Origin of the sequence: Streptomyces dryopteridis, from assembly GCF_049606955.1 — a bacterium.
Taxonomy (GTDB): Bacteria; Actinomycetota; Actinomycetes; order Streptomycetales; family Streptomycetaceae; genus Streptomyces.
Window position 1 is genome coordinate 112,760 of sequence record NZ_CP187113.1, and the last position, 56,637, is coordinate 169,396.

Here is a 56,637-nt window from a genome sequence, read left to right on the forward strand (position 1 = left end):
GTGGCGCAGTCGCCGCGCAGACCCGCCAGGACGGCGCGTTCGGCGGTGAGGCCGAGGCGGGTGGGGGCGTGGTCGAAGGGGGCGAGGAGGGCGGCCGCGGCGTGGTCGCCCGCGCGGTGTTCGACGACGATCACGCCGGCGCCGGCGGCCGGGGGCCAGTACTCGGGGCTCCAGATCTCGGTGGCGCGGCCGGCCAGGCCCAGGCGGGCCAGGCCCGCGTGGGCGACGATCAGGGCGTCGAGTCCGGCGCCGCCGGTGTCGAGGAGCGCGAGGCGGGTGTCGAGGTTGCCGCGGATCGGCACCGGCACCAGGTGTGGGAGCCGGGAGCGGAGCAGGGCGGCGCGGCGTGGTGCGCTGGTGCCGACGCGGGCGCCGGCGGGGAGCTCGGCGAGCGGGACGGGGGTGCGGCCGGTGGGGCAGGCGGGTCGGACCACGGCGTCGCGGACGTCCTCGCGGGGCAGGGCGGCGCCCAGGACGATGCCGGGGCTCCGGTCGTGGGCGCCGGGCAGGTCCTTGGCGCAGGAGATGGTGAAGTCGACCTCGCCGGCGAGGAGGAGGGAGTCGGCGCGGCGGGTGAAGGCGCCCTTGCCGCCGATCTCGGCGAGGGGGCCGGGGTGTCGGTCGCCGAGGGAGACGGTCTGGACCACGATCAGGGGCCGGTCGGGGTGGGTGCGGCGGAACCGCCGGGCGAACGCCTCGGTCTGGGCGAGGGCCATGGGACTGGGTCGGGTGGCGAGGCGCACCGCGCCGTCCGTGCCGCGTCCACGTGTCATCTCGCACCCCTCGCCGATCGATCGCTGTGCCGGCCTGTGCAACAGCGCGCGGGGGCCTGGGGTTACGGGCGGTTCAGGGCAGGAAGATCAGGTGGGGGGCGCCGGTGACGGGGTGGACGGTGACCTGGGCGCGCACCTGGTACACCTCGGCGAGGAGCTCGGGGGTGAGGACCTCGGCGGGGGTGCCGCGGGCGACGATCCGGCCCTCGTGCAGCACCGCGACGCGGTCGCAGACCCACGCGGCGAGGTTGAGGTCGTGCAGTACCAGCAGCACGGTGGTGGGGAGGTCGCGGACGAGGGCCAACAGGTCGAGGCGGTGGCGGATGTCGAGGTGGTTGGTGGGTTCGTCGAGGGTGATCAGTCCGGGGTCCTGGGCCAACGCGCGGGCCACCAGGCCGCGTTGGCGTTCGCCGCCGGAAAGCAGGCCGAACGGGCGGTCGGCGAGGTGGGCGAGGTCGGTGCGGTCGAGGGCGGCGGCGACGCGGGCGTGGTCCTCGGGGCGGTCGGTCTCCCAGAACCGGCGGTGCGGGCTGCGGCCCATGGCGACGACCTCGCGCAGGGTGAGCTCACCGGCCGCGTCGGCGCTCTGGGGGACGGCGGCGAGCCGGCGGGCGGTGTCGCGGGCGCCGAGGGTGCGGGTGTCGACGCCGTCGAGGAGCACGCGGCCGCGTTCGGGGCGCAGCACGCCGTGCAGGACCCGCAGCAGGGTGGTCTTGCCGGAGCCGTTGGGGCCGACCACGCCGAGGGTCTCGCCGGGGGACGCGCTCAGGTGCACGTCGTCGAGCAGGGCCCGGCCGCCGGCGGTGTGGCGGATCCCCTCGATCCGCAGGTCGACGGGGTTCATCCGAGCACCTGCCGGGCGCGCCGGCCGCGGCGCAGCAGCCACAGGAAGAAGGGGCCGCCGACCAGGGCGGTGATCACGCCGACCGGGATCTCGCGGGGGGCGGCCGCGGTGCGGGCGAGGAGGTCGGCCCAGACGAGGAAGGCCGCGCCGGCGAGGGCGGAGACGGGCAGCAGGGCGCGGTGTCCGGCGCCGACCACGAGCCGTACGGCGTGCGGGACCATCAGGCCGACGAAGCCGATGGCGCCGCTCTGCGCGACGAGCACGCCGATCACGAGGGAGGTCAGCACGAAGGCGAGGGCGCGGAAGCGGCCGGTGTTCAGGCCGAGGGTGCGGGCGTCCTCCTCGCCGGCGAGGAGCAGGTCCAGGGGGCGGGCCAGGGCGATGAGGAGGGCGCCGCCGAGGAGCAGGGCCGCGAGGGGCACCGGGAGGGCGTCCCAGCGGGCGCCGCCGAGGCCGCCCAGGGTCCAGAAGAGGACGGCGCGGACCTCGTCGGCGGAGGCGCCGAGGACGAGGACGAGGCTGGTGAGGGCGGACAGGACGTACTGCACAGCGACGCCGGCGAGGACGAGTCGGCCGCCCGTGACGCCGCCCTCGCGGCGGGCGAGGACGTGCACGAGGAGGAGGGCGGCGAAGGCGCCGAGGAAGGCGGCGGCGGGCAGGCCGAGGCCGCCGAGGAGGCCGGCGGAGCCGCCGAGGACGATGACGGCGACCGCGCCGGCGGAGGCCCCGGAGGAGGCGCCGAGGAGGAAGGGGTCGGCCAGCGGGTTGCGGACCAGGGCCTGGAGGACGGCGCCGGTGAGGGCGAGGCCGGCGCCGACGAGGGCGCCGAGCAGGATCCGGGGCAGCCGGACGTCCCACACGATCGCGGTGAGCGGGCCGGGGGGCTCGGTGCCGAGGAGGACGGACAGGACCCGGCCGGGGGGTATGGGCACGGAGCCGAGGGCGATGCCGGCGAGGACCGCGCCGGCCAGGGCCGCCGTCAGGGCCGCCGTCAGGGTGAGGACGGCGGCCCCGGTCCTGATCCGGCTCACGGGTGCAGCTGACCGGCGAGGGACTCGACGGCGTCGGCCACGCGCACGCCGAGCACCACCGAGGACAGCGGGAGGACCACGAACCGCTTGTCGCGGACGGCGGGCACCGAGGCCAGCGCCGGATCCTCCAGCAGGCGCTTCTTCTTCGCCTCGACGTCGGTCTTGCCGTAGTCGTAGATCAGGATGACCTGGGGCGCGCGGTCGATGACCTGTTCCCAGGAGACGTCGCCGAAGGTGTCGTCGAGGTCGGCGAAGACGTTGGTGCCGCCGGCCAGGGTGATGACCTCGTTGCCGATGCCCTTGCCGCCCGAGGTGAAGGCGGAGCCCTCGCCGGAGTCGAAGGCGAACACGGTGGGTCGGGGCGAGCCGGCGACGCGGGCGACGGCCGCGTCGATCCGGCGGGTCTCCTCGGCGATCAGCCGCTCGCCGCGCTCGGGCACCCCGAAGGTGCGGGCGACCTCGGTGATCTCGGTGCGCAGCTGCGGCACGCCGACCGGACCCTTGCCGCAGTACTCGGTGTTCAGGCGGGTGTTGACGTGGGCGGCGGAGAGATCCGCGCGGGAGCGCCCGGCGGCCTTGTCGAAGGCGCTGCCGTAGCCCCCGTAGACGAAGTCGGGTTCGGCGGCGAGGAGGGTCTCCTTGTCGGGGTACTCGGGGGCGAGCACGGGGATCTTCTCGTAGTCGGCGCGGTACTTCGGGCCGATCGCGTCGTCGAGGTAGGCGGTGCCGACCAGGCGGTCCTTCAGGCCGAGGGCGAGGAGGATCTCGGTGGCGTGCTGGTTCATGGTCACGGCGCGTCGGGGCGGGGCCGTGAAGGTGGTCCGCACCCCGCAGTTGTCGACGGTGTACGGGAACCCGGCCGCAGTGGCGGTGGCCGCGCGGGGCTCGGCCGGGCCCCCCGGGGCGCCGGCGCAACCGGCGAGCGACAGGGCGATGACGACGGACAGCAGCCCGGGCAGGGCGGGACGGCGGGGCATGGGTGTTGCCTCTCCCGGGGATCCTCGTCCCCTGGTCGACGTGAGAGGCGGTGCGTCAGTGTCTGACTCCCGGCGGGCCGCTGGCCTTGCCGGTCACAGTGGCGGGACCGCACCGGATTCGCACCGGGTTTCCTGATCCTGCACCGCCGAGGGTGAACCCCGTCAGTCTGCCAGACGGCTCCGGGCGGCCCGAACCCGCGTGCGACCCTCGTCCCTCATCCGCCGCCGGCGATGCCCGCGCCCAGGCGCAGGGCCCGGCCGTGCCGGACGCCCTCCTGGAACGCGGCCTCGTACGCCTCGTCGCCCAGCGCGCCGCGCGCGGTCTCCTCGAAGCGGTCGCGGACCCCCTTGAGCTCGGGGGTGCCGCGCTGGGGGTGCCCGACGGCCTGCCAGTAGGCGTGGCCGGCGCCGTAGGCGCGGGCGCCGCCCTCCCCGTCGCCGGCGGCGGCGCGGGCGGCGGCCAGCAGGTCCAGGCCGAGGGCGGTGCCGAAGCTGTCGCCGAGTTCGCGCTTGCTGTCGAGCATGGAGCGGGCGTGGCCGGCGGCTTCCTCGGGGAGGTCCTCGAAGAGGGAGATGAGGGCGAGTTGGTAGTCGGCGTAGGCCCGGGTCCAGTGCTCGTCGCGGGCCACGCAGCCCTCGCGCAGGGCGGTCGCCTCGCGTCTGGCCTCGGGCAGGAGACCCATGCCGGTGAGGGCGAAGACCCGCACGAGGTGGCAGCGGACCCGGGCGCCGGAGTCGAAGAAGTGCCCGGGGGCGGCCTCCAGGGCGTTGTCGGCGACGATCCGGGCGGCCAGCGGGCGGCCGGCGAGGAGGTGGCTGAGGCCGAGCAGGTAGGCGGTGTCGAGGACGGGGGCCCGGTCGAGGCCGAAGTCGTCCCGCAGGGCGAGGGCCTCGCAGCCGAGGGCGACCTCGTGGGCGAGTTCCTGTTCGCCCTGGAGCAGCAGGGTGACCCCGAGGGCCCACAGGGCGCGCAGTCGGCCCTCGCCGGCGGGTTCGTCGTCGGGGGCGAGGTCGAGGGCGCGTTCGAGGTAGGCGCGGGCGGCGTGCAGGTGTCCGGAGCAGGCCCAGAAGAAGCCGACGCGACCGGCGAGTTCGACGGCGCGGACGGGTTCGCTCTCCAGGTAGAAGTCGAGGGCGGCGCACACGTCGCCGTGGGCGCCGGCGATCCGCCGGTAGGCGGTGCGTTGGGCGGGGCCGAGCCATTCGCGGTCGGCGGCGCGGACCATGCCGTAGAAGTAGGCGGCGTGGCGGGCCCGCAGGTGGGGGCCCTCGCCGAGTTCGCCGAGCCACATCGCCCCGTACTCGCGGATGGTGTCGAGCATCCGGTGGGTGCCGCCGTCGCTCTCGGCGGCGCCGGTGCGGCGCACCACGGACTTCGCGACGAGGGAGTCGAGGAGCCCGGCCACCTCCAGGGGGTTGAGGGGGGCGGCGGAGCAGATGGCGCGGGCGGCGGCGAGGTCGAAGGGGCCGCCGAAGACCGACAGCCGCAGCCACAGCAGGCGTTCCCGGGGGGTGCACCATTCGTGGCTCCAGCCGATCGCGGTGCGCAGGGCGCGGTGGCGGGCCGGGTGGTGGGGGCCGACGGGGCGGTCGGCGGCGAGGGGGCCGATCTCGCCGGCGAGGCGGGCGGCGAGTTGTTCCAGGGTGAGTTCGGAGAGCTGGGCGGCGGCGAGTTCGAGGGCGAGGGGGACGCCTTCGAGGCGGGCGCAGACGAGGCGGGCGGCGTCCTCCTGGCGCCGACCCCAGGGGCGGGCCTGGGACGGGGAGACGCGCGCGACGTGGTCGGCGAAGAGGGTGAGGGCCTCGGGGCGGGTCTCCTCCTGCGGGAGCGGGCCCACGTCCACGACGTATTCGAGCGGGGAGTCCAGGGGCTGCCGGCTGGTGAGGAGCACGGAGAGGCCGGGGGCGGCGTCGAGGAGGTCGGCGACCAGGTCGCGGACCTCGGCGATCAGGTGCTCGCAGCAGTCGAGGACCAGGAGCAGTCGGCGGTCGACGAGCCAGTCCCGGACGGCGTCGGCGAGACTGCGCACGGTGTGGTCGGCGAGGTCGAGGGCGTCGGAGACGGTGGCGACGAGGAGTTGGGCGTCGGGGAGCGGGGACAGGTCGGCCCAGTGGATCCCGTCGGGGAAGGCGGCCGGCGGGGTCGCGAGGGCCTGCCGGGCGAGTCGGGATTTGCCGACGCCGCCGGGGCCCGTCAGAGTGACCAGTCGGCCCGCGGCCAAGGCCGCGTGGAGCGCGGCGAGTTCGCTGCGGCGTCCCACGAAGGACGCGGTGTCTTCCGGGTGTCCCTGCACGCGCCCAGTCTGACGTACCGGCGGGCTCATCCGATCCCCTTTGGGCGGGACCGGATCGTACGCCGGCCGGAAATGGTCGCTCGCGGGCGGCCGGCGCGCCGTCGGTGGGCGGATGCGCGGCCGATGGGGGTGCGGGACGGCCGGCGGCCGGCGGGCCGCCGGATCCTCGTCCGGTGAGGCGCCCGGGCTCGGTCGGGACGCCGTGCGGGCCCTGAACGGGGCGGCCCGCGGGGGTGGTTCCGGTGGGAACGGGTCAGCGGGCGCGCGGGCCCGGCTGGGTGGTGACGGGGGCCCACGGGGCGTCGCAGGTGACCGCGCGCCCGTTGGTCTCGCAGTGGGTGTGGTACAGCACCCCGGCCTTCGTCATCGCCTTGATCTTGACGTCGTTGCCCTGGATGGCCAGCGAGATGGCGCACACCTGGGAGGGGTAGCCGGTGACCGGGGCCGCCGAGAGGTCGGTCCACACGAAATCGCCCCAGACCCCGGCCATGTCGCGGGAGCGCCGGCCGATCCAGGTCCGGTCGTCCTTGAGGACGAGGGCGAACTCCTCGGCGTTGTTGGGCATCTGGGAGTCCACGGCCGTGCACGGGCCCATGGGGCCCATCACGCCCTGCGGGCCGACCGGGCCGAGCGGCCCCTGGGGGCCGGTGGGTCCGGGGGGACCCTGCCGGCCGGCGGGACCGGCGACGCCCTGGGGGCCGCCCGAGCCGGGCAGTCCGGCCACGCCCTGGGCACCGGCGGGACCGGCCGGCCCGGCGGGGCCCTTCTGGCCCTGGGCGCCGGCGGGGCCGGTGTCACCGGGGCGGCCGGGGTCCCCCTTGGGGCCCTTGGGCCCGGGGTTCCCCTGGAGGCCCTGTTCGCCGCGGACCCCGGGATCGCCCTTGGGGCCCTTGGCCCCGGGCGCTCCCTTGTCGCCCTTGGGCCCCTTGGCCCCCGGCGCCCCCTTGTCGCCCTTGGGGCCCTTCTCGGCCTTGCAGTGGTGGTCGGTGGTGGGGGCGGCGGGCGCGGGGGCCGCGCGGTGGCCGCACTTGTCGCCGGTGGCGGGCGCGGCGGCCCGGTCGGCGGCGAGGGCGGGGGCCGTGACCCCGACGAGGGCGACGGTGACCGGGAGGACGATGCTGCCGGCGATGCGGGCCGCCCGTCCGGTTCTTGCTGTGGACGCCATGCGAACACCCCTTCGTCGTACGGAATGGTCATACGCTCCGATGGAACGAGGGCACAGCATCTCCCGGACCGACCCGCCGGCAAGATCGAAAAGCGGAATGGCGCGCCAGATGGGGCGAGTTGGGCCAACGACACGCCGTGCCGCTGCGCCGATCGGCTTCCCGGGCTCACCCACCCGGCCGGCCTGGCCCGGTCCGACCGGGCCGGACGCGCCGGCGGGCGCGAACGGCCGAACGGGGCGGCCCGGCATCCGTGTCGCCGCCCGGCGCCGGGCGGGCCGCCGCGCCCGGGGGCGCGGCGAACGGCCGAGCCCGGCCCGGGTCTCAGCCGGCGAGGGCCCCGCCGGCGACCGCGGCGAGGGGCGCGTGACCGGGGCGGTGCGGCGGGTCGGCGGGCGGGGGCGCGTCGGCGGGGCCGGGGTCGGGGGCCTCCAGGCCGTTCAACCAGGCCCAGCGGGCCAGTTCCACGCGGTTCTTCGCGGCGACCTTGCGCCGACAGTGCGAGACGGTCTTCTTGACGGCGGAGACCGACACCCCCCGACAGTCCGCGATCTCCTGGTCGGTGCGGCCGGCCGCGACGAGGCCGGCGACCTGGAGTTCGCTGGGACTCAGCGGGTGCGTGGGTTCGGTGGGCAGGTGTCGGCAGCCCTCGTCGGGCAGGTGCCGGCAGCCGTTGAGGAGCCCGCGCAGGCTGTCGGCGGCCGAGGGCGAGAGGGCGTAGGCGCCGAAGGCGGCGAGCCTGATGCCCTGGCGGAGCAGGGGTGGGGAGAGGCTCTTGGCGAGGAAGGCGTGGGCCCCGCCGCGCATCGCCGCGCAGAAGTCGTCGTCCGAGGTGGAGCTCGTGAGGACCACGACCCGGCATCCGGTGCCGGTGAGGGCGCGGACCACGGCGAGGCCGTCGAGGCCGCCGAGGGTGGTGCCCATGACGCACACGTCGGGTCCGTCCGCGAGGGCCCGTTCCACGGCCTCCTTGCCGTCCCCGGTGTCGGCCACGACCTCGAATTCCGTACCCGGCGCCAGGATGGCGCGCAGGCCGACCCGGACGACTTCCTCGGCGTCCGCGATCAGCACACGTGTGGGCATTTCGTCCTCCCCAAATCCCGCCGCGCGGGGCGGAATTCCGCCCCTGCGGGCCTGTGATCCCAACGTACGCGGACCGATGGTCGAGTCGGGTGGGTCACAAGGACAGCATCCTCCCGGCCTAAGGTCCCGATACCCCCAGCCCGGGGGTGCCGGAAAGATCAGGGCTAGGGGGGTGCGGGAATCCTGTCAGGAAGGACAGGGGATCTTGGGAAGCGCAGGCCCTTTCGCGGCAAAACCATGGATTCGCAGGGAATACGTTTCTTCCACGAGGTCGACGCAACGGCGCGGCGGCCACGGACCGAGGAGGACCCCATGTCTTTCCATGTCGATTCCGAAGCGGGCAAGCTCAAGCAGGTCATCCTGCACCGTCCGGGCCTTGAACTGGAGCGCCTGACGCCCAGCAACAAGGACGATCTCCTCTTCGACGACGTGCTGTGGGTCGAGAGGGCCCAGGAGGAGCACGACTTCTTCGCGCAGACCCTGCGCGACCGCGGCATCACGGTCCACCTCTTCACCGACCTGCTCGCCGAGACCATGAAGAACTCCGAGGCCCGCTCCCTCGTCCTCGGTCGCCTCTTCGACGAGCGCGAGTACGGCCCCATCGCCACCGACCGGGCCCGCAACGTCTACGAGGGCTTCGACACCGAGGAACTGACCAGGCACCTGGTGGGCGGCATCACCAAGAGGGAGCTCGTCGACAGGATGGGCAGGCCGCGATCCGTGCGGGTCCAGGTGATGGACGACGAGGACTTCGTGATCGCCCCCCTCCCCAACCACCTGTTCACCCGCGACACCTCCTGCTGGGTCTACGACGGCGTCTCCATCAACGCCATGAAGAAGACGGCCCGGCGCCGCGAGACGGTCCACTTCGAGGCCATCTACCGCTACCACCCGCTGTTCGCGGACCGTCAGTACAAGGTGTGGAACGAGGGCCAGAGCTCCTACCCGTCCACCATGGAGGGCGGCGACGTCCTGGTCATCGGCAACGGGGCCGTCCTGGTCGGCATGAGCGAGCGCACCACCCCGCAGGGCGTCGAGGACCTCGCGATCCAGCTGTTCAAGGAGGGCTCCGCCCAGCGGATCGTGGCCCTGGACATGCCCAAGGGCCGGGCCTTCATGCACCTGGACACGGTCATGACCATGGTCGACGGCAACACCTTCACCAAGTACGCCGGCCTGGGCATGCTGCCCTCCTACACCATCGAGTCCCAGGGCGCCCCGGACGACCTGAAGGTCACCCGGCACGCCCCGGAGGAGATGCACACGGTCATCGCGAACGCGCTGGGCCTGGACGAGATCAACATCCTCACCCCGCGTCAGGGCGCCTTCGCCGCCGAGCGCGAGCAGTGGGACGACGGCTGCAACGTCCTCACCATCGAGCCGGGCGTGGTCGTGGCCTACGACCGCAACGTGGCCTCCAACAAGTACCTGGAGGAGAACGGCGTCGAGGTCATCCGGGTGCGCGGCAGCGAGCTGGGCCGCGGTCGCGGCGGCCCGCGCTGCATGAGCTGCCCGATCGAGCGCGAGGCGGTCTGAGCCGAGGGCGCGGCGGGGCGCGACGGCGCACCCCCGGGGCACGAGACCCGGGTGTGGGCCCCCGCCCCCGCACGCCCCCGTCGGCCCGACCCCCGTCCGCTCCCCCGTCGGCCCCGTGACCCGGCCCGACGGGCCCCACGCACCCCCCACTCCCAGGAAGGCGCCACCGACATGGCCCTGAATCTGCGCCACCGCAGCTTCGTCAAGGAAATCGACTTCACCCCCGCCGAGCTGACGCACCTGATCGACCTGGCGGCCGAGCTGAAGACCGCCAAGCGGATCGGGACCGAGCGCCCCCGCCTGACCGGCCGCAACATCGCGCTCATCTTCGAGAAGACCTCGACCCGCACCCGCTGTGCCTTCGAGGTGGCCGCCCACGACCAGGGCGCGCACGTCACCTACCTCGACCCCTCCGGCTCCCAGATCGGACACAAGGAGTCGATGAAGGACACCGCCCGGGTGCTCGGGCGGATGTACGACGGCATCGAGTACCGGGGCTCCTCCCAGGTGCTCGTGGAGGAACTGGCCGAGTTCGCCGGCGTGCCGGTCTGGAACGGTCTCACCGACGAGTGGCACCCGACGCAGATGCTCGCCGACTTCCTCACCATGCGCGAACACTCCGGCAAGCCGCTGCACGAGATCTCGTTCGCCTACCTCGGCGACGCCCGCAACAACGTGGGCAACTCCCTGCTCGTGATGGGCGCCCTGATGGGCGCCGACGTGCGGATCGTGGCCCCCGAATCGCTCTGGAACGACCCCGAGACCATCGCGACCGCCGCCGAGATCGCGGAGCGGACCGGTGCGCGGATCACCCACACCGAGGACGTGACCGGCGGCGTCGCGGGCGTGGACTTCGTCTACACCGACGTGTGGGTCTCCATGGGCGAGCCCAAGGAGGTGTGGGACGAGCGCATCGCGCTGCTCACCCCCTACCAAGTGACCGCCGAGGTCATGAAGGCCACGGACAACCCGCGGGCCAAGTTCCTGCACTGCCTGCCGGCCTTCCACGACCGGAACACGAAGGTGGGCGCGGAGATCCACGCGAGCCACGGCATGGAGGCCCTGGAGGTCACCGACGAGGTGTTCGAGTCCGAGCGGTCGGTGGTCTTCGACCAGGCCGAGAACCGGATGCACACCATCAAGGCGGTGATGGTCGCCACCCTCGGCGACTGATCCCGCCCCCGCGCCACGCCGGGCGCGGCCTCGTCCTCCCCGTCGGCCCGGTGTCGCGGATCGGTCCGTTCCCCCCGATCCGCGCGCCGGGCCGGCGCTCTTCCTCCCCCTCCCCCTCCCCCTTCGTCTTCCTCCCTCCCCCTCTCCCGATCGGAGACAAGAACGTGCGTGTAGTGGTAGCCCTCGGCGGCAACGCCCTCCTCAAGCGGGGCGACAGGCCCGACGCCGACGTGCAGCTGGCCAACGTGCGCCGCGCCGTGGCCGCGCTGGCCCCGCTGGCCGAGGAGCACGAGCTGGTCGTCACCCACGGCAACGGGCCCCAGGTCGGGGTCCTCGCCCTGCAGAGCGCCGCGGACCCGGCGCTGAGCTGCCCGTACCCCTTCGACGTGCTGGGCGCCGAGACCCAGGGCATGATCGGCTACTGGCTGCTCCAGTCCCTCCAGAACGCCCTGCCGGGCCGTCAGGTGTGTTCCCTCATCAACCAGACGCTGGTGTCGGTCGCCGACCCGGCGTTCGCGAACCCGACGAAGTTCGTCGGCCAGGTCTACGACCGGGAGACGGCCGAACGGCTCGCCGAGGAGCGCGGCTGGACCGTACGCCAGGACGGCGAGTACTGGCGGCGCGTGGTGCCCTCGCCGCTGCCGCAGCGGATCGTCGAGACCCGGCTCATCCGCCAACTCCTCGACCAGGGCGCGATCGCGGTCTGCGCGGGCGGCGGCGGCGTGCCGGTGATCCGTGACGAGGAGGGCATGCTGACCGGGGTCGAGGCCGTGGTCGACAAGGACCTCACGGCCGCGCTGCTGGCCGAGGCCCTGGAGGCCGACGCGCTGATCCTCCTCACCGACGTGCCCCGGGTGGTCCGCGGCTTCGGCACCCCGGAGGCCGAGGAGATCACCCACAGCACCCCGGGCGCGCTGCGCGCCGAGAACTTCCCGGCCGGGTCCATGGGCCCCAAGGTCGACGCGGTGTGCCGGTTCGTGGAACTGACCGGGGACATGGCCGCGATCGGCGCCCTCGACGAGGTCGTCGACATCATCCAGGGCTGGGCCGGGACGATCGTCACGCCCAGCGGCAGCTACGTCGGCAAGCAGGCCGGCCCGGCCCGAGTCCCCGAGGGAGCGGTCTCATGAGCACCGCCACTCCCGCCGGGGCCCGCTCCGAGGGCGAGGCCGAGGTCGAGGTCAGGGCCGAGGTCGAGGCCGCCGAGGTCACGGGGCCCCCGGGCGATTCCGGGGAGTCGGCCCCGGAGGGGAAGAAGGAACGGAACTTCAAGTTCCCGACCGCCTTCACCGTCCTGGGCGTCGTCACCCTCGGCGTGTGGCTCCTCGCCTTCCTGATCCCGGCCGGCGCCTACAAGCTGAACGAGGACGGGGCCCCGATCCCGGGCTCCTACCACACGGTGGAGAGCACGGCCGGGTTCATGGACCGGCTGCGCGACCTGTTCCTCTCCCCCGCCAACGGCCTCTACGGGATCACCGCCGAGGGGCACACCACTCCCGGCGGGGAGGGCGCGCTGATGGGCGCGGCGGCGGTGTTCCTGTTCATCCTGGCGGTGGGCGCGTTCATCACCGTGGCGATGAAGTCCGGGGCCTTGGACGCGGCCATCGGGCGGCTCGCCCAGCGCCTCGCGCACCGCAAGACCCTGCTCGTGGTCGCCCTGATGGTGGTCTTCTCGCTGGGCGGCACCACGTACGGCATGGCGGAGGAGACCCTCGGGTTCTACGCCCTGGTCGTGCCGCTGGCCCTGAGCCTGGGCTACGACCGGATGGTGGGCGCCTCGATCATCATGGTCGGCGCGGGCATAGGCACCCTGGCCTCCACCGTGAACCCGTTCGCGACCGGTGTCGCCTCCGCCGCCGCCGGCATCGGCACCGGTGACGGCATCGTGGTCCGGCTGCTGATGTGGGCGGTGCTCACCTCGATCGCGATCTTCTTCGTCCTGCGGTACGCGAACAAGGTGGCCAAGGATCCCTCGGCCTCCCTGGTCGGCCACGCCGGCGACGAGGCCGTGTCCTCCGGCGGGGAGCTGCCGCCGCTGACCGGGCGCCAGAAGGCGGTGATCGGCGTCTTCGCCGCCACCTTCGTCCTGATGATCTTCTCGGTCATCCCGTGGTCGGACTTCGGCATCACCGCCGTGCCCACCCTGGGCTGGTACTTCCCGGAGCTGGCGGGCCTGTTCATCGTCTCCGCCATCGTGATCGGTCTGATCGCGGGCCTCGGCGAGAAGGGCACGGTCGACGCGATCGCGGTGGGCGCGGGCGACTTCATCGGCGCGGCCCTGATCATCGTCCTGGCGCGCGGCGTCACGGTCATCATGAACAACGCGCAGATCACCGACACCATCCTGCACGCGCTGAACAAGGCGATCGAGGGCACCAGTTCGGGGGTCTTCGCGGTGCTGACCTTCCTGGTCAACATCCCGCTGGCCTTCTTCGTACCCTCCTCCTCCGGACACGCGACGCTGGCGATGCCGATCCTGGCACCGCTCGCCGACTTCGCCGGGGTGCAGCGGGCGATGGTGGTCACCGCCTACCAGTCCGCCTCCGGGTGGGTGAACCTGGTCACCCCGACCTCCGCGGTCATCATGGGCGGCCTGGCCCTGGCGAAGGTCCGCTACGACAAGTACCTGCGGTTCATGTGGCCGCTGATGGCGACCCTGCTCGCGGTCTGCGTCGGCTTCATGCTCCTCGGGGCGGTGATGGGCTGATGCCCGGCTCCGCCACCGCGACCTCCCCCACCCCGCCCCCCGCCGGCGAGGACGTCGACCCCGAGGGGACGGCCCGGGACATGGTCATCCGGGCCGGGCAGGCCGGGGAGACCCTGGTCCTGCACACCCCGCCGGGAGCCGCCCGCTACGTGGCCACCCTCGTGGACACCACCCCCGGCCTCGACGTGCGGGGCTGCGTGGCCGGCAACGACGTGGTCCTGGTCGTCTGCCGGGGCTGGGAGGGGGCCCGCAAGGTCCTGCGGTTCTTCCGCGTGGAGGCGGAGTCCTGAACACCCCACCGCCCGCCCGTCACCGGCGCACGAACGCCGGTGACGGGCGGGCCTTTCGCGTCCCCACCCGCCGAACCCGCACCGAACCCACCCACCCCGTGACCCCGTCCGTCCCCGACCCCGTCCCGCACCGCCTTGCACCGCCTTGCACCGTCCGACAGGAGATCCCCGTGACCGCCGTGCCCACCCTCGCCCACCTCGCCCACCGTCGACTCGCCGAGGCGGTGGCCCGCGCCCTGCCGGCCTTCGCGGGCGCGGACCCGATGCTGCGGGCCAGCGACCGGGCCGACTTCCAGGCCAACGGCATCCTGCCGCTCGCCAAGCGACTGGGCTCGAACCCGCGCGAGGTGGCCGAGCGGGTCATCGAATCGGTCGACTGCGCCGGGCTGTTGGAGGACGCCTCGGTCTCCGGCCCCGGGTTCGTGAACCTGCGGGTGCGGGACGCGGCGATCACCGCGAACCTCGCGGCCCGCGCCGCCGACCCGCGGCTCGGCGTGGCCCCCGCCGACCGGCCGGGCACCACGGTCATCGACTACGCGCAGCCGAACGTGGCCAAGGAGATGCACGTCGGGCACCTGCGCTCGGCCGTGATCGGCGACGCCATGGTGCGGATCCTGGAGTTCACCGGCGAGAAGGTGGTGCGCCGGCACCACATCGGGGACTGGGGGACGCAGTTCGGGATGCTGATCCAGTACCTGATCGAGCACCCGCGCGAACTCGACCGCTCCGAGACGGCACGGGCCTCCACCGAGGAGTCCGGCGCCCAGGCCATGTCGAACCTGAACCGGCTCTACAAGGCCGCGCGCACCCTCTTCGACTCCGACCCCGAGTTCAAGACCCGGGCCCGCGCCCGGGTGGTGGACCTCCAGGCAGGCGACGAGGTCACCCTGGCGCTGTGGCAGAAGATCGTGGACGAGTCCAAGCTCTACTTCTCTTCCGTGTTCGAGAAGTTGGACGTGGAGATCCGCGATCCGGACGTGGTCGGCGAGTCCGGCTACAACCACATGCTGGACGAGACCTGTCGGCTGTTGGAGGAGGCGGGGGTCGCGGAGATCTCCGAGGGCGCGCTGTGCGTGTTCTTCGACGACGTGCTCGGCCCGGACGGCAACCGGGTGCCGTTGATCGTGCGCAAGTCGGACGGGGGCTACGGGTACGCCGCCACCGACCTGTCCGCGATCCGCGACCGGGTCGGCGCGCTGCGGGCCTCCACCCTCCTGTACGTGGTGGACGCGCGGCAGTCGCTGCACTTCCGGATGGTCTTCGAGACGGCCCGCCGGGCCGGCTGGTTGAACGGCAACGTGCGGGCGGTGCAGTTGGCCTTCGGCACGGTGCTCGGCGCGGACGGCAAGCCGTTCAAGACCCGCGAGGGCGAGACGGTGCGCCTGGTGGACCTGCTGGACGAGGCGATCGAACGGGCGGCCGTCGTGGTGCGCGAGAAGGCCCGGGACCTGGCTCCGGAGGAGGTCGGGCAGCGGGCCGCGCGGGTGGGCATCGGCGCGGTGAAGTACGCGGACCTGTCCACCTCCGCGATCCGCGACTACAAGTTCGACCTGGACCAGATGGTCTCGCTGCACGGGGACACCTCGGTGTACCTCCAGTACGCCCACGCCCGGGTCCGCTCCATCCTGCGACGGGCCGGGGACACCGGGCCGGTCGGGCACCCCGAGCTGGCCCTGGCCCCGGCCGAACGGGCCCTCGGGCTGCACCTGGACGCCTTCGGCACGGTGGTCGAGGACGCGGCGCGCGAGCACTCCCCGCACAAGCTCGCCGCCTACCTGTACCGGCTGGCCTCGCTGTTCACCTCGTTCTACGACGCCTGCCACGTGCTCGACGCGCGCAACCCGAGCGCCGTGGTGGAGAACCGGCTGCTGCTGTGTGAGCTGACCGGGCGGACCCTGTCCACCGGGATGGGGCTGCTGGGGATCGCGGCGCCCGAACGCCTCTGAGTCAGGGGGCCAGCACGTCGAGTTCCGAAAGGGCGCCGACGGCGATGTCGCGGGTCAGGGCCTCGGCCCGGTCCGCGTCGCCCTCCCGGATGGCCTCGGCCACCCGGACGTGCAGGGTGACGGCGGCCGGGTCGGGGTCGTGGAACATCACCTCGTGCCGGGTGCGCCCGGAGAGGACCTCGGCGACCACGTCCCCGAGCCGGGCGAACATCTCGTTGCCGGAGGCGTCGAGGACGATCCGGTGGAAGGCGATGTCGTGCGCGAGGTACTCCTCCAGGCGGTGGCCGCGGGAGGTGCTGACCATGCCGAGGGCGGCCTCGGTGAGGGCCGCGCACTGCTCGGGCCGGGCCAGCCGGGCGGCGAGGCCGGCGGCGACGGGTTCCACGGCCGAGCGGAGCACGGTCAGCGAGCGCAGTTGGCGGGGCCGGTCGACGCCGGCCAGCCGCCACCGGATGACCCGCGGGTCGTAGACGTTCCACTGGGCCTCGGGACGGACGATGACGCCGACCCGGCGCCGCGACTCCACCAGGTGCATGGCCTCCAGGACCCGGACGGCCTCGCGCACCACGGTGCGGGAGGCGTCGAGGTCGCGGACGATCTCGTCGGTGCGCAGGACGCTGCCGGGCGGGTGCGCGCCGGCGGTGATGGCGAGGCCGAGGGTGTCGAGGACGTGGGCGTGGAGTCCGGGGCCCGGGGTCCGGTCGTCGGCGGCGCCTGCGCTGGTCATGGGGCAAGCGTACGGGTGGGACGGGTACCGGGCGCTCCGATGATCAGGTGTGATGTTTTGGGCCACACCCCTTGAATAAGTCGTACTTAATGCGCTTGAGTGGGAGCACGGACCGCAGTCGACGAGGACAGCGAGGTACGGACCGTGCGCAAGACCCGTGGCCCGGGGCCCCAGAGCCCCCCGCCCACCGGCCCGGTGATCGTGGTGATGGGAGTCGCCGGCACCGGCAAGACCACGGTGGGCCGACTGCTCGCCGAGGCCCTGGAGCTGCCCTACGCGGAGGGCGACGCCTTCCACCCGGCCGCGAACGTGGCCAAGATGGCGGCCGGCACCCCGCTCACCGACGCGGACCGGATGCCGTGGCTCGACACCATCGGCGACTGGATCCGGGACCGGGGCGGGCGCGGCGGCGTGGTCGCCGCCTCCTCGCTGAAACGCAGCTACCGGGACCGCCTGCGCGCGGCCCGGGCCGATCTGGTCTTCCTGCACCTCACCGGTGAACGCGCCGTGATCGAGGCGCGGATGGGCGCGCGCACGGGCCACTTCATGCCCACCAGCCTGCTGGACTCGCAGTTCGCCACCCTCGAACCGCTGCACGCGGACGAGGCGGGCGCGGCCGTGGACGTGACCGATTCCCCCGAGGAGATCACGGCGCGGGCCCTCGCGGCCCTGGCCCCCCTCCTCGGCCGCGCCACCCGCTGACCTCCCCTTCACACCCCGACCCCTTCACCCCGACCCAGCCAAGGAATCCCCATGACCGGTCTCAGCGTCGAGACTCTGGCCGCGGCTGCCACCGAACCGATCACCTCGGCCGGAAACGCGCAGCTCGGGCTCGCCGTGCTCGCGGGCATCGCCGTCATCGTCCTGCTCATCACCCGCCTCTCCCTGCACGCCTTCCTCGCCCTGACCCTGGGGTCCCTGGTCCTGGGGGTGGCCGCCGGAGCGCCCTTGGACAAGACCCTGGGGTCCTTCACCTCGGGGCTCGGTTCGACGGTGGCGGGGGTGGGCGTGCTCATCGCGCTCGGCGCGATCCTCGGCAAGCTGCTGGCCGATTCGGGCGGGGCCGATCAGATCGTGGACACGATCCTGGCCCGGGCCAAGGGCCGGGCGATGCCGTGGGCGATGGTGGTGATCGCCTCGGTGATCGGGCTGCCGCTGTTCTTCGAGGTAGGGATCGTGCTGTTGATCCCGGTGGTGCTGCTGATCGCCAAGCGGGGCGGCCACTCGTTGATGCGGATCGGGATCCCGGCCCTGGCCGGCCTGTCGGTGATGCACGGGCTGATCCCGCCTCACCCCGGGCCGCTGGTCGCGATCGACGCGCTGGACGCGAACCTCGGGGTGACCCTCGGCCTCGGCGTGCTGATAGCCGTCCCGACCGTGATCGTGGCGGGTCCGCTGTTCGCGCGGTACGCGGCGCGGTGGGTGGACATCCCGGCGCCGGAGCGGATGATCCCGCAGCGGCCCTCGGAGGAGTTGGAGCGGCGTCCGGGTTTCGGGGCGACGGTGGCCACGGTGCTGCTGCCGGTGGTGTTGATGTTGGGCAAGGCCCTGGTGGACATCGTGGTCGAGGACCCGGCCAGTGGGGTGCGGAAGTTCGCGGACGTGGCGGGGTCCCCGCTGATCGCGCTGCTGGCGGCGGTGCTGGTGGGCATGTTCACGCTGGGCCGGGCGGCCGGGTTCGGTCGGGACCGGATCGCGGGCACGGTGGAGAAGTCGCTGGCGCCGATCGCGGGGATCCTGCTCATCGTGGGCGCGGGCGGCGGCTTCAAGCAGACCCTGATCGACGTGGGCGTCGGACAGATGATCATGGATCTGTCGAAGAGCTGGGCCATCCCGACCCTGCTGCTGGCCTGGCTGATCGCCGTGGCGATCCGGCTGGCCACCGGCTCGGCCACGGTCGCGACGATCTCGGCGGCCGGGCTGATGGCCCCGCTGGCGGCCGGCATGTCCACCACGGAGACCTCGCTGCTGGTGCTGGCGATCGGCGCGGGCTCGCTTTTCTTCAGCCACGTCAACGACGCCGGGTTCTGGCTGGTGAAGGAGTACTTCGGGATGACGGTGGGCCAGACCCTCAAGACCTGGTCGGTGATGGAGACCCTGATCTCGGTGTGCGGCCTGGTCTTCGTCCTGCTGATCTCGCTCGTCGTCTAGGTGTGTTGTCCCGGGACGTTGGTGACACGCGTGCTGGGTTGTTGAAATGGGTGAGGGCCTCCGGGTTCGGTGTGGATTGCGACATCTGCACCGAGCGACTGGAGGCCCTCGTGGTCCACCGTAACGCCCCGCTGACCGAGACCGGACGCCTGCGACTGGCCCGTTGTGTCGTCGACGACGGCTGGCCCCTGCGTCGGGCGGCCGAGCGTTTCCAGGTCAGCCACACCACCGCGGCCCGCTGGGCCGGCCGCTACCGACTCCTGGGTGTCGCCGGAATGAGTGACCGCACCAGCCGCCCCCACCACCAACCCCGAAGAACGGCCGCGGAGATCGAGGACCAGGTCCTGCGCCTGCGGCGCGAGCACCGAACCGGCCCACTGCGCCTGGCCGTCCGATGTGGCATCGCGCCCTCGACCGCCCATCGGATCCTGGCCCGGCACGGCCTGCCGCCCCTGGCCGCCCTGGACCGGGCCACCGGGGAACCCGTCCGCCGCTACGAACGTGCCCGGCCCGGGGAACTCGTCCACGTCGACGTGAAGAAACTCGGCCGGATCCCCGACGGCAGCGGCCACAAGACCCTCGGACGGGCAGCGGGCCGCCGCCACAAGACCGGCGCGGGCTGGGCCTACCTCCACACCGCCCTCGACGACCACACCCGCCTGGCCTACACCGAGGATCTCCCCGACGAGACCGCCCCCACCTGCGCCGGCTTCCTCACCCGGGCCACCGCCTGGTTCGCATCCCTGGGAATCACCGTCGAACGCGTCCTGACCGACAACGCCTGGGCCTACAGCAGGAACACCTGGCGCAACACCTGCCACGACCTGGGCATCAGCCCACGATGGACCCGACCCTGGCGCCCCCAGACCAACGGCAAGGTCGAACGCTTCCACCGCACGCTCCTCGACGAATGGGCCTACCACCGGCCCTACACCTCAGACCACGAGCGCCAAGAAGAGTTCACCGACTGGATCCACTGGTACAACTACCACCGACCCCACACCGGCATCCACGGCCAAACACCCGCCAGCCGCGCCACCAACCTGTCCGAACAACACACCTAGGCCGTCTCTTTTGGATATTGCCGGTTAAGCCCGCGTCGTCTGGCGCCGTGCATCGCAAGGCGGTGGGGGCACCTCCCGGCCCCCAAGGGCCGGGGGACGATGCCCTCGTACTGGGCGTACGAGGGTGTTGCGACAACGCGGCGAGGTGCGGTGCCAGACGACGCGGGCCAGGCAAGATCCGAAAGAGACGGCCTTGGCCGCCGCCCGAGGGCGGCGGCCGGGTCCTCGGGCGGTGGGCTACTGGTTCTGGCCGCCCAGGGCGAAGAGCAGGTAGACGAAGAAGGCGAAGAGGTGCCCAACGAACAGGTACGCCACGAGGCGGATGACCAGGCCGCGCGGGAACTTCGTCTGGAGGCGGTCGCGCACGGTGTGCGCCGGGGTCAACGGGTCGCCGTCGGACATGGGGTCTCCTCGGGTGCGGGGTGGTGGGACGAGGTACGGGACGGGCGGCGCGGGCACGCGGCTCAGGCGTGCGGGTCGCCGCCGAGGCAGAGGCCGGCGAGGCTGCTCTGGAGCAGGGTGTGCACGAAGAGCAGGTCCGCCCCGGCGGCCGTGGCCGCGCCGATCCGGTGCGGGGTCAGGGAGTCGAAGTGCGCGCTGTCGCCGGGCTCCAGCAGGTACTCGGCGTCGGCCAACCGCAGCCGCAGCCGTCCCTTGAGCACGTACAGCCATTCCTCCCCCGGGTGCACGCGGACCAGTTCGACCTGTGGCCGGCCGTGCGGCACGTGCACCCGCAGGGCCTGCATGCCGCGTCCGGCGGCCCCGGCCTGCCAGTAGGTCCAGCCGTCGGCCTCGCGGGCCCCGGGTCCGCCCGCGCGGACCACGGGGTCGGCGGCGGGGGCGCTCTCGCCGAGGAGGTCGGAGACGGTGGTGCCGTAGGTGCGGGCGAGGCCGAGCAGCAGCGGCAGGGAGGGTTGTCTGCGGCCGGTCTCCAGGCGCGAGAGGTGGGCCGGGGAGAGCCGGGCGCGGTGGGCGGCGGCCTCCAGGGTGAGTCCGGCGCGTTGGCGCAGGGCCCGCAGTCGCGGGGCGACGGTGGGCAGCTCGGGGTCCACGCCGGCGCTCGGGTCCTCGCCCGGGGGCGCGGCCTCGTCGGGCGCGGCCTCGTCGGGCGGGGTGTCGGCCTCGGGGAGGTCCGGGCGGCCGGGGGCAGGACCGGGGTTCATGTTCCGAATTGAGCCAGAGCTTTACCTCCGAGGCAAGGCTGCTTGCCTCGGAGGCAAAAAGCTCAGGGGGTGGGCTCCTCGGTGACGCGCGGATCGCGCGCGAGGACGGTCTCCACGGTATCCGCCTCGGCCGCGTTCTTGTCGGGCCGGTGACGCAGCACACGCGCGAACCGCAGGGCGACCCCGGCCGGGTAGCGCGGGGAGCGCTGGAGTCCGTCGTAGGCGATCTCCACCACGAACTCCGGGCGCACCCGGACGGTGAACCCGTCGTCGGACAGGGCCAGCTCCCCCAGCCGCAGGGTCTGCTCGCGCAGCATCGCGTCGGTGAGGCCCTTGAAGGTCTTGCCGAGCATGACGAATCCGCCGTCCGCCCCGCGCGCGCCCAGGTGCAGGTTGGACAGGGTGCCGGTGCGCCGACCGTGGCCCCATTCGGCGGCCAGGACCACCAGGTCGAGGGTGTGGACCGGTTTGACCTTGATCCAGCGCGCGCCGCGCCGGCCCGCCTCGTACGGGGCGTCGAGGGCCTTGAGGACCACGCCCTCGTGGCCGCGTGCGAGGGTCTCGTCCCGGAAGTCCTCGGCGGCGCGCAGGGCGGCCGGGTCCCGGGGGTCGAGGAGCACGTGCCGGCGCACGAGGTGTTCGGCGGGCACCAGCCGGGCCAGCGCCGCGTGCCGCACGACGGTGGGGGCGTCGGCGAGGGGGCGGCCGTCGAGGGCGAGCAGGTCGAAGAAGAAGGGGGTGAGCGGGAGGGCGGCCCGGGCGGCGTCCGGATCGGAGCGGGTGCCGACCCGGCTCGCGACGCGTTGGAAGGACACCGGATGCCCGTCCGGGCCCACCGCGATCACCTCGCCGTCCAGCACGCAGGACGCGCAGTCCAGGCCGCGGACGGCCTCGACCACCTCGGGCAGCCGCCCGGTCAACTCCTCCAGCGCCCGGCTCCAGATCCGCACGGTCTCCCCCGACCGGTGGGCCTGCACGCGGATGCCGTCGAGCTTCTCCTCCAACGCGCAGGGCCCGAGCCCGTCGGCGGCCTCGGCGACCGTGCGGGCACTGCCGGCCAGCATGGGGCGGACCGGGCGGCCCGCGGTGAGCACGTACCCGTCGAGGATCGCGGGGCCCTCGGCGCGCAGGGCCCCGGCCACCTCGGGGAGGGATCCGGCGAGCATCACGGCCCGGCGGACGGCGGCCACGGGAGCGTCGGCGGACCGGGCCAGGGCCTCCAGGGCGAGGGCGTCCAGCGCTCCCTGGCGGACCTCGCCGGAGAGCAGGGCGCGCAGGAAGCGCTGCTCCTCCTCGGTGGCGGCGCCGAGCAGCTCGGCGAGGATCCCGGCCCGGCGGGCCCGGACCCCGGGTCCGGCGGCCTCGGCCCAGGCGGTCACGGCGGCGTCGACCTCGCGCACGGTCAGGGCGGGCCCGGCGGCCGGGGGCGTCTGCACCGACAGGGCGCGCCATCCGATGCCCGGACGGCCCTGCGGGAGGCGGCCGGCGAGCCAGGAGACCACCAGGGGCAGCTCGGCGTCGGGAGCGGCGGCGAACAGGTCCGCGAGGGCGGCCAGCTTCGCGGAGCGCGCGGGAGCGCGGGCGATCCCGGCGGACGTACGGGCGACCTCGGCCAGCAGCATGCGGCCATCCTGCCCGCTGTCCCCGCGGCCCGCAGGTCGGCGCGGCGTACCGCGGACGCGGTACGCGCCGGGCCCGAGATCACCCTGGGGTCTCTCGGGTCGGGCGGCCCGGACGCATAGGGTTCGAGCATGAAGATCCGACCACCTCTGTCCCGCAGGCGGGCCCGGCTGTGGGCGGTCGCCGCCGCCCTGGCCCTGGTCGCGGGCACCGGTCCGGCCGCGGCCTCGGCCGCCGACTCCTCCGGGAGCTCCGGTGACGTGCGCCGCGAGGACCAACGGTTCCCGATGCCGGGCGCCGAGATCGACGCCTCGTACTTCACCGCGGGCGATCCGGGCGAGCGGCGACCGGCCGTGCTCCTGGCCCACGGCTTCGGCGGGTCCAAGGAGGACGTCCGTGCCCAGGCCGAGGGGCTGGCGCGCTCCGGGTACGCGGTGCTGACGTGGTCCGCGCGCGGTTTCGGCCGCTCGGGGGGCTCGATCGGGCTGAACGACCCGGCGTACGAGGTGAAGGACGTCTCGCGGCTGATCGACTGGCTGGCCAAGCGCCCCGAGGTGCGCCTGGACAAGGCCGGGGACCCCCGGGTGGGGGTGGCCGGGGCCTCCTACGGCGGGGCGATCTCGCTGCTGGCCGCCGGGTACGACGCGCGGGTGGACGCGATCGCCCCGAGCATCACGTACTGGAACCTGGCCGACGCGCTGTTCCCGCAGGGCGTGTTCAAGAAGCTGTGGGCCGGGATCTTCTTCACCACCGGCGCGGCGGGCGGGCTGCCCGTCGGTCCGGGCGCGGGCACGGGCGAGGGCTCGGGCTCGGCGGACCCGGGCACGGGTGCGGGTGCGGGCGGGCCGGGTTCGGGGCGCGGGGTGTCCGCGGCCCCGGATCCGGCGGCCGGCACGGGCTGCGGTCGGTTCCAGCCGGCGCTGTGCGCGATGTACGACCGGGTGGCGGTGGCCGGGAGACCGGACGCGGCGGCCCGGGAGCTGCTGGCGGCGCGCAGTCCGTCGGCGGTCGGGAACCGGATCAAGGTGCCCACGCTGATCGTGCAGGGGCAGTCCGATTCCCTGTTCCCGCTCGACCAGGGCGACGCGATGGCGCGCGCGGTGAGCGCGAACGGCGCCCCGGTGTCGGTGGACTGGGAGGCCGGCGGTCACGACGGCGGGCCGGACGAGTCGGCGCGGATCGAGGGCCGGGTGACGGCCTGGTTCGACCGGTACCTCAAGGGTGACGAGAAGGTCGACACCGGGCCGGCGTTCCGGGTCAGCCGCACCGGCGGCATCGACTCCACCAACGGCGCGGTCACCCTGCGCGGCGCGACCGGGGACCGCTACCCGGGGCTGGACTCAAGCCCCCGCGAGGTGGCGCTCTCGGGTCGGGAGCAGACCTTCGCCAATCCCCCGGGCGGCTCGCCGCCGGCCCTGTCGGCGCTGCCCGGGATCGGCGGGCAGTTGGCCGGTCTGGGCACCGGATTCGCCCTGGACTTCCCCGGGCAGCACGCCCGTTTCGAATCGGCGCCGTTGGAGTCCGACCTGCGGGTCACGGGCAGTCCCTCGGTGTCGGTGCGGGTGCGTTCCACGGCGCCGGACGGCGCGGCGGTGCTGTTCGCGAAGGTGTACGACGTGTCCCCGGACGGGCGCCGGCAGGTGCTGCCCCGGCAGCTCGTCGCGCCGATCCGGATCGAGGACGCGGGTGCGGGCCGCACGGTGACCGTGCGGCTGCCGGCCGTGGACCACTCCTTCGAGGCCGGGCACCGGCTGCGGCTGGTGCTGTCGGCCACGGACCTGGGGTACGCGAGCCCGGCCGACCCGGCCGCGTACACGGTGGCCGTGGCGGGACCGCTGGCGATGCCGGTGGCGGCCGGTCTGGACTCGGCCGAGTCCGGGCTGCCGGTGTGGACCTGGGCCCTGCCGGCGGGGGCGGTGCTGGTGGCCGCCGCGCTGCTGGGCGTGCGCCGTCGACCGCGCGGCGGGCGTCCCGAGGGCGGGGCCCCGGGGGTCGCGTCCGGCGGAGCGGCCGGTGGGCCGGTCGGGGACGCCTCGGTGCCCCTGGAGATCGTCGGGCTGACGAAACGCTACGCCAAGGCCAAGGACCGGTACGCGGTGCGTGACCTGTCCTTCCGGGTGGAGCGCGGGCAGGTGCTGGGCCTGCTCGGGCCGAACGGCGCGGGCAAGACCACCACCCTGCGGATGTTGATGGGGCTGATCTCTCCGGACGCCGGCGAGATCCGGGTGTTCGGGCAGCCGATCCGGCCGGGGGCGCCGGTGCTCTCCCGGGTCGGGGCCTTCGTGGAGGGCGCGGGCTTCCTGCCGCACCTGTCGGGCCGGGCCAATCTGGACCTGTACTGGCGGGCCACGGGACGCCCGGCCGAGGACGCGCACCTGGAGGAGGCCCTGGAGATCGCGGGGCTCGGCGACGCGCTGGAGCGCGCGGTGCGCACGTACTCGCAGGGCATGCGGCAGCGGTTGGCGATCGCGCAGGCGATGCTGGGCCTTCCGGACCTGCTGATCCTGGACGAGCCGACGAACGGCCTGGACCCGCCGCAGATCCGCGAGATGCGGGACGTGATGATCCGGTACGCCGCCGCCGGGCGCACCGTGATCGTCTCCAGCCACCTGCTGTCCGAGGTGGAGCAGTCCTGCACGGACCTGGTCGTGATGGACCGGGGTCGGCGGGTGGCGGCCGGGCCCGTGGCCGAGATCGTCGGCTCCGGCGACACCCTGCTGGTGACGACGACGAAGCCGGTGGACGCCGGGCTGGTGGCGAAGGTCGCGGCCCTGTCCGGGGTGGAGTCGGCGGTGCCGGCGGAGGAGGGTCTGTTGGTGCGGCTGGACGGGCTGGACGCGGAGGAACTCATCGTGGAACTGGTGCGACTGGAGGTGCCGGTGAGCGGTGTGGGTCCGCATCGTCGGCTGGAGGACGCGTTCCTCACCCTGATCGGAGGTGCCGCGTGACCGCGGAACGGACCCGGGAACGGGTGGGTTCACCGACCGAGGGGGCCGTGGTCGCCCCGGGGTACCGGGCGGGGCGCACCCTGCCGATCCGGGTGGAGGCGATGCGCCAGTGGCGTCGGCGCCGCACCCTGGTGATGGGCGGGATCTTGGCGGCGCTACCCTTCGTGCTGATCATCGCGTTCGCGGTGGGCGGCGGGCCCGAGGACGACCGGGGCGGCACGGGCCGGGTCTCGCTGATCGACACCGCGACCGCCTCGGGCGCGAACTTCGCGGCCACCTGCCTGTTCGTGTCGGCGGGGTTCCTGCTGGTGGTCCCGGTGGCCCTGTTCTGCGGGGACACCGTGGCCTCGGAGGCGAACTGGTCCTCGTTGCGGTACCTGCTGGCCGCGCCGGTGCCCCGGGCCCGGCTGCTGTGGAGCAAGCTGGTGGTGGCCCTGGGCTTCAGCCTGGCGGCCCTGGTGCTGCTGCCGGTGGTGGCGTTGGCGGCGGGCACGGCCGCGTACGGCTGGGGCCCGTTGCAGTTGCCGACGGGCGGCGCGCTGGCGGGCGCGGGGGCGATCCTGCCCCGGCTGGCGCTCGCGGTGGCCTTCGTGTTCGTGTCCCAGTTGGTGACGGCGGGCCTGGCGTTCTGGCTGTCGACCCGGACGGACGCGCCGCTGGGCGCGGTGGGCGGGGCGGTCGGCCTGACGATCGTCGGCAACGTGCTGGACGCCGTGACGGCGCTGGGGTCCTGGCGCGAGCTACTGCCGGCGCACTGGCAGTTCGCGTGGGCGGACGCCCTGCAACCGCAGATCGAGTGGACCGGGATGCTCAAGGGCACCTCGGTGTCGGTGTCCCTGGCCCTGGTGCTGTTCGCGCTGGCCTTCCGGGGCTTCGCGCGCAAGGACGTGGTGTCCTGAGCACGCGGCCGTGACGCGCGAGGGCGCCCCGGGGGTCTCGGATCCCCGGGGCGCCCTCGCGTCCGGGCTCAGGGGGCGAGCGGCGGCAGCACGGCGTCGACGGCCTCGGTGAGTTCGGGGGTCCACGGACGGTCGAGGGTCGCGACGTTCGCGGCGATCTGCGCGGCCGAGGTGGCGCCGGCGATCACGGAGCCACATGCCGGGTGCGCCAGCAGCCGGCCGAAGGCCAGGTCCAGGAGGGTGCGGTCGTGGGCCTCGGCGACCCCGGCGAGGGCCTCCACCAGGTCGAGGCGCTCCTCGGTGACGTACTCGGCGCGGCCCGCGAGGCGGGTGCCGTCGGGGACCGGGGCGCCGCGCCGGATCTTCCCCGTGAGCAGGCCGTTGGCGAGGGGGAAGTAGGGCAGGACGCCGACCCCGTAGCGGCGGGCGGCGGGCAGCAGTTCGCGTTCGACCCCGCGCTCCAGCAGGGACCAGTGGTTCTGGGCGGAGACGAACGGGGGCAGGCCCAGTTCGCGGGCGGTGTGGGCGGCCTCGGCGAGCTGCCAGCCGGCGAAGTTGGAGTGGCCCAGGTAGCGGACCTTGCCCTCGGCGACGAGTTCACCGAGGGCGGCGAGGGTCTCGGCGATCGGGGTGCGGGGGTCGGGGGTGTGGATCTGGAGCAGGTCGATCCGGTCGGTCTCCAGGCGGCGCAGGGACTCCTCGACGGCCCGTCGGATGTAGCCGCGCCCACCGCGCGCCCCGGCCGCCGGCCCGTACCCGAGGTCCACGGCGTCGTGCCCGAACTTGGTGGCCAGGACCACCTCGTCGCGCCGGCCCTTGAGGGCCCGGCCCAGGAACTCCTCGGAACCGCCGAGCTCGCCCCGGTAGATGTCGGCGGTGTCGAAGAGGGTGATCCCGGCGTCGAGGGCGGCGTCGACGACCGCCCTCGTCCCGTCGAGGTCGAGGCGGCGGCCGAAGTTGTTGCAGCCGAGGCCCACGGCCGAGACCAGAAGACCCGAATTGCCCAGCGGTTGGTAGCGCATGACCGGTGTTCACTCCCTCGTCGTCGTGCTCGCGCGACTCGCGCGGCGCCCATTGTGCCCCCGGTCGACCACCGGGGGCCGGCCCGCGACGCCGGAGGCAACACGACCGGCACACTGGTGCCATGATCGACGGACAGGAAGACAGCGGGCGGGACGACAGCGGGCGGGACGGCGCGGACGGCGGGGGGCCGTCGGAGGCGAGGCGGGCGGAGGTCGCGCGGGTGGTCGAGACGGCCACCCGCTGGGCGCGCGGGCACGAGGCGGTCGCGGCCGCGCTGTTGGCCGGGTCCTGGGCGCGCGGGGCGGCGCGGGCGGACTCGGACGTGGACCTGCTGTTCCTGACGGCCGATCCGGCCGTTCCGGACTTCTCCGGGTTGGTGGCCGCGTGCGGGTTCTCGGGGCCGCCGTTGCGGGTGGCGCGGTGGGGACCGGTGGTCGAGCACCGGTTCCGGGCGCCCGGCGGGACCGAGGTGGAGGTGAACCTCGGCCCGCTGTCCTGGGCGGCGACGGACCCGGTGGACGCGGGCACCCGGCGCGTGGTCACGGACGGCTGTCGGATCCTGCACGATCCGGACGGGCTGTTGGCGGCCCTGTTGCGGGCCTGCGCCCCGGCGCGCCCGTGAGCAGACGGGTGACCCGGTCGAGGCGCTCCGCCTCCCCGGGCGGAAGCGGGCCGGGGTCGTGGCCGGCGTCGAGGGCGACGAGCCGGAAGAGCAGGGCCCGCAGCAGGAAGTACGCGCGGTCCGGGGGCTCTTGGCCGTCGGGGTCGGGCGGTGGGTGCGGGAGCCCGTGCCAGAGCAGCCCGTCGACGGCCACGACGGCCTCGGCGAAGGCCGGCGGACGCCAGTAGGGCGAGAGGTCGATCACGGTGGGCGGCCGGCCGGGGGTGAACAGCACGTTGCCGGTGAGGTCCCCGTGCACGAGTTGGGACGGGGTGGTGGGCGGGCGGCCCGGCTCGCCGGCGCCGGTGGCCCGCAGCCGTGCGAAGGACGCGGCGAGTTCGGGGCGCACGCCGTGCTCGATCTCGCCCCAGGCGACGCGGTCGGCCAGGGCCCACGGGTCGGTGCGGGCCGCGAGGAAGGCCGGCGCGGGTTCTTCGCGCAGGGCCTCGTGCAGGGCCCGGCCGGCGCGGATCACCTCGGCCCACCGGCCGCGCGGACCGGGCTCCCCGGGCAGGTGCGCGGCGGCGGTCCAGCCGGCCACGAGGGCCCGGCCGTCGGGGGCGCGGGCGGGCGCCGGCACCCGGAATCCGGGGTGACCCGCGAGTCGTTCGTGCAGGGCCGCGAACCATTCCGCCTCGGCGGGTCCGGCCGCGGTCGGTTTGAACACGAGGTCGCCGACCCGGACGCTGGTGCCCTGACCGCCGGGCAGGGGTTCGGGCCGGCCGCGCGCCCCGAAGGCGTCGAGGACGGCGGCCGGCGGCACGGGGGGCGGAGGTGGGAGGGCCATCGGATCACCTTCGCCCGCGACGGGGTCCGCACGCCACTCGATTGCGTCGGCCGCGCCGGTCAGGGGCAGGTCAGGGGCGGCGGTTCAGGGGCGGCGGGCGTCGCGGGTCAGGGCCTCGGGGGCGAGGGCCGCCGGCGGGGAGGCCGGGGGGCGGGTGGGCGGGAGGACTCCGGAGCGGGGGCGCGGTGGGCGGGCGGGGCGGGCGGCGCCGGCCGCGCGGGCCAGTTCGGTCAGGTGGGCCCGCCCCTGGCTGAGGAGCCCGGCGAGTTCGGGGGCGTCCGGGTACCAGCGCTTCTCGTACTCCCAACAGACCCAGCCGTCCGGGTGCAGTCCGCCGACCACCTCCGGCAGTGGCAGCACCCCCTGGCCCAGGGGCACCGGGGTCAGCCGGCCGGGCGAGGCCACGTCCTTGACCTGCACGTACCCCAGGTGATCGGTGAGGCAGCGGGCCGAGTCCCGGGGGTGTTCCCCGCCGAGCCAGGTGTGCAGCACGTCCCACAGGGCGCCGACCCCCGGGTGGGCCACCCGGTCCAGGACCCGGGCGGTGGCGGCGCCGGTGCGGTGGGAGTCGTGGGTCTCCAGCAGCAGCCGCACCCCGTGCCGGCGGGCGAAGGGGGCCACGACCCGGAGTCTGCGCACGGCGTTGGCGTCGGCGACGTGTTCGGGCAGGGAACCGGCGCCGGGGAACACCCGGGCGAAGGGTGCTTCCAGGTCGGCCGCGAGTCCGATGAGGGAGAGGAGTTCGGCGAGCATGGGCTCGTCCGCGCCGCGACCGGCGACCTGGGTGTAGCCGGCCACGGACAGCACCCGCACCCCGGCCGCCACGCACCGGCGGTGCACGGCGGTGCGCCGGCGGGCGGAGAGTCCGAGGTGCACGGGCTCCTCGGGATGGGCCCGGAGTTCCACGCCCTCGTACCCGTGGGTCGCGGCGAGGGTGAGCGTGCGTTCCAGGGTGCTCCCCGGCAGGCCCAGCGTCGAAAAGGCGAACTTCACGGGGTGTCTCACTCCAGGGGTGGGGGTGCGGTCGACTCCCGCACGCGCAGGGGGGTGGGCAGGGTGATCTCGCCGGGGGCGGGCCGGACGGCGCCCAGGAGCAGCCGGGCCGCGAGCTCCCCGGCCCGGCGCAGGGGGGTCTCCACGGTGGTGAGGGCGAGCGGATCGGTCCAGGCGGGGGTCACGCCGCCGAAGCCCGCGACGGACACGTCCGCCGGTATCCGCAGGCCCTCGTCGCGCAGGGCCGCGAGCGCACCGCCCGTCACCGGGTCGTCTCCCGTCAGGAGGGCGGTGAGGTCGGGTCTTCGGCGCAGCAGGGCACGGGCGGCCCGCCGGCCGCCGGCGGCGGTGCCCGTGGTGCGCGCGGTGAGGTCCTCGATCTCGGCGAGGGCCCGGGGACCGTGCGGGGCGAGGGCCTCGCGGTGACCGGCGTCCCGGGCGCGGGTGACGGGATGGTCGGCGGGGCCGGTGATCCGTCCGATGCGGCGGTGCCCCAGGTTCCACAGGTGTTCGGTGACCCGGCGCGCGCCGCCCCGTTCGTCGAATCCGAGGACGATCGGGGCCGGTCCGGGTGGGATCGGCGCGGGCGCGTCGGGTCCCGGCGGGGTCGGTGGGCGGGGGGCGGGGCGGCCGCAGAGCACCACGGGCACCCCGTGCGCACCGAGCAGCGCCAACCTGGTCGCGACGAGCCGCCGTTGGGTCGCGTCGCCCGTCTCGGGTCCGGCGAGCAGGACGCCGGCCGCGCGGTGGGCCAGGAGGCGGGCGAGCGCCGCCGCCTCCCGGTCGGGACTGCCCCCGGTGGGGCACACGATGGTGAGTCGCTGCGTGCCCGCCGCTCCGCTCAGGGTCCGTTGGGCGGCGCTGGTCAGCGCGGCGGCCCAGGGTTCGGCGAGATCGGGGACGACCAGTCCGATCAGTTCCGAGGTGGCGGCGGCCAGGCTGCGGGCGGGTGCGTGGCCCACGTACCCCAGGTCCTCGATCGCCCGTTCCACCCGGCTGCGGGTGTCGCCCGCGACGGGGTGGCCGCCGTTGAGCACCCGGGAGACGGTCGCGGGCGAGACACCGGCCCGCTCGGCCACCTCCGCCATGGTCACCGCCATGCCCTCCCCCTCGCCCCCGCGCCCCTCGCCCCGTCCGCGACAACCGGGCCCCTCCGCCCGTCGCTTCTCCCCCACCCATGCTCGCAGGGGAAGAAAGCGCTTTCCATCACTCGAACGGGTGCTTTCGGGCATCCGGGGCATCCGGTGCGAGACCTCGCCCCGGGAGCGGGGGTTCATGACCAAGCCTTGACCGGCATGGTCCAGACCAATAACGTCCACGTCGACAGCACGGTCCAGGAGCACCACTCCCCCGCGTCCCGCGAAGGAAGCCCATGCGTCGCACCCTGCTCGCCGCCCTCGCCGCCGGCACCTGTTCCCTCTCCCTCCTCCTGACCCTCGCCCCGAGCGCGGGCGCCGGGAGCGGACCCGCCGAGCGGGCCGACCGGGACCGGGACGGCCGGCGCGTCGGCTACTTCGTCCAGTGGGGGGTCTACGGCCGGAACTTCCAGGTCAAGGACCTGGAGAAGAACGGCACCGCGGCGAAGCTGACGCACGTCAACTACGCCTTCGGCAACGTGAACGCGGCCGGCCGCTGCTTCCTCGACCCCACCCCGGGCGAGGCCGACCCCTGGGCCGACTACCAACGCCCGCTCGACGCCGAGAACTCGGTGGACGGCGTGGCCGACACCGCCGAACAGCCGCTGGCGGGCAATTTCAACCAGTTGCGGGAACTCAAGGCCAAGCAACCGGGGTTGAAGGCCATGATCTCGCTCGGCGGCTGGAGCTGGTCCACCCACTTCTCGGACGCGGCCCGCACCCCGGCCTCCCGCGAGGAGTTCGTCCGCTCCTGCATCGACCTGTACATCAAGGGCGACCTCCCCCGCGACGGGGCACGGGGCGGGCCCGGGGCGGCGGCGGGCGTCTTCGACGGCATCGACCTCGACTGGGAGTGGCCGGGTTCGGCCGGGGACACCGACACGGTGTTCCGGCCCGAGGACAAGAGGAACTTCACCGCGCTGGTGGCCGAGTTCCGGCGGCAACTCGACGCGTACGGCCGGAGCCAGCGCAAGCACTACGAACTCAGCGCCTTCGTGCCCACCGCGCCCGCGAAGATCGACGCGGGCTTCGAGGTCCGCAAGATCATGCGCGACTTCGACTTCGTGAACCTCCAGGGCTACGACTTCCACGTGTCGGGCGAGAAGACCACCGCCCAGCAGTCGGCGCTGTTCGCCCGGAACGACTTCAGCGTGGACGGCACCGTGAACGCGTGGCTGCGCCGGGGCGCGCCGGCCCGCAAGTTGGTCGTGGGCATGCCCTTCTACGGGCAGGGCTGGACCGGGGTCTCGGGCGGCGGGGACGGACTGGGGCAGCCCGCGACGGGCCCGGCGCCGGCCACGTGGGCGGCCGGCTACGAGGACTACAAGGCGCTGCGCAAGCTCGCCGACTCCGGGAGGTTCACGGTGCACCGGGACCGGGCGAACGGGCACGCCTGGCTGTTCGACGGCACCACCCTGTGGACGTACGACGACCCGCGGGTGCTGCGCCAGAAGTCGTCCTACGTGCGCGAGCGGGGGCTCGGCGGGGCGATGGTCTGGTCCCTGGACGGGGACACCGCCGACGGCGAGCTGTTCACCGCCATCGACAAGGGGTTGCGCGGCCGCTGAGCCGCACCGCCCCGCGCCTGACCCGGCGGCGGGCCGTGACCCGAATTCCGGCCCGCCGCCGACCACTCCCCCGCCGGCCCTCGTCCGGCCGGGGGTGAGGGGTTCGTCCACAGCGCTCGGGTTGTCCACAGGGGCCGAACGGGGTCCTGTACCCCGTGCCAGAATCCCGATCATGAACACACAAGCGAACGAGCGAAGCGCGGGCGCGGCCGGTGGGCCGCGTGCCGTGGAGTCGGGTACCTGGTCGCTCGGGGACCGGTCGGTGTACCGGCTCGGGTTCGGCGCGATGCGGTTGACGCACACCGCGGACGGGTCGCCGAGCGATCGGGACCGCGCGGTCGCGGTGCTGCGGGCGGCGGTGGAGTCCGGGGTGAATCACGTGGACACCGCGGCCTTCTACTTCTCGGCGCTGAGATCGGCCAACGAGCTGATCGGCCGGGCCCTCGCCCCGTACGCCGAGGACCTGACCATCGCCACGAAGGTGGGGCCGGGGCGGCGCACGGACGGGAGTTGGTGGTGGGCGCGGCCCGAGGAGCTGCGCGGACAGGTGGAGGAGAACCTGCGCCAACTCGGGCGGGACCACCTGGACCTGGTGAACCTGCGGGTGCCGCCGAACGCGGCGACCTCCTCGGTGGCGGAGCACTTCGGGGCGCTGGCCGAGGTGCGGGAGGCGGGCCTGGTGCGGCACCTGGGGGTGTCGAACGTGACGGCCGGGCAGCTGGCCGAGGCGCGGGCGGTGGCGCCGGTGGTGTGCGTGCAGAACGCGTACGGGATCGGGGCGGATCCGGCGGCGCACGCGTTGGTGGAGACGTGCGGGGAGGCGGGCATCGCCTTCGTGCCCTTCTTCGCGATCGCGGGGGCCTCGCGGGAGGGCGGGGTGCCGGCCGACGACGACCCGGTGGTGCACGAGGTGGCGCGGGAGCGGGGGCTGTCGGCGGCGCAGGTGCGCCTGGCGTGGTCGTTGACCCGGGGCCCGCACGTGTTGGCCATTCCGGGGACCGGGAATCCCGCGCACCTGCGGGAGAACGTGGCGGCGGGGGCGATACGGCTGACGGGGGCGGAGATGTCCCGTCTGGCCGGTGGGGGGCCGGACGCGGGGTGAGCGCGCCCGGGCCCCGGTCGGGGCGGGTGCCCGACCGGGGCCCGCGGGATCCGGCGTCAGGAGTGGGCCCGGGGTGGGCCGGGGGTCACCAGTCGTGGACGGAGCCGTCGACGCGGGTGTTCACGGGCAGGTACTTGCGCTCGTAGGGGAAGCGGGCGGCGGCCTTCTCGTCGAACTCGACGCCGATGCCGGGCCGGTCGCCGGGGTGCATGAGGCCGTCCTCGAAGGTCCAGCTCGTGGTGAAGACCTCCTCGTACCCGGGCAGGTGCTCCATGTACTCCTGCATCCCGAAGTTCGGGATGGCGAGGTCCACGTGGAGGGCGGCCGCGAAGGAGGCCGGGGAGAGGTCGCCGGCGCCGTGGGAGCCGGAGCGGATGCCGTAGAGCTCGGCCAGGGAGAAGATCCGGCGCAGGTGGGTGATGCCGCCGGCGTGGGAGACGGAGGTGCGGATGTAGTCGATGAGGCGGTTGGTGATGAGGTGCTGGCAGTCCCAGATGGAGTTGAAGATCTCGCCGACGGCCAGCGGGGTGGTGGTGTGCTGGCGGATCAGGCGGAATGCCTCCTGGTCCTCGGCCGGGGTGGCGTCCTCGATCCAGAACATCCGGAAGGGTTCGAGGGACTTGCCCAGGTGCGCGGCCTCGATGGGGGTGAGCCGGTGGTGCACGTCGTGCAGCAGGTCGAAGTCGTAGCCGAACTTCTCGCGGACGGCCGCCATGTACTGCGGCACCCAGTCGAGGTACTTGCCGGTGTCCCAGCATTCGACGGAGGGCAGGGCGCCGTCGGCGGGCTCGTAGGTGTTGCCGTCGCCCTTGCGCATCCCGTAGACCTTCTCGACCCCGGGCACGGCGGCCTGGGCGCGGACGGCCCGGAAGCCGCGGTCGCGGAAGCGGGCCACGTCGTCGAGGAGCTGGGGGATGTCGTTGCCGCTGGCGTGGCCGTAGACGGTGACCCCGTCGCGGGAGGCGCCGCCGAGCAGCTGGTAGACGGGGAGGCCGGCGACCTTGCCCTTGATGTCCCACAGGGCCACGTCCACGGCGGCGATGGCGGTCATGGTGACCGGGCCGCGCCGCCAGTAGGCGCCCTTGTACAGGAAGTTCCAGATCCACTCGATCCGCGCCGGGTCCTTGCCGATGAGGAGCGGGCAGACGTGGTCGGAGAGGTAGGAGGCGACGGAGAGTTCGCGGCCGTTGAGGGTCGCGTCACCGATGCCGGTGACCCCGTCGGAGGTGGTGATCTTGAGGGTGACGTAGTTGCGCGCCGGGCAGGTGACGATGACCTTGGCGTCGACGATGGTGGCCATGGGGGTGCCTCGCTTCGTTGGGAGGGTGGTGCGGGGTGGGAGAGGGGGGTGTCAGGAGGAGAGGACGGGGAGGGGTTCGACCTTCTTGATGAGCAGGCCGTAGGCGAGGGCGCCGATGACGGCGAGGCCGCCGGAGAAGACCAGGGCGAACATGAAGGACCCGGTGGAGGCGACGATGGCGCCGGTGATGATCGGGCCGACGAAGCCGGCGATGTTGGACGCGAAGTTCTGGATGCCGGCGAGGGAGGAGACCTGGCCGGGCTCGGGGGCCACGTCGGCGGGGAGGGAGGCCACGGAGGCGCCGGCGAAGGCGAGCGAGGCGCAGCACAGGGAGAGCAGGGCGATCATGCCGGCGGCGCTCTCGACGAACACGGCGGGGGCGATGGTGGAGGCGCCCGTCATGCCGAGGACCAGGCAGGTCTTGCGGGCCTTGTTGACCGACCAGCCGCGTCGCAGCAGGGCGTCGGCGACCACGCCGCCGCCGAGGCTGCCGCCGATGGCGACGAACCCGGGGATCATGCCGAAGATGCCGAGTTCGGCCAGGTTGAAGCCGCGGTCCTTGACCAGGAAGGCGGGGAACCAGGTGATGAAGAAGAAGTTGCTGTAGTTGAGGCAGAAGAAGCCGATCATCATGCCCCAGACCGTGCGGTACCGGAACAGTTGCTTCCATTGCACCTTGGCCGTGGTGGTGGTGCCGTCCTCTTGGATGTCCTCCAGGCGGGCGCCGCCCTTGCGGATGTAGTCGAGTTCGGCGTCGGTGACCTTGGGGTGCTTCTGCGGGTCGTGGTATGCCTTCCACCACAGCAGGACCCAGCCCAGCGCGAGGGCGCCGGCCACGTAGAAGGCGACGCGCCAGCCGGCCCAGGCGATCAGCGCCGTGATGATGGGCAGGGAGATGACGGCGCCGACGCGGGAGCCCGCGTCCCAGATGGCGTTGCCGAGGGTGCGTTCGCGGTTGGGGAACCAGCGGGAGACGACCTTGGCGGAGGCGGGGTAGGCGCTGGCCTCGCCGACGCCGAGGCCGAGGCGGGCCAGGACCAGTTCGACCGGGCCGCGCACGAGGCCGGTCAGCATGGTGACGGCGCCCCAGATCAGCGCGCCGATCGCGAAGACGGGCTTGACGCCGTACTTGTCGACGAGCTTGCCGGCGGGGAGCTGGCAGAAGGCGTAGCCCACGAAGAACACGCCGAGCAGCAGGCCCTGGGTGGTCTCGCTGATGTGCAGGTCCTCGCCCATGAAGGGGAGGGCCACGCTGAGGGTGGTGCGGTCCATGTAGTTGAAGACGAAGGCCAGGGAGCACAGGCCCGTCATCCACCAGCGGATGTTGTTCTTGCGGCCCTTGGGCCGGGTGAGGGGCGCGGTCGACGCGGGGTCGGGGTCCTCGCCCTGGGGTGTGGGGGCCGTTGTGGCGGCAGCGTCCTTGCTGTCCACGGTGCTCATCGTGCCTGTCCGATCCGGGTGGGATTGCTCCGGTGGGCGGCGGCGAGGGCCGCCGTCTCCGGGAAGGAGGGGACGCGTCCGGTACCCCCACGACCGGACACGGAGAGGGAGGCCGCCGCCATGCCGTGGGCGACGGCGTCCGCGAGGCTGTCGCCGAGGGCGAGCCGGGCGGTGGTGGTGCCGTTGAAGCTGTCGCCGGCGCCGGTGGCGTCGACGGGGTGCGGGTTGACCGGGACGGGGAGGTACCGGGGGCCGGTGCCGTCGTCCAGCAGGAGGTGTTCGGCGCCGGCGGTCACGGCGACCGTGCGGGCCCCGAGCGCCCGCAGTCGCGCGGCGGCGACGGCGGGGTCCTCGGTGTCGACCAGCGCGCGGGCGTCGGCCGGGCAGGAGGTCTTGAGCAGGCCGGTGAGGGGGGCGACGCGGGCCAGGAGAGCCCGGGCCTCCTCGGGGGTGGTGAGGCGGGAGCGGAAGTTGGGGTCGTAGGAGAGGTGGCCGCCGACCCGGTGCACCGTCTCGGCGGCGGCGACCACGGCCTCGCGGGCGGTGGCCGAGAGGGCGCCGGTGATGCCGCTGGTGATCAGGGCTGTGCGCGGGCCGAAGAGGTGGGCCCAGCCGGCCACGTGCTCCGGGGAGAGGGTGGAGCCGGCGCTGTGGGTGCGCCAGTAGACGAACTCGCGGTCGCCCTCGGTGTCGGCCGACAGCAGGTAGGCGCCGTTGGGGCGGGGGGCGCGGCGGACGTGGGTGACGTCGATGCCCAGGGCGCGGGCCCGGTCCAGCAGGGGGACGCTGAGTTCGTCGTCGCCGACCACCGTGAGCAGGGCGGTGCGGGCGCCGGCCGCGACGGCCGCGGCGGCGGCGTTGAGGGCGTCGCCGGAGTAGGAGATGCGCGCGTCGGTGCCGTCGCGGGCGTCGGCGAGGGTGGTCGCGGCGTGGATCTCGACCAGGACCTCGCCGAGGACGAGGACGTCGTACCCCTCGGGCTCGGTGGCTTCGGTGGTCACGCCTGCTCGCTCGGGTCGGCGCAGTCGGCGCAGGGCAGGGCCAGGTCGGCGAAGACGGCGGCGAGGTCGGCCGGGTCGGCGGGCAGCCCGTTGCCGATGCCGACGGCGACGGCGCCCGCGTCGAGCCAGCGGCGGACCTCGTCGGGGGCGATGCCGCCGGTGGGGATGATCAGCGCGTCGGGCAGGACGGCCTTGAGGGACTTCACGAAGGTGGGTCCGCCGACGTGGGCCGGGAAGACCTTGGCGGCGCCGGCGGCGCGGACGGCCGCGGCGATCTCGCCGGGGGTGAACCCGCCCTCGATGAACACCGCGTCGCGTCGCTCGGCGACCGCGCGGACCTCGGGGGCGGGGTAGGGGGAGATGAGGAAGGAGGCGCCGGCGTCGAGGGCGGTCTCGGCGTCGGCGGCGGTGGTGACGGTGCCGACGCCGATGAGGGCGGTGCGGCCCCGGGCGTCGGTGAGGTGCGTGGTGCGGGCGACGGCCTCGGCCCATCCCGGGGTGGAGGTGGTCAGCTCCACCGCGCGGCAGCCGGCGGCGAGCAGTGCGGTGGTGCGGGCGACGGCCTCGTCGGCGTCGGCGTTGCGCAGGACCGGCAGCAGCCGCTGGGCGGCTATGACCGCGTAGGGATGACAGGACAAGGGATTCTCCATTTGTTCCACGTACCGGAACTTGGTATCGTGTACCGGAACTTCTTGGTCCAGACTGTACACACCGGAGGAGCCGTCGTGGCACGGGAACAAGGTCCCGAGAACACCGGGTCGGAAAGCACCGATTCACCCGGGGACACCGGGCCGAAGGACGGCGCGGGAGCGGCGCGCGGCGGCCGGACCTCGACCGCCGGCAGCGCCCTGGAGAAGTCCATGCGGATCCTGGAGGCGGTGGCCGCGCCCGGCGGACCGCACCGGCTGACCGACGTGATGGCGGCGGCGGCCGTCCCGAAGTCCAGCACCTTCCGGATCCTCGCCTCCCTGATCGACCAGGGCTTCGTCCGCCAGGAGGGCGAGAGCCGCTACACGGCGGGCCCTCGACTGCGCGGCCTGTCGGCGACGGTCCGGGCCGGCGAGCCGAACACGATCGAGGAGATCCTCGACGCCCTGCGCGCGGCCACCGGGCAGACCGTGCACCTGGCCCTGCACAGCGAGGAGACCATCACGTACATCAGGAAGCTGGAGAGCGCCCAGCCCTTCCAGACCGCGTCACGGGTCGGCATGAAGGCCCCCCTGCACACGACCGCCATCGGCAAGGGCGTCCTGGCCCACCTGCCGCGCGATCGGGCCCGCGCGCTGATCGAGGCGACCGGACTGCCCCGCCGCACCCCGAACACCCTCACCACCGTCGAGGCCCTGGAGGCCGAACTCGCCCTCGTCCGCGAGCAGGGCTACGCCTTGGACGACGAGGAGAACGAGCCCACCATCCGCTGCATCGGCCGCGTGATCCTCGACGCGCGGACCGGACGCCCGCTCGGCGGGGTCAGCGTCACCACCGTCACCTTCCTCGTGGACCGCGAGGAGATCACCTCCTACGCGCCCGCCCTGCGCGCCGCCACCGAGGCCCTGGCCCCCCTGCTGTGACCCCCGGGGCCCGGCGCGGGCCCCGGGCGGGCGTTGTTCCGACGGTGTGAAGAAACGCCACTCCCCGCCCCTTTGATCGTTGAGCCGGCATCTGCTCGAACACATGGGAAAAGAGGGACCAGGCACATGGACCACCGCTCCACCGTCGACCTCGCGCCGGAGCATCGGCAGCGGCCCGGCGACGCCGGCGCCGCCCCCGAGGCCCCGCGGCCGGTCGAACGCCGCCCCAAGGCGCTGCGCGCCGTGCTCTTCGCCTGCGACGGCCTGCTGGCCGACAGCGCGGGGTGTTGGGCGCAGGCGCGCGCGGAGCGGTTCGAGGCGCACGGGCTGCCGTACGGGCCGGCCGAGGACGCCGCCCTGCGCGCCTTGTCGCCCGCCGGGGCCGCCGCCGTGATGGCCAAGCGCTTCGGCCTGGGCGGGGACCCGCGGGCCCTGGCCGAGATCGAGGAGGAGGTCGTGCGGGCCGGCGTGGCCCGGCTGCGCGCCGGGTGCCGGCCGATGCCGGGGGCGCGACAGTTCGTGATCCGGGTGGGCCGGCGACTGCCGGTGGCGATCCTCTCCCCGCTGCCGCGCGTGGCACTCGACGCGACGCTCACGGCCGTGGGCCTGGCCGAGGCCGCCGCGGTCACGGTGGCCGGGGACGAGGTGGACGCCCCCTGGCCCGCGCCCGACCTGCACTTGGCGGCGTGCCGCGCCCTGGGCATCGCGACCCGGCACGTGCTGGCCTTCGAGGCCGGGGCCGAGGGGCTGCGGGCCGCACGGGCGGCGGGCCCGGCCACGGTCGGGGTGCTCGCGCCCGGGACCGACGGGACGGCCGGAGCGACGGGCGTGCCGGCCCCGGCCCACGCCCCGGTGCCCTGTGGCCCGCCGGCCCCGCGTCCGGCCCCGGTCGAACCCCCCGCCCCGCCGCGCGCGGACCATCTCGCGCCCTCGCTGGCCGACCCCCGGCTGCTGGCCTGGATCGACGGCTGGGCCTGAGCCTCGGCTCCCCGTGCCGGGCGGCTCCGGCGCGGTACGGGGAGCGGTCCCGAGCGCACGGGCCCGAGCGCGCGGGGCCCGGCCGCACACCCCGGGGCGGCGGGCGGGCTCAGGCGGGCCGGCTCAGGCGGGCGCGAGCCATCCGGTGTCCGCGAGCACGGCCGCCGCGACCTCGGCGGGACGCAGCGCGGTGGTGTCCACGATCGCGTCGGCGGGGCCGGTCGCGTCCAGGACCCGGGCGAGTTCGCCGGCGCGCTCCACGTGCCAGGGCAGGGACGCGAGGTCGTGATCGGCCGCGTGCCGCCGGCCCAACCGGTCGTGCACGGCGGGGAGGTCCGCCGTGAGCCGGCACACCCGCAGCGGCATGCCGATCGCGGCGCGCAGATCGTCCCGTTCGGCGGCGTTCTCGGCGACCCCGGCGAGCACGAGATGCCGGGCGCCGGCGGCCGTGTACCGCGCGGCCACGGCCCGCAGGTTGTCCACGAGCAGGCGGTGGCCGAAGGGGTCGTCCGGGGGCGCCGGCCGGAATCCGCGCAGCCGGTCGAGGTCGATCACGGCGTGCGGGATCCCGGCGTCGGCGAGCAGGTCGCCGAGGAGGTCGGCCGCGGTGGTCTTGCCGACGCCCACGGTGCCGGTGATCAGCAAGGCGGTCGGGGCCCCGGGACGGTCGGGTACGGGGTGGGGCGGGTGTGCGGGCACGGTGGGCTCCTGGCGCGAAGGGGACGAGCGGCCGCCCGCCACCCGCGCGGGTCGCGGGCCGGGGCGGCATGTCGGAATCGTGGCAAATGCCCATCATGTGGTACAGGAGTTCTCCGGCGCCGGCCGACCGTGTCCGACGCGGGCCACCACCCGGCGTTCGCGAATCGCCCCAATCCCCCCCAACAGGACAAAGCGGAATTCCTCCTCGCCCGGGATCCGCGTGGCGTTCGCCACGCTCGACGGGGGATTCCGGATCCGGCGCCCGCGCACCGATCCGGGCGGCGGGCGCAAGGGGCACCGTTCGTCTTCGGACACCGCGCCCGCCCGCCGGCTCCGCCCGCCTCGCCCCGTCCGCGATCACCGAGCGCCGGCGTCCCCGCAGGTCAGAAGAGGTCCGACGGGGCCTCCACCGGTCCCGGCGCGGTCGCGGTGCGCGCGACCCGCCCGTGATCGTTCCGGGCCCGAGGACCCCACCGCACCAGCGGCGGGACCGGTCCCCGAGGCCCCGTCGCCACACTGTCCGGATTCCTGTTCGGAATTTCGGTTATCGGATCCCCCCTCGACGGTCTCCCTCTGTATTGGGCATCATCGACCGCCGACACGGACAGGGGCGCACACATGATCGAACATCCGGAGCACGCCGGGGAACCTCGTCACCCGGGGTACCCCTCCCCCGCCCCGGACCCACGCGTCACGGCGCTCGTGGGGGCGGCGCGGGCCGGCGACCCCCGGGCGCAGGACGAGCTGATCTCCCTGCACCTCCCGCTCGTCTACAACGTCGTCGGCCGCGCCCTGGGCGGGCACGCCGACGTGGACGACGTGGTGCAGGACACGATGGTGCGCGCCCTCGGCGGGCTCGACGGGCTGCGCTCTCCCGAGAGCTTCCGGTCCTGGCTCGTGGCCATCGCCGTCAACCGCGTGCGCGCCCACCGGCAGGACCGGGGCGGTGTCCCGGGGCGGACCGGGCTCGACGAGGTGGCCGAGGTCGCCGACCCGGGGGCCGATTTCGTGGACCTCACCCTGGTCCGCCTCTACCTCTCCGGCCAGCGACAGGAGACGGCGCGGGCCACCCGCTGGTTGGATCCCAAAGACCGCGAGCTGTTGTCCCTGTGGTGGCTGGAGTGCGCCGGGCACCTGACCCGGCAGGAGGTGTCCACGGCGATCGGCCTGCCGCCGCGGCACACGGCCGTGCGCGTGCAGCGGATGAAGGCCACCCTGGAGACCTCGCGCGTGGTGGTGCGGGCCCTGGACGCCCGCCCGACCTGCCCCGAGCTGGCCGCGGTGCTCGCCGGCTGGGACGGCCGACCGGCCGCGTTGTGGCGCAAGCGAATATCCCGACACGCCCGGGAGTGCGTGCGCTGCGCGGCCTGGTGGCAGGGGCTGGTGCCGGCCGAGGGCCTGTTGGTGGGCCTGGGGCTGGTGCCCGTGGTCGCCCTGGGGCTGCCGGCGGCGATCCGCGCGGGCCTGGACGCGTACGGCGGTGCCGGGCTCGTCGGCGCGTGGCGGCCGGCCGAACCCGTCGAGGGCCTCGATCCGGTGGGCTTCGCGCACACCCCCGACGCCGGGGCGCCCGACCCGGGCCTGCCGGTGGGCTTCGCCGGCGGACCCGCGCACCCGGGGCGGGCGGCGGCGCGGGCCGCCGGGCGCGGGGCGCGCCGCCGTCGGGAGCGCTCGCGTCGACGGGCGGCGGCCGTGGGCGTGGTCGCCGCGTGCGTGGCGGGCGGCGGGCTGGTGTACCTGGGGACCTTCCCCGAGGGTGGGGGCGTGGTGGCCGGGGACCCGACCTCGGGCACGCCCGTCGCCGCGCTCGACGCCTCGGGCCGGGCTCCCGCGCCGTCCGGTTCGACGGGCCCCGACCCGAGCGCTTCGGCCTCCGCGTCCCCCTCCCCGTCCTCGTCCCCTTCCGCCTCCGCCTCTCCCGGCGCCTCGCGTTCGGCCTCACCCTCCGCCTCGGCTTCCGCCTCCGCCGCGCCGCGCCGCTCGACGCGGCCGACGAGCCGGGCGCCCGAGGCCCCCGCGCCCCGCACCCCGAACACCTCGCGCGGTTCCCGGCCCACCGCCGACACCCCGCCGGCCGACGCGGGCGTGGTCGCGCAGGTGATCGCGCTGGTGAACAAGGAGCGGGCGGCGGCCGGTTGTTCACCGGTCTCCGACAACGCCAAGCTGCGGGCCGCAGCCCAGGGCCACTCCCAGGACATGGCCGCGCGGGACTACTTCGACCACACCGCCCCCGACGGGTCGGGGCCGGGCGAGCGGACCACGGCGGCCGGCTACCGGTGGACCACGTACGGCGAGAACATCGCGCGCGGGCAGCAGACGGCCGCGGCCGTGATGGAGTCCTGGATGAACAGCCCGGGCCACCGGGCCAACATCCTCAACTGTTCGTTCGAGGACCTGGGCGTCGGCTACCACGAGGGGCCGGGCGGCCCGTGGTGGACGCAGAACTTCGGCGCGGGCGGCTGATCCCGCCCACCGCGCCCCCACCACTCCCCCATCGCCGCCTCACCGTCGCTCCATCGTCCCTCCACCGGCCGATCTCGGTCGGCCCCGCCCGCGCTCGTCCGGGCATCGCTCGTGCCCCGATCCGGGCAAGATGGCCTCCATGGCGATATCCGCTGTTCAGGCGGGTGCCGGGAGGCGGACACGGACGAGACGGGGCTGACGCGGAACGATGGCACGGCAGGAGTTGCGCCCGCACCAGCGGGAGGCGGTGGACGCGGTCACGCGCGCCCTCGGCCTCCCGGCGGACGGACGCGTGCCGGCCGGGGGCCTGCGCACCCAGGTCGTCATGGCCACCGGTTCGGGCAAGACCCTGGTGGCGGTGCGGTCCGCGGCCAGGCTGCGCGCCGCGCGGGTGCTGGTGCTCGTGCCCACGCTGGATCTGCTGACGCAGACCGCGGACGCGTGGCGGGCCGGCGGCCGGACCGGGCCGCTGCTCGGCCTGTGTTCGCTGCGGGAGCGCGAGGCGGGGATGCCGACCACGACCTCCGGCGCGGCGCTGGCCGCGCGCGGGGCGCGGGGCCCTCGGCTCACCGTGTTCGCCACCTACGCCTCCCTCGCGGCGGGCACCGTGGAACGGGCGCACCGGGCCGGGCTGCCCGCCTGGGACCTGATCGTCGTGGACGAGGCGCACCGCACCTCCGGGCGGATCGGCAAGCCCTGGGCGGTCGTGCACGACGACCGGCGGATCCCGGCGCTGCGCCGGCTGTACCTGACCGCGACCCCCCGGGTCTGGGCCGACCCGACCGGCGCGGGGGCCGGACGGGACGGTGGGACCCCGGCCCCGGTGGCCTCGATGGAGGACGATCCGCGGGGCCCGTTCGGCGCGCGGTGTCACACCTTGACCCTGTCCGAGGCCATCGACCGGGGCATCTGCGCCCCCTACCGGGTGCTGTGCGTGGACATCGCCGACCCCGCCTTCCGGGCCGCGCTCGCGCGGGGCGCGGACGCGCGGGGGGACGCGGTGCGCGGCAGTCGCCTGGCCGCGTTGCAGACCGCGCTGGTGACGGCCTCGGTGGCGGGGGGCTTCCGGCGCACCCTGGTCTTCCACCACCTGACGCGGGAGGCGGAGGCGTTCGCGGCGGGGCTGCCGGCGGTGGCGCGCCGGTTGCGCGCGGCCCATCGGGGTCCCGATCCGACGCCGCCGCACCGGATCCGGGCGGACTGGTTGAGCGGGGCGCATTCGGCGGCGCACCGGCGGCGCACGCTGGCGGCGTTCGCGCGGGACCGGCCGGGCGAGAAGGCGTACCTGGGCAGTGTGCGGGTGTTGGGCGAGGGGGTGGACATCCGGGACTGCGATTCGGTGTTCTGGGCCGATCTGCGCGGGTCGATGCCGGATCTGGTGCAGGCGGTGGGGCGGGCGCTGCGGATCCGGCCGGGGCAGGGGAAGGTGGCCACGCTGGTGGTGCCGGTGCTGCACGGGCCGGGCGAGGACGTGGAGTCGATGCTGACCTCGCGGGCGTACGCGGACCTGGCCCGGTTGTTGGCGGCGTTGCGGGCGCACGACGCGCGGCTGGTGGAGTCCCTGGCGCAGCCGCAGGCGCCGGGTGGTGTGGGCGCGGCCGCCGGGTCGGCGGCGCCGGGGGTGGCCGAGGTGCCGGGCGCGGGGGCGCGCGGGTTGTTGGAGTTCTCCGTGCCGAGGGATCCGGCGCTGTTGGCGAGTTTCGTGCGGCTGCGGGTGATCGACCCGGAGCGTCGGCATTGGCGGCGGGGGCTGGAGGCGGCCCGCACCTACCGGCGGGCCCACGGGGATTTGCGGGTGCCGTTCGTGTTCCGGGCGCCGGCGGGCGACGGGGCCTGGCCGGTCGGGACGGCGGGGTTTCCGTTGGGTCAGTGGGTGGCCGACGCGCGGCGGGGACGGCGGGCGGGGACGCTGAGCGTGGCGCGGATCGGGGAATTGGACGCGTTGGGGATGGTGTGGAGCGTGCCGGACCGTTCCTTCGCCGACGGTCTGGACGTGGCCCGTCGGTGGGCCGCCGCGCACGGGCACCTGTCGCCGCCGGTGGACGCGGTCTGGGAGGGGGCGCCGGTGGGGATCTGGGTGAAGAACCAGCGGGCGGCGGCCCGACGGGGACCGGCGGGGCTGTCGGCGGAGCGGCGGGCGGCCTTGGAGGCGGTGGATCCGTGCTGGTGTCCGGAGTGGGACAGCGGGTGGCAGCGCGCATTCCACCTGACCCGCGCGCACCTGCGGGCGGGCGGGGGCTTGCCCACGCCGGCGGGGGGCGTGGTCGCGCAGGGCGAGGACCTGGGGGTGTGGGTGGCCGCCCAGCGCGCCGGCTGGGATCGGCTGAGCGAGCCCCAACAACGGCTGCTGGAACGCGAGTTGGGGATGGATCCGGACGGGTCCGGCGAGGCCGGGGCGCGGTCGGCCGGACGGGGGCACGCGGCCCGGTGGCTGACCTCGTGGGAGGCGGCGCGCGCGTTCCGGGACCGGGAGGGGCACCTGCGGGTGCCGCGCGGTCACGTGGAGCGGGCCCCGGAGGGCGGGCCGGTGCGCCTGGGGGTGTGGGTGGCGAACCAGCGGGCCCGCGCCGAGGACCTGTCGCCGGAGCGTCGGACCGCGTTGGAGGCGCTGGGGATGGAGTGGGCTCAGGCGGCCTCGGGGCGCCAGCGGTAGCTGAGTTCGGGGCGACCAATCTGTCCGTAGCGGGGGGTGCGGTCGGCGCGGGCGGTGTCCACGAGGTGTTCGAGGTAGCGGCGGGCGGTGATCCGGGAGACGCCCGCGGCGGTGGCCGCGGCGCCCGCGGTCAGGCCCTCGGGGGCGGCCCGCAGCAGCGCGGTGAGCCGGTCGAGGGTGGGTTGGCTCAGCCCCTTGGGGAGGGTGGTGGGGGCGGGGGCGCGCAGCGCGGCGATGGCCCGGTCCACATCGGCCTGCCCGCCGGCCTCGCCGCCGGCGGTGCGACGGAACTCGGCGTAGCGCAGCAGCCGTTCGCGCAGGGTGGGGAAGGCGAAGGGTTTGAGGACGTACTGGACCACGCCGAGAGTGACGCTCTCGCGGACCACGCCGAGGTCGCGGGCGCTGGTGACCACGATGACGTCCACGTCGCGGCCGGTGGCGCGCAGGTTGCGGGCGAAGCGCAGGCCGTCGCCGTCGGGCAGGCCGAGGTCGAGGAGGAGCAGGTCGACGCGGGTGCGGTCGAGGAGTCGGCGGGCGGCGGCGAGGGTGTGGACGGTGCCGACCGCGCGGAAGCCGGGCACGCGACTGACGTAGAGGGCGTGCGCGGCGGCGGCCACGGGGTCGTCCTCGACGACGAGGACCTTGATGTCGGGGGTGGGCGCGGGGGCGCTGTCGGCGGGGGTCACGAGGTCTCCGTCCGGGGGGCGGGCAGGCGGACGGTGAAGGCGGCGCCGCCCTCGGGGCGGTCGGCGGCCTCGACGGCGCCGCCGTGGCGGTGCGCGGTCTGTCGGACGAGGGCGAGCCCGAGGCCGCGGCCCTCGCCCTTGCCGGACCAGCCCTCGCGGAAGAGGTCGGCGTGGTCGGGCAGGCCGGGGCCGTTGTCGGCGACGGTGAGGACCACGGCCTCGGGGGTGCGTTCCAGGGTGACCTCGACGCGGGCCAGGGGTCGGCCGGCGACGGCGTCGAGGGCGTTGTCCACGAGGTTGCCGAGGAGGGTGACGAGGTCGCGGGGCGGGGGCAGGTCGGTGGGGGCGGGCCGACGCTCGGGGCGGGGGTCGGTGGTGACGTGGAGTTCGACCCCGTGTTCGTGGGCCTGGGCGGCCTTGCCGAGGAGGAGCGCGGCGAGGACGGGTTCGCCGACGGCGGTGACGACCTGGTCGGTGAGGGCCTGGGCGAGTTCGAGTTCGGCGGTGGCGAAGTCGACGGCGTCCTCGGCGCGGCCGAGTTCGATGAGGGAGACCACGGTGTGCAGGCGGTTGGCGGCCTCGTGGGCCTGGGCGCGCAGGGCGCGGGTGAAGCCGCGTTCGTGGTCGAGTTCGCCGGTCAGGGCCTGGAGCTGGGTGTGGTCGCGCAGGGTGACGACGGTGCCGTGCCGGCCGCCGCCGCGGACCGGGGCGGTGGACAGCAGCAGGACCCGGTGCGCGGTGAGGTGCACCTCGTCGGTGCGGGGGCGGGTGTCGAGGAGGGCGCCGACGAGGGGGGCGGGCAGGTCGAGTTCGGTGACGGCGCGGCCGAGGAGGTCCTCGGGTCGGTCGAGGAGTTCGCGGGCGGCGTCGTTGGCGAGGGCGACGCGGCGGGTGCCGTCGAGGACGAGGAGTCCTTCGCGGACGGCGTGCAGGGTGGCCTGGTGGTAGTCGTACATGCGGCTGAGTTCGGCGGCGTTCATGCCGTGGGTGTGCCGGCGCAGCCGGGCGTTGACCACGTAGGTGCCGATCGCGCCGAGGGTGAGGGCGCCGGCGGCGACCCAGAGCAGGTCGGCGAGTTGGGCGGCGACGCGGTCGCCGATGGCGCGGACGGTGATGCCCGCGGCGACCAGGCCGATGACGCGGCCGTCGGCGGCCCGGACGGGGGTCAGGACCCGGACCGAGGGGCCGAGGGTGCCGGTGTAGGTCTCGGCGTGGGTCTCGCCGCGCAGGCCGGGGGCGATGGTGCCGAGGTAGGGCTCGCCGATCCGGTCGGGGTCGGGGTGGGTCCAGCGTCGTCCGGCGGTGTCCATGATGGTGACGAAGTCGACGCCGGCGTCGATCCGGACCCGTTCCGCGTAGGGCTGGAGGGCGGCCGAGGGGTCGGGGGCGGTGAGGGCGGCGCGGACGGAGGGCGAGTCGGCGACGGTGCGGGCGGTGGCGCCGGCCTGCCGGGTGGCGGCCTCGTCGGCCTGTCGTCGGGCGAAGGCGTGGGCGAAGACGGCGCAGCCGGCCACGACCAGCGCGACCAGCAGCACCTGCATCGCGAAGAGCCGGCCGGCCAGGCTGCGGGGGCGCGGCAAGCGGAACATGGCGCTCAGTGTGCACCGGGTCGGGAACTCTATGAACGCAAGGGTGACCGGGGTCACACTCCTGCGTCAAGGTCGTCAGCGGTGCGCGGGGACGAGCGCGCACGGCAACGATTCGCGGGAGGCAACATGGTCGCCGGACGACGGGACCGCACGCACTGGCTGTATCTGGCGGTGATCGGCGCGGTGGTGCTGGGCATCGTGACGGGTCTGGCGGCGCCGGGGGTGGCGGTGGAGCTCAAGCCGCTGGGCACGGGCTTCGTGAACCTGATCAAGATGATGATCTCGCCGGTGATCTTCTGCACGATCGTGCTGGGGATCGGTTCGGTGCGCAAGGCCGCCAAGGTCGGCGTGGTGGGCGGGCTGGCCCTGGGCTACTTCGTGGTGATGTCCACGGTGGCGCTGGCCATCGGGCTGCTGGTGGGGAACCTGCTGGAGCCGGGCAGCGGGCTGCACCTGACGGAGGCGGTGCGGGGCGCGGGCGAGGCGCAGGCCAAGAGCGGCGGGGCGGAGTCGACCTCGGAGTTCCTGCTGGGCATCGTGCCGACCACCCTGGTGTCGGCGTTCACCGGCGGGGAGGTGCTCCAGACCCTGCTGGTGGCGCTGCTGTGCGGGTTCGCGCTCCAGGCGATGGGGCGGGCCGGGGAGCCGGTGCTGCGCGGGATCGGGCACGTGCAGGCGATGGTGTTCCGGGTGCTGGCGATGATCATGTGGGCGGCGCCGGTGGGCGCGTTCGGCGCGATCGCGGCGGTGGTCGGGGCGACCGGGGTGGACGCGCTGAAGTCCCTGGCCGTGATCATGATCGGGTTCTACGCGACCTGCCTGCTGTTCGTGGTCGTGGTGCTGGGCACGCTGCTGCGCGTGTGCACCGGGGTGAGTGTGTTCGCGCTGCTGAGGTACCTGGGGCGGGAGTTCCTGCTGATCCTGTCGACCTCCTCCTCGGAGTCGGCGCTGCCCCGGCTGATCGCGAAGATGGAGCACCTGGGCGTCTCGCGGCCGGTCACCGGCATCACGGTGCCCACCGGGTACTCCTTCAACCTGGACGGCACGGCCATCTACCTGACGATGGCCTCGCTGTTCATCGCCGAGGCGATGGGCAAGCCGCTGGCGCTGGGCGAGCAGATCTCGCTGCTGCTGTTCATGGTGATCGCCTCGAAGGGGGCGGCCGGGGTCACCGGCGCGGGGCTGGCCACGCTGGCCGGCGGACTTCAGTCGCACCGACCGGAGTTGGTGGACGGGGTGGGCCTGATCGTGGGCATCGACCGGTTCATGAGCGAGGCGCGGGCGCTGACGAACTTCGCGGGCAACGCGGTGGCGACGGTGCTGATCGGCACGTGGACGAAGGAGTTCGACAAGGAGCGGGCCGCCGAGGTGCTGGCGGGTCGACTGCCCTTCGACGAACGGACGTTGATCGACGACGGCCACGGCGCCGCGCCGGACGGGGACACGGAAGGGGACTCGGGCGGGGAACCGCGGGCCAAGCCCGGCCCGGAGGCGGTCGCGCCGGTGGGGGCGCCGACGGACGGACAGAACCGGCCGAAGGATGGCGTACCGGCTCGATGAGCGATTTCCGGCCGGCGAAGGCGTGTTCGCCGAGCGGTAAAAGGTACTTCCATATCGGGGCACCGGTCTGACATCTTGCGGTCCACCACTCGTTTTCACGATCCGCCGGGGCGCGTTCGCGCCCCGGCGGATCTTTCGGAGGACGCTTTGAGACCCCACATATCCAGCCGCCCCCGACGTACCCTGACCGTGGCCGCGACCCTCGCCGCCGCCCTCGCGCTGACCGTGCCGGCGGCCTCCGCCGGCACCGACCCGGTCGGCGGACCGGCGCGGCCGGCGCCCGCCGCGAAGCCCCCGATCAAGACCCCCGGCCAGGCCCCGACGGCCGCGGCCCCGTCCTCCCGGAGTGCGACCTGGGTGGCCGGGACGCGGTCCTACCTCGTGATCACGGCGGCCGGCGACACCTCCGCCGCCCGCGCCGCCGTCACCGCCAACGGCGGCACGGTCTACGCGTACTACGACGCGATCGGCGTGGTCGTCGCCCACTCCTCCTCGGCCTCGTTCGCCGCCGCCGTGCGCGCGGTCTCCGGGATCCAGCAGGTCGGCGCGACCCGCACCTCGGACGTGCCGGCCGATGCCTACAACCCGACGTTGCCCGCCAACCCCGCCCAGTCCGCGACCGGTTCGGGCGAGCCGGTCCGCTGGGACATGAGCGAGATCAAGGCGGACCAGGCATGGGCCGTCACCACCGGCTCCCCGTCCGTGAAGGTCGGCGTGCTCGACACCGGTGTGGACGACCAGCACCAGGACATCGCGCCCAACTTCAACGCCGCCGACTCGGCCTCCTGCGCCTACGGCAAGGCCGACACCCGGGCCGGCGCGTGGCGGGACGTGGACACCCACGGCACCCACGTGGCGGGCACGATCGCGGCCGCGAAGAACGGCAAGGGCGTGGTCGGCGTGGCCCCGGGGGTGAAGATCTCCTCGGTGCGGATCGCCGAGCCGGGCTCCACGCTGTTCTTCGCCGAGAACACCGTCTGCGGGTTCATGTGGGCCGGTGACCACGGGTTCAAGGTCACCAACAACAGCTACTACACCGACCCGTGGCAGTTCAACTGCCCCGACAACCTCGACCAGGCCGCGATCATCGAGGGGGTCCGCCGGGCCCAGGCGTACGCGGAGTCGAAGGGCTCGCTGCAGGTCGCGGCGGCCGGCAACTCGAACTACGACCTGGCCAACAAGACCACCGACACCGCGAGCCCGAACGACTCCACCCCGGTGACCCGCACCATCACCAACGCGTGCGTGGACATCCCGACGGAGCTGCCGGGCGTGGTGACGGTCGCGGCCCTGGGCAGCGGCGGGGTGAAGGCGTCGTACTCCAACCTCGGCCGGGACGTGATCGACGTGGCCGCTCCGGGCGGCGACGGCGCGAACGGCGTGTACTCCACCCTCCCGGGCGGCAAGTACGGCACGAAGAACGGCACCTCGATGGCCTCCCCGCACGTGACGGGCGTGGCGGCGCTGATGGTGAGCGCGGACTCGACGCTGACCCCGGCGCAGATCCGGGACCGGCTGGCGACCCAGGCCCAGGACCTGGCCTGCCCCTCGGACACCCGGTGCACCGGCACCACGGCGAAGAACTCCTTCTTCGGCGAGGGCCGGGTGGACGCGCTGAAGGCGGTGGGCGGCGCCACTCCGCCGACCGGCAAGTACTTCGAGAACCTCGGTGACTTCGCGATCGCGGACAACGCCACCGTCGAGTCCCCGATCACCGTCTCGGGCGTCACCGGCAACGCGCCGGCCGCGCTCAAGGTGGGCGTGACCATCGCGCACACCTACATCGGCGACCTGAAGGTGGACCTGGTCGCCCCGGACGGCTCGGTGTACACCCTGCACAACCGCGCGGGGGGCAGCGCCGACAACATCGCGCAGACGTACACGGTCGACGCCTCCTCCGAGGTCGCGAACGGGGTGTGGAAGCTGCGGGTCAACGACAACGCCGGCGGTGACACCGGCAAGATCGACGCCTGGAACCTGACCTTCTCGTAGGGTCCGGGCGGGCGAAGGCGGGGGCGAGGTCGACGGCGGCCTCGCCCCCTGCCGCGTGGGCGGTCAGGGACGCAGCACGCAGTCCCCGCAGAAGCCGCCGGGCGCGATCCGGTAGTACAGGCAGCAGCTGCGCCGCCGGTAGGCCGTCCCGAGTCCGGGTTCGTGGATCAGTTCGCCGGCGCCGGCGAGCCGGCCCTCGTCCAGCCAGCGCGCGGCGAGCGGGGCGATTCCGTCGGCGGCCTCCGGCAGCGCGACGTGCAGGACCCGCAGGGCGCCGGCGATCCCGGAGGCGGCGTTGCCCTCCAGCACGGTGCGCGAGAGCCGGTGCCGGGAGCGCATCCGGGTGTGCAGGGCGTCCAGGTTGCCCGGGCCGAGCAGGTCCGGGAGTTCCTCGGCGGGACGGGGGCGGGGCTCGGGCAGCAGCAGTTCCGGGGAGCCGGTGGGGCCGGGCCGCCACAGGACGCGCTCGGCCCGCAGGTCGATGCCCTGCCCGGTGAGCGCGATCACGCCCAGGCCGACCGACCACAGGCGGGCGGCGAGGCCGAACTGGGCGGTGGAGGCGGCGACCCGGGTGTCCCGCGTGCCCAGCCGACGGCCGACGGCCGCCACCCACGCGTCCAGCCCGTCCTCGTACAGCTCGGGCAACGGCCGCGCCCCGGAGCGTTGTTCCGGGGCGGGGACGGTGACGGTGAAGAAGGGGCCGACGGCGGCGAGCCGGCGCAGGATCTGTTCCATGCGCCGATCATCGCAGTCGGGCCGGCGGGGCCGGCCGGGGGGCGGTTCAGCCGGTGGTGGTGAAGGCGGCGACCTCGAAGTCGTCCATGTTCAGGCCGCCCTGCTTGGTGTCGTCGTTGGCGAACACGAAGGACTCGATCGGCACCCCGCGCTCGTCGGCGAGGGCGGCGACCAGTTCCTGCAGGACGACGGTCTCCAGGACGACGCGGACCGCGTCGGGGCACTGGGGCAGTCGGACGGTGAACAGGTTCTCGGCGGGGTCCACGTCGGCGGTGGTGACGAGCAGGGTGAGGTGGCCGGCCCCGGCGAGGGAGCGGGCGAGGTCGAGCTCGCGGCCGGCGCCGTGCACGAGGTGCAGGGTGTTGCCCGCCGATTCCATCTCCCCGTGCAGGTAGGTACGGGTGGAGGAGTGGGCGGCGGGCATCCGGACCACCTCGCGCAGCAGCAGCGCGCCCTCCTCGGCGGAGGCGCGGGAGGAACCGGCGGCCACGTCGTCGGCGGCCGTGCAGGCGGCGCCGCGCACGCGCAGGGCGGCGGCGACCTCGGCGGCCCGGGAGCGGACCTCCTCGACGCGGCCGGCGATCCCGCTCCAGTGGTCCTCGTCGGCGAGCCGGCCCTCGATGGCGGCGGCGACCAGGTCCAGGGCCACGATGGTGCCGGTGTAGCCGACGGTGGAGGCGAAGGAGTCGGCCTCGTTGCCGAGGTCCACGGCCAGCTCGGCGGCCTCGACCAGCGGCGAGGGGAACACGTTGACCAGGGCGACGCGGGTGGTGTCGGCGGGTGCGGCGGCGAAGGCGGCGAGGGTCTCGGAGCTGCGGCCGCTCTGCGAGACGCCGATCAGGCAGTCGGTGTCGAAGCCCGCGAGGCCGTTCTCGATCTCGTCGGCGGAGACCCGCTGGGCGACGACGCCGGCGGCGCGCAGCCGGTGCACCGGGACGGCGAGGGCCGCGAAGGAGGCGCCGATGCCGGTGAACAGCGGGCGGCGGGCCTCGCGCAGGGCGGCGGCCGCGGCGGGTTCGGCGAGACGGGCCCGGACGTGGGCGGCGATCCGTTCCAGGGCGGCGCCCTGACCGGCCTGACCGTCGAGGAAGGTGATCCGGGAGGCGAACATGAGGGCTCCAGTACAAGGGGTGTGACGTGTGCGGGGGGGGGTGTGACGGGGCCGGGGGCGCGGGCGGTGGTGGGCCGGCGCTCCCCGGCGCGCTCCGTCAGGTGCTGCTGCGGTCCGGGGCCTCGCCCGGTGCGGCGCTCTCGGCGCGGGAGGCGCTCGCGGCCTCGCGGGCGGCGGGCACCGCGGCCGGTTCGGGCGCCGGCGCGGCCTCGGGGTCGCGTTCGCGGCCCGGCGTGGGCAGGTCGAACTTGACGATGGCGAAGCGGAAGATCACGTAGTACAGGGCGGCGAAGGCCAGGCCGATCGGGATGAGCATCCAGGGCTTGGTGGCGATGCCGTAGTTGACGACGTAGTCGATGGCGCCCGAGGAGAAGCCGAAGCCGTCGCGGATGCCGAGGGCGTAGCACAGGGCCATGGAGACGCCGAAGAGCAGCGCGTGGATGGCGTAGAGCACGGGGGCGACGAACATGAACGAGAACTCGATGGGCTCGGTGACGCCGGTGACGAAGGCGGTGACGGCGCAGGAGATCATCATGCCGCGCACCATGGTGCGGTTCTCGGGCCGGGCCGTGTGGGCGATGGCGAGGGCTGCGGCGGGCAGCGCGAACATGTAGATCGGGAAGCCGCCGGTCATGAACTGTCCCGCGCTCGGGTCGCCGGCGAGGAAGCGGGCGATGTCGCCGTGCACGACGGCGCCGGTGTCGGGGTTGGTGAAGGAGCCGGCCTCGAACCAGGGGAAGAACGAGAAGAAGTGGTGCATCCCGATCGGGATCAGGGAGCGCACGACCACTCCGAAGATGCCCGCGCCCCAGGCGCCGGTGCCCACCAGCCATTCGCCGAAGTGGAAGAACCAGGAGCCGACGGTGGGCCAGACCACGCCGAAGACCACGCCGACGCCGGCGCCGGCGAAGGCGGCGAGGATCGGGACCAGGCGGCGCCCGCCGAAGAAGCCGAGCCAGTCGGGCAGCTTGGTGCGGGAGAACCGCTGGTAGAGACCGGCGGCCACGAGGCCCATCACGATGCCGCCGATGACCTTGGCGTCCAGCGGCTTGCCGTCCACGCCCATCGGGAAGGCGGGGCTGGCCAGCACGGCCTTGAAGACGAGGTAGCCGACCACGGCGGCCAGCGCGGTGGAGCCGTCGGCCTTCTTCGCGAAGCCGATCGCGACGCCCACCGCGAACAGCAGCGGCAGGTTGTCGATGACGGTGCCGCCGCCGGCGGCGAGCACCATGCCGAGCTTGCGGACGATCAGCGGGAGCGAGTCGCTGCCGAGCAGGTCCTCCTTGCCCAGGCGCAGCATCAGGGCGGCGGCCGGGAGGGTGGCGACCGGGAGCATCAGGCTGCGGCCGATGCGCTGCATGACCGGCATGATCTTGGCGCGCTTCTTCCCGGGGGGCGCGGGCTTGGCCGCCGGGGCCGTGGCCGTGGTCATCGGGCTGCTCCTCGTCGAGCGGGGGTCGGGGACATGTCTCGGAAGGTAGTCGGTGGTTTCTTATGTGGTCAACAGATGTATGTAGTGGTCTGCTCCGAAAACCGCCGGTCGGGCCGAAGGTCCCGGTTCACAGACCGCCCAAGTGGTCTTTGGTGGTACGGTTCGGGATCATGAACGAAGACCTCCCGGACCCCCGCCCGAACCGCGCCGCCGACCCCCTCTGGGTCCGGTGCGCGGACCGGATCCGGGAGGAGATCGCCCGGCGCGGACTCACCGAGGGCCACCGCCTCCCGCCCGAGCGCGAGCTGTGCGCCCTGCTCTCGGTCTCCCGGGTGACCCTGCGCCGGGCCCTGACCGAGCTCGTCGAACGCGGCGTGGTCGTCCCCTCCCACGGGCGCGGCTGGTTCGTGGCCACCCCGGTGGCCCCCACCCCGGCCCGCGAATGGCCCAAGGAGCTGGAGTCCTTCACCGCCACGGCCCGGCGCAAGCACATGCGCCCCGGCTCCCTGGTGATCCGCAGCGAGACCGTCACGGCCGGCCTGGACGACGCCGAGGCGCTGGAGGTGCCGGCCGGCACCCCCCTGTTCCGCCTGGAACGCGTGCGCACCCTCAACGGCGTCCGGGTGGCCGTGGACCACGCCCTGCTGATCCTGGACGCCGCCCCGGACCTGCCCCGGATCGACTTCACCTCGGCCTCCCTCTTCGCCGAGCTGACCCGCTGGGGCAAGAGCCCCGACCTCGCCGAGGCCACCATCGAGGCCCAGGTCGCCGACGCGCGCCTGGCCGAGCTGCTCGGCTGCCCGCGCGGCGGCCCGGTCCTCGTCCTCGACCAGCTGGTCCGCACCCGCGACGGGCGCCCCCTGCTGCGCTCGCGCGTCGAGTACAGCGGGGAACGCCACCGGCTGCGGATGACCCTCCAGTCAGGGTGACAGCCGCGGGGCGGACCGCCCCGCCGCCGCAAGTCCGGGGCGGGACCGCCGAAGGTCCCGCCCCGGCCGCGTTGTCCACAGGCGGCGCGGGATCCGCGCCGCCGCGCCCGCCGCCGGCCGGGTGAACCGCGCCGCCCGCGCGGCCCGGAGGGAGTGAAAACCCCCGCGCGCGGGAATCCCCCGCCGTGGACCCGGGCCCCGCGCGGCCCCGGTCCGGCCGCGGACACCCCGCACGGGTGCGAACGGCCCCGCCCGAAGGGCGCCCGACCACTCGGATGGCCCACGCTTGGCCCGTAGTTCACCAAGGATTCACTGGGCCAATCTGCGTTCCGCTCGACGCTCCGCCGACCGCCCTCCCGAACGCTCCGTACCAGGCCAGCGCCGTGCGGACGGTCCGCCCGGACAGTCCGCGGGACCCTCCGCGAACCCGCCCCGGGGAGGGCCGGGAAAATCCGTCCCGCGCCGTTGCCCGACAGGGGGTTCTGGAGATCAGGGGAAGGAGTTACATTGAGCCACCCGCGTTCACCTGACCGCCCGTTCCACGTCACGCGCGTTTCGCGCGCAGAGCGATCTCAGGTGCGCAGAATCGGCAACCACCCTCTTCATCACGAAGGACCGAAGGCTCCGTGCCCGTACCCGTACTCCTCGCGGGCCGCTTCGCGCGGCTCGAACCCCTCGCCCCCCACCACACCGAGGCCCTGGCCCTGGCCGGTGCCGAGGATCGTACGACCTACGCCTTCACCCCCGTGCCGCACGGCCCGGAGGCGGCCCTCGCGTACGTGGAACGTGCCCTCGCCGATCAGGCGGCCGGCCGTTCGCTCGCGTTCGCGGTGGTCCGC

The 56,637-nt window shown here is 74.5% G+C and carries 47 protein-coding genes and 1 riboswitch (2 of these 48 only partly in view); of the genes, 22 read left to right on the top strand and 25 right to left on the bottom strand.

Annotated features, from left to right (window positions below):
- The 7 genes from hemC to ACN20G_RS00520 form a co-directional block, all read right to left on the bottom strand.
- Positions 1-773 carry the 5' portion of a hydroxymethylbilane synthase gene (gene hemC / locus ACN20G_RS00490; RefSeq protein ID WP_424210679.1) on the bottom strand. Its footprint begins 247 nt before the window's first position, so 773 of the gene's 1,020 nt are visible here — the first part of the coding sequence; it begins with the start codon at positions 771-773; its stop codon lies beyond the left edge, outside the window.
- 73 nt (positions 774-846) lie between these two features.
- Positions 847-1,617: an ABC transporter ATP-binding protein gene (locus tag ACN20G_RS00495; RefSeq protein WP_424210680.1), complete on the bottom strand. Its 771-nt coding sequence runs from the start codon at positions 1,615-1,617 to the stop codon at positions 847-849.
- The gene (locus ACN20G_RS00500) at positions 1,614-2,648 is read right to left on the bottom strand and encodes a FecCD family ABC transporter permease (protein ID WP_424210681.1); all 1,035 of its coding nucleotides are present in this window, start codon (positions 2,646-2,648) and stop codon (positions 1,614-1,616) included. The genes ACN20G_RS00495 and ACN20G_RS00500 overlap by 4 nt, the downstream gene beginning before the upstream one ends.
- Positions 2,645-3,625, bottom strand: coding sequence for an ABC transporter substrate-binding protein (locus ACN20G_RS00505; protein WP_424210682.1), 981 nt, complete (start codon positions 3,623-3,625; stop codon positions 2,645-2,647). The genes ACN20G_RS00500 and ACN20G_RS00505 overlap by 4 nt, the downstream gene beginning before the upstream one ends.
- A 40-nt stretch (positions 3,626-3,665) precedes the next feature.
- Positions 3,666-3,796, bottom strand: a riboswitch (cobalamin riboswitch).
- 44 nt (positions 3,797-3,840) lie between these two features.
- Positions 3,841-5,919 (bottom strand): ATP-binding protein, encoded by a 2,079-nt coding sequence (locus ACN20G_RS00510; protein WP_424210683.1) that lies wholly within the window; start codon positions 5,917-5,919, stop codon positions 3,841-3,843.
- A gap of 253 nt (positions 5,920-6,172) precedes the next feature.
- On the bottom strand, positions 6,173-7,084 hold the full coding sequence (locus tag ACN20G_RS00515) for a hypothetical protein (RefSeq protein WP_424210684.1): 912 nt from the start codon (positions 7,082-7,084) through the stop codon (positions 6,173-6,175).
- A 322-nt stretch (positions 7,085-7,406) separates the two neighbouring features.
- Positions 7,407-8,165 (bottom strand): response regulator, encoded by a 759-nt coding sequence (locus ACN20G_RS00520; protein WP_424210685.1) that lies wholly within the window; start codon positions 8,163-8,165, stop codon positions 7,407-7,409.
- A 312-nt stretch (positions 8,166-8,477) separates the two neighbouring features.
- On the opposite strand from ACN20G_RS00520, the gene ACN20G_RS00525 reads away from it, so the two are divergent.
- The 6 genes from ACN20G_RS00525 (at position 8,478) to argS (ending at position 15,817) form a co-directional block, all read left to right on the top strand.
- Positions 8,478-9,701 carry an arginine deiminase gene (locus ACN20G_RS00525; protein WP_424210686.1) on the top strand — a complete coding sequence of 408 codons (1,224 nt, stop codon included), beginning with the start codon at positions 8,478-8,480 and terminating at the stop codon, positions 9,699-9,701.
- Between the two features lie 171 nt (positions 9,702-9,872).
- The gene (argF, locus tag ACN20G_RS00530; protein ID WP_424210687.1) at positions 9,873-10,874 is read left to right on the top strand and encodes an ornithine carbamoyltransferase; all 1,002 of its coding nucleotides are present in this window, start codon (positions 9,873-9,875) and stop codon (positions 10,872-10,874) included.
- Between the two features lie 164 nt (positions 10,875-11,038).
- Positions 11,039-12,004 (top strand): carbamate kinase, encoded by a 966-nt coding sequence (gene arcC, locus ACN20G_RS00535; RefSeq protein WP_424210688.1) that lies wholly within the window; start codon positions 11,039-11,041, stop codon positions 12,002-12,004.
- A complete protein-coding gene (locus tag ACN20G_RS00540; protein ID WP_424210689.1) occupies positions 12,001-13,581 on the top strand; it encodes a YfcC family protein in 1,581 nt (526 codons plus the stop codon). Before arcC ends, ACN20G_RS00540 begins: the two co-directional genes overlap by 4 nt.
- Positions 13,581-13,871, top strand: a complete 291-nt coding sequence (locus tag ACN20G_RS00545) for a hypothetical protein (protein WP_424210690.1) — start codon at positions 13,581-13,583, stop codon at positions 13,869-13,871. Before ACN20G_RS00540 ends, ACN20G_RS00545 begins: the two co-directional genes overlap by 1 nt.
- Before the next feature lie 170 nt (positions 13,872-14,041).
- Positions 14,042-15,817 (top strand): arginine--tRNA ligase, encoded by a 1,776-nt coding sequence (gene argS, locus ACN20G_RS00550; RefSeq protein ID WP_424210691.1) that lies wholly within the window; start codon positions 14,042-14,044, stop codon positions 15,815-15,817.
- Position 15,818: 1 nt separating this feature from the next.
- Here argS and ACN20G_RS00555 read toward each other — a convergent pair whose 3' ends face one another.
- Entirely contained in the window at positions 15,819-16,544 is a 726-nt protein-coding gene (locus ACN20G_RS00555) for a FadR/GntR family transcriptional regulator (protein ID WP_424210692.1), read from the bottom strand.
- A 207-nt stretch (positions 16,545-16,751) separates the two neighbouring features.
- On the opposite strand from ACN20G_RS00555, the gene ACN20G_RS00560 reads away from it, so the two are divergent.
- The 3 genes from ACN20G_RS00560 to ACN20G_RS00570 all read left to right on the top strand — a co-directional run bounded on the left by ACN20G_RS00560 (position 16,752) and on the right by ACN20G_RS00570 (position 19,759).
- Positions 16,752-17,246 (top strand): gluconokinase, encoded by a 495-nt coding sequence (locus ACN20G_RS00560; protein ID WP_424215310.1) that lies wholly within the window; start codon positions 16,752-16,754, stop codon positions 17,244-17,246.
- A gap of 51 nt (positions 17,247-17,297) precedes the next feature.
- Entirely contained in the window at positions 17,298-18,695 is a 1,398-nt protein-coding gene (locus tag ACN20G_RS00565; RefSeq protein WP_424210693.1) for a GntP family permease, read from the top strand.
- Between the two features lie 110 nt (positions 18,696-18,805).
- Positions 18,806-19,759 (top strand): IS481 family transposase, encoded by a 954-nt coding sequence (locus ACN20G_RS00570; RefSeq protein WP_424210694.1) that lies wholly within the window; start codon positions 18,806-18,808, stop codon positions 19,757-19,759.
- Between the two features lie 237 nt (positions 19,760-19,996).
- Here the strand turns inward: ACN20G_RS00570 and ACN20G_RS00575 are convergent, their stop codons facing one another.
- The 3 genes from ACN20G_RS00575 to ACN20G_RS00585 form a co-directional block, all read right to left on the bottom strand.
- Positions 19,997-20,161 (bottom strand): DUF6126 family protein, encoded by a 165-nt coding sequence (locus ACN20G_RS00575; RefSeq protein ID WP_424210695.1) that lies wholly within the window; start codon positions 20,159-20,161, stop codon positions 19,997-19,999.
- A gap of 62 nt (positions 20,162-20,223) precedes the next feature.
- The gene (locus ACN20G_RS00580; RefSeq protein WP_424210696.1) at positions 20,224-20,922 is read right to left on the bottom strand and encodes a helix-turn-helix domain-containing protein; all 699 of its coding nucleotides are present in this window, start codon (positions 20,920-20,922) and stop codon (positions 20,224-20,226) included.
- A 62-nt stretch (positions 20,923-20,984) separates the two neighbouring features.
- Positions 20,985-22,544, bottom strand: coding sequence for an ATP-dependent DNA ligase (locus ACN20G_RS00585; protein WP_424210697.1), 1,560 nt, complete (start codon positions 22,542-22,544; stop codon positions 20,985-20,987).
- A gap of 129 nt (positions 22,545-22,673) precedes the next feature.
- Here ACN20G_RS00585 and ACN20G_RS00590 point away from each other — a divergent pair, with 129 nt between their 5' ends.
- A complete protein-coding gene (locus ACN20G_RS00590) occupies positions 22,674-25,490 on the top strand; it encodes an alpha/beta fold hydrolase (protein WP_424210698.1) in 2,817 nt (938 codons plus the stop codon).
- Entirely contained in the window at positions 25,487-26,389 is a 903-nt protein-coding gene (locus tag ACN20G_RS00595; protein WP_424210699.1) for an ABC transporter permease, read from the top strand. The genes ACN20G_RS00590 and ACN20G_RS00595 overlap by 4 nt, the downstream gene beginning before the upstream one ends.
- 68 nt (positions 26,390-26,457) lie before the next feature.
- On the opposite strand, the gene ACN20G_RS00600 is transcribed toward ACN20G_RS00595, so the two are convergent.
- Entirely contained in the window at positions 26,458-27,411 is a 954-nt protein-coding gene (locus ACN20G_RS00600; protein WP_424210700.1) for an aldo/keto reductase, read from the bottom strand.
- A 122-nt stretch (positions 27,412-27,533) separates the two neighbouring features.
- Here ACN20G_RS00600 and ACN20G_RS00605 point away from each other — a divergent pair, with 122 nt between their 5' ends.
- Positions 27,534-28,034 (top strand): nucleotidyltransferase domain-containing protein, encoded by a 501-nt coding sequence (locus ACN20G_RS00605; RefSeq protein WP_424210701.1) that lies wholly within the window; start codon positions 27,534-27,536, stop codon positions 28,032-28,034.
- Here the strand turns inward: ACN20G_RS00605 and ACN20G_RS00610 are convergent.
- From ACN20G_RS00610 to ACN20G_RS00620, 3 genes are all read right to left on the bottom strand, one after another.
- On the bottom strand, positions 27,952-28,860 hold the full coding sequence (locus ACN20G_RS00610) for an aminoglycoside phosphotransferase (protein ID WP_424210702.1): 909 nt from the start codon (positions 28,858-28,860) through the stop codon (positions 27,952-27,954). The two genes, ACN20G_RS00605 and ACN20G_RS00610, sit on opposite strands and share 83 nt — an antisense overlap.
- 84 nt (positions 28,861-28,944) lie before the next feature.
- Complete coding sequence (locus ACN20G_RS00615) at positions 28,945-29,853, bottom strand: sugar phosphate isomerase/epimerase family protein (protein ID WP_424210703.1); 909 nt, start codon at positions 29,851-29,853, stop codon at positions 28,945-28,947.
- Between the two features lie 8 nt (positions 29,854-29,861).
- Positions 29,862-30,953, bottom strand: coding sequence for a LacI family DNA-binding transcriptional regulator (locus ACN20G_RS00620; RefSeq protein WP_424210704.1), 1,092 nt, complete (start codon positions 30,951-30,953; stop codon positions 29,862-29,864).
- Between the two features lie 272 nt (positions 30,954-31,225).
- On the opposite strand from ACN20G_RS00620, the gene ACN20G_RS00625 reads away from it, so the two are divergent.
- The gene (locus tag ACN20G_RS00625; RefSeq protein WP_424210705.1) at positions 31,226-32,557 is read left to right on the top strand and encodes a glycoside hydrolase family 18 protein; all 1,332 of its coding nucleotides are present in this window, start codon (positions 31,226-31,228) and stop codon (positions 32,555-32,557) included.
- Between the two features lie 172 nt (positions 32,558-32,729).
- Entirely contained in the window at positions 32,730-33,659 is a 930-nt protein-coding gene (locus tag ACN20G_RS00630; RefSeq protein ID WP_424210706.1) for an aldo/keto reductase, read from the top strand.
- An 85-nt stretch (positions 33,660-33,744) separates the two neighbouring features.
- Here the strand turns inward: ACN20G_RS00630 and manD are convergent, their stop codons facing one another.
- From manD to ACN20G_RS00650, 4 genes are read right to left on the bottom strand one after another with little or no spacing between them, the layout of a single operon-like run.
- Positions 33,745-34,959, bottom strand: a complete 1,215-nt coding sequence (manD, locus tag ACN20G_RS00635) for a D-mannonate dehydratase ManD (protein ID WP_424210707.1) — start codon at positions 34,957-34,959, stop codon at positions 33,745-33,747.
- Between the two features lie 51 nt (positions 34,960-35,010).
- Positions 35,011-36,390 carry an MFS transporter gene (locus ACN20G_RS00640; protein WP_424210708.1) on the bottom strand — a complete coding sequence of 460 codons (1,380 nt, stop codon included), beginning with the start codon at positions 36,388-36,390 and terminating at the stop codon, positions 35,011-35,013.
- Between the two features lie 5 nt (positions 36,391-36,395).
- Positions 36,396-37,400, bottom strand: coding sequence for a PfkB family carbohydrate kinase (locus tag ACN20G_RS00645; protein WP_424210709.1), 1,005 nt, complete (start codon positions 37,398-37,400; stop codon positions 36,396-36,398).
- The gene (locus tag ACN20G_RS00650; RefSeq protein WP_424210710.1) at positions 37,397-38,038 is read right to left on the bottom strand and encodes a bifunctional 4-hydroxy-2-oxoglutarate aldolase/2-dehydro-3-deoxy-phosphogluconate aldolase; all 642 of its coding nucleotides are present in this window, start codon (positions 38,036-38,038) and stop codon (positions 37,397-37,399) included. The genes ACN20G_RS00645 and ACN20G_RS00650 overlap by 4 nt, the downstream gene beginning before the upstream one ends.
- Before the next feature lie 87 nt (positions 38,039-38,125).
- On the opposite strand from ACN20G_RS00650, the gene ACN20G_RS00655 reads away from it, so the two are divergent.
- Together ACN20G_RS00655 and ACN20G_RS00660 are read left to right on the top strand one after the other, a co-directional pair.
- Entirely contained in the window at positions 38,126-38,971 is an 846-nt protein-coding gene (locus ACN20G_RS00655) for an IclR family transcriptional regulator (protein ID WP_424210711.1), read from the top strand.
- Positions 38,972-39,097: 126 nt separating this feature from the next.
- Positions 39,098-39,949, top strand: coding sequence for an HAD family hydrolase (locus ACN20G_RS00660; protein WP_424210712.1), 852 nt, complete (start codon positions 39,098-39,100; stop codon positions 39,947-39,949).
- Positions 39,950-40,072: 123 nt separating this feature from the next.
- On the opposite strand, the gene ACN20G_RS00665 is transcribed toward ACN20G_RS00660, so the two are convergent.
- A complete protein-coding gene (locus ACN20G_RS00665) occupies positions 40,073-40,648 on the bottom strand; it encodes a hypothetical protein (protein WP_424210713.1) in 576 nt (191 codons plus the stop codon).
- A 618-nt stretch (positions 40,649-41,266) separates the two neighbouring features.
- Here ACN20G_RS00665 and ACN20G_RS00670 point away from each other — a divergent pair.
- Positions 41,267-43,111 carry a sigma-70 family RNA polymerase sigma factor gene (locus ACN20G_RS00670; RefSeq protein ID WP_424210714.1) on the top strand — a complete coding sequence of 615 codons (1,845 nt, stop codon included), beginning with the start codon at positions 41,267-41,269 and terminating at the stop codon, positions 43,109-43,111.
- Positions 43,112-43,319: 208 nt separating this feature from the next.
- Positions 43,320-45,764: a Helicase associated domain protein gene (locus ACN20G_RS00675; protein ID WP_424210715.1), complete on the top strand. Its 2,445-nt coding sequence runs from the start codon at positions 43,320-43,322 to the stop codon at positions 45,762-45,764.
- On the opposite strand, the gene ACN20G_RS00680 is transcribed toward ACN20G_RS00675, so the two are convergent.
- Complete coding sequence (locus ACN20G_RS00680; RefSeq protein ID WP_424210716.1) at positions 45,737-46,450, bottom strand: response regulator; 714 nt, start codon at positions 46,448-46,450, stop codon at positions 45,737-45,739. The two genes, ACN20G_RS00675 and ACN20G_RS00680, sit on opposite strands and share 28 nt — an antisense overlap.
- Positions 46,447-48,039 (bottom strand): ATP-binding protein, encoded by a 1,593-nt coding sequence (locus tag ACN20G_RS00685; protein ID WP_424210717.1) that lies wholly within the window; start codon positions 48,037-48,039, stop codon positions 46,447-46,449. Before ACN20G_RS00685 ends, ACN20G_RS00680 begins: the two co-directional genes overlap by 4 nt.
- Positions 48,040-48,165: 126 nt before the next feature.
- On the opposite strand from ACN20G_RS00685, the gene ACN20G_RS00690 reads away from it, so the two are divergent.
- Both ACN20G_RS00690 and ACN20G_RS00695 read left to right on the top strand, forming a co-directional pair.
- Entirely contained in the window at positions 48,166-49,599 is a 1,434-nt protein-coding gene (locus ACN20G_RS00690) for a cation:dicarboxylate symporter family transporter (RefSeq protein ID WP_424210718.1), read from the top strand.
- Positions 49,600-49,782: 183 nt separating this feature from the next.
- Positions 49,783-51,591, top strand: coding sequence for a S8 family serine peptidase (locus ACN20G_RS00695; RefSeq protein ID WP_424215311.1), 1,809 nt, complete (start codon positions 49,783-49,785; stop codon positions 51,589-51,591).
- Positions 51,592-51,654: 63 nt separating this feature from the next.
- Here the strand turns inward: ACN20G_RS00695 and ACN20G_RS00700 are convergent, their stop codons facing one another.
- The 3 genes from ACN20G_RS00700 to ACN20G_RS00710 all read right to left on the bottom strand — a co-directional run bounded on the left by ACN20G_RS00700 (position 51,655) and on the right by ACN20G_RS00710 (position 54,869).
- The gene (locus ACN20G_RS00700) at positions 51,655-52,326 is read right to left on the bottom strand and encodes a (2Fe-2S)-binding protein (protein WP_424210719.1); all 672 of its coding nucleotides are present in this window, start codon (positions 52,324-52,326) and stop codon (positions 51,655-51,657) included.
- A gap of 46 nt (positions 52,327-52,372) precedes the next feature.
- The gene (locus ACN20G_RS00705; RefSeq protein WP_424210720.1) at positions 52,373-53,437 is read right to left on the bottom strand and encodes an SIS domain-containing protein; all 1,065 of its coding nucleotides are present in this window, start codon (positions 53,435-53,437) and stop codon (positions 52,373-52,375) included.
- Positions 53,438-53,534: 97 nt separating this feature from the next.
- Positions 53,535-54,869 carry a PTS transporter subunit EIIC gene (locus ACN20G_RS00710; RefSeq protein WP_424210721.1) on the bottom strand — a complete coding sequence of 445 codons (1,335 nt, stop codon included), beginning with the start codon at positions 54,867-54,869 and terminating at the stop codon, positions 53,535-53,537.
- Positions 54,870-55,039: 170 nt separating this feature from the next.
- Here ACN20G_RS00710 and ACN20G_RS00715 point away from each other — a divergent pair, with 170 nt between their 5' ends.
- Both ACN20G_RS00715 and ACN20G_RS00720 read left to right on the top strand, forming a co-directional pair.
- Entirely contained in the window at positions 55,040-55,798 is a 759-nt protein-coding gene (locus ACN20G_RS00715; RefSeq protein WP_424210722.1) for a GntR family transcriptional regulator, read from the top strand.
- Between the two features lie 626 nt (positions 55,799-56,424).
- On the top strand, positions 56,425-56,637 hold the beginning of the coding sequence (locus ACN20G_RS00720) for a GNAT family N-acetyltransferase (protein ID WP_424210723.1). It continues 474 nt past the right edge of the window; the window shows 213 of its 687 coding nt (coding positions 1-213); the start codon lies at positions 56,425-56,427; its stop codon lies off the right edge, out of view.

What these genes read in the sequence shown, in the direction of transcription:
- ACN20G_RS00495 (WP_424210680.1), bottom strand. Translation starts at nt 1,617, where the DNA reads ATGAACCCCGTCGACCTGCGGATCGAGGGGATCCGCCACACCGCCGGC.
- ACN20G_RS00505 (WP_424210682.1), bottom strand. Translation starts at nt 3,625, where the DNA reads ATGCCCCGCCGTCCCGCCCTGCCCGGGCTGCTGTCCGTCGTCATCGCC.
- ACN20G_RS00515 (WP_424210684.1), bottom strand. Translation starts at nt 7,084, where the DNA reads ATGGCGTCCACAGCAAGAACCGGACGGGCGGCCCGCATCGCCGGCAGC.
- ACN20G_RS00520 (WP_424210685.1), bottom strand. Translation starts at nt 8,165, where the DNA reads ATGCCCACACGTGTGCTGATCGCGGACGCCGAGGAAGTCGTCCGGGTC.
- ACN20G_RS00525 (WP_424210686.1), top strand. Translation starts at nt 8,478, where the DNA reads ATGTCTTTCCATGTCGATTCCGAAGCGGGCAAGCTCAAGCAGGTCATC.
- argF (WP_424210687.1), top strand. Translation starts at nt 9,873, where the DNA reads ATGGCCCTGAATCTGCGCCACCGCAGCTTCGTCAAGGAAATCGACTTC.
- ACN20G_RS00540 (WP_424210689.1), top strand. Translation starts at nt 12,001, where the DNA reads ATGAGCACCGCCACTCCCGCCGGGGCCCGCTCCGAGGGCGAGGCCGAG.
- ACN20G_RS00545 (WP_424210690.1), top strand. Translation starts at nt 13,581, where the DNA reads ATGCCCGGCTCCGCCACCGCGACCTCCCCCACCCCGCCCCCCGCCGGC.
- ACN20G_RS00555 (WP_424210692.1), bottom strand. Translation starts at nt 16,544, where the DNA reads ATGACCAGCGCAGGCGCCGCCGACGACCGGACCCCGGGCCCCGGACTC.
- ACN20G_RS00560 (WP_424215310.1), top strand. Translation starts at nt 16,752, where the DNA reads ATGGGAGTCGCCGGCACCGGCAAGACCACGGTGGGCCGACTGCTCGCC.
- ACN20G_RS00565 (WP_424210693.1), top strand. Translation starts at nt 17,298, where the DNA reads ATGACCGGTCTCAGCGTCGAGACTCTGGCCGCGGCTGCCACCGAACCG.
- ACN20G_RS00575 (WP_424210695.1), bottom strand. Translation starts at nt 20,161, where the DNA reads ATGTCCGACGGCGACCCGTTGACCCCGGCGCACACCGTGCGCGACCGC.
- ACN20G_RS00580 (WP_424210696.1), bottom strand. Translation starts at nt 20,922, where the DNA reads ATGAACCCCGGTCCTGCCCCCGGCCGCCCGGACCTCCCCGAGGCCGAC.
- ACN20G_RS00585 (WP_424210697.1), bottom strand. Translation starts at nt 22,544, where the DNA reads ATGCTGCTGGCCGAGGTCGCCCGTACGTCCGCCGGGATCGCCCGCGCT.
- ACN20G_RS00590 (WP_424210698.1), top strand. Translation starts at nt 22,674, where the DNA reads ATGAAGATCCGACCACCTCTGTCCCGCAGGCGGGCCCGGCTGTGGGCG.
- ACN20G_RS00600 (WP_424210700.1), bottom strand. Translation starts at nt 27,411, where the DNA reads ATGCGCTACCAACCGCTGGGCAATTCGGGTCTTCTGGTCTCGGCCGTG.
- ACN20G_RS00605 (WP_424210701.1), top strand. Translation starts at nt 27,534, where the DNA reads ATGATCGACGGACAGGAAGACAGCGGGCGGGACGACAGCGGGCGGGAC.
- ACN20G_RS00610 (WP_424210702.1), bottom strand. Translation starts at nt 28,860, where the DNA reads ATGGCCCTCCCACCTCCGCCCCCCGTGCCGCCGGCCGCCGTCCTCGAC.
- ACN20G_RS00620 (WP_424210704.1), bottom strand. Translation starts at nt 30,953, where the DNA reads ATGGCGGTGACCATGGCGGAGGTGGCCGAGCGGGCCGGTGTCTCGCCC.
- ACN20G_RS00625 (WP_424210705.1), top strand. Translation starts at nt 31,226, where the DNA reads ATGCGTCGCACCCTGCTCGCCGCCCTCGCCGCCGGCACCTGTTCCCTC.
- ACN20G_RS00630 (WP_424210706.1), top strand. Translation starts at nt 32,730, where the DNA reads ATGAACACACAAGCGAACGAGCGAAGCGCGGGCGCGGCCGGTGGGCCG.
- manD (WP_424210707.1), bottom strand. Translation starts at nt 34,959, where the DNA reads ATGGCCACCATCGTCGACGCCAAGGTCATCGTCACCTGCCCGGCGCGC.
- ACN20G_RS00660 (WP_424210712.1), top strand. Translation starts at nt 39,098, where the DNA reads ATGGACCACCGCTCCACCGTCGACCTCGCGCCGGAGCATCGGCAGCGG.
- ACN20G_RS00670 (WP_424210714.1), top strand. Translation starts at nt 41,267, where the DNA reads ATGATCGAACATCCGGAGCACGCCGGGGAACCTCGTCACCCGGGGTAC.
- ACN20G_RS00675 (WP_424210715.1), top strand. Translation starts at nt 43,320, where the DNA reads ATGGCACGGCAGGAGTTGCGCCCGCACCAGCGGGAGGCGGTGGACGCG.
- ACN20G_RS00685 (WP_424210717.1), bottom strand. Translation starts at nt 48,039, where the DNA reads ATGTTCCGCTTGCCGCGCCCCCGCAGCCTGGCCGGCCGGCTCTTCGCG.
- ACN20G_RS00690 (WP_424210718.1), top strand. Translation starts at nt 48,166, where the DNA reads ATGGTCGCCGGACGACGGGACCGCACGCACTGGCTGTATCTGGCGGTG.
- ACN20G_RS00700 (WP_424210719.1), bottom strand. Translation starts at nt 52,326, where the DNA reads ATGGAACAGATCCTGCGCCGGCTCGCCGCCGTCGGCCCCTTCTTCACC.
- ACN20G_RS00705 (WP_424210720.1), bottom strand. Translation starts at nt 53,437, where the DNA reads ATGTTCGCCTCCCGGATCACCTTCCTCGACGGTCAGGCCGGTCAGGGC.
- ACN20G_RS00710 (WP_424210721.1), bottom strand. Translation starts at nt 54,869, where the DNA reads ATGACCACGGCCACGGCCCCGGCGGCCAAGCCCGCGCCCCCCGGGAAG.
- ACN20G_RS00715 (WP_424210722.1), top strand. Translation starts at nt 55,040, where the DNA reads ATGAACGAAGACCTCCCGGACCCCCGCCCGAACCGCGCCGCCGACCCC.